The following is a 56,572-nucleotide window of genomic DNA, read 5'->3' as shown; positions in this document are numbered from 1 at the left end:
GCGAATTCTACTCTAACAACGTAGAAAAAACAACATATCTAGGATTGGTACCGAGGACGGGACTTGAACCCGTAAGCCCTATTGGGCACTACCACCTCAAGGTAGCGTGTCTACCAATTCCACCACCTCGGCATTTTGGCACCACGACACTTGAAGTGTCATGGCAAAACTCTCTGTGGGTACGATCAGTTCGGAATATCGCTGCTCGGCGTAGCCGGCACTGCCGGTTTCGCAGGCTGTTCAGTCTTCATAGGCTGACCCAGATTATCCCACTCACTGCCTTGTTTACTCTGATGACCGCTCAGGTTGCCCAGCACCAGGCTCAGCACGAAAAACAGTGTGGCTAAGATACCCGTAGTACGGGTCATAAAGTTACCGGTACCGCTAGAGCCAAACAGCGTCGCTGAAGCGCCTGCGCCGAATGAAGCGCCCATGTCAGCACCTTTACCCTGCTGCAGCATAATCAGGGCGATCAGCGCCACAGATATCAGCAGGAAAATTACCAAAAGAGCTTCATACATAGTCGTACCTGATTCCTTGCGGCCCATCCGCAGTCAAAAGCTTCTATCGAACCCATGGATAAAACATCCATTGAAGCGGGTGTGAATACTACCCAATGCTGTCATAGGGCGCAAGGGTAAATTTTCCACGCCGACGCGATTGGGCAAAAAACCGGCAAAAGAGATCTTCTGCCGGCCTGCTCATCCTTAGCTGGCTGCCTTCACCGCATCGGCAATGGTGTTCGCCAGATCGGTAACCTGTTGCAAATCCTCACCTTCTACCATGACGCGGATCAGCGGTTCGGTACCAGATTTACGCAGCAGCACCCGGCCTCGCCCGGCCAGCTGCCGCTCGACCTCAGCGCAGGAGTGCTGCACTGCGGTATCCTGCAGTGGATCGCACTGTCCGGCGAAACGGACGTTGACCAACACCTGTGGCAGCAGGGTCATACCGCTACACAGATCGGTCAGGCTCATATGGTTACGCGCCATCGCCGCCAACACTTGCAGGCCAGCAACGATACCATCGCCGGTCGTGGTCTGATCGAGAATGATGACATGGCCGGAATTCTCCGCCCCCATGCGCCATCCCTTCTCTTGCATCGTCTCCAGCACATAGCGGTCGCCCACCTTGGCGCGCGCAAAGGGGATCCCCAGCTGCTTCAGCGCCAGCTCCAGTCCCATATTGCTCATCAGGGTGCCGACCACGCCGCCGTGCAGCTTACCCTGGCGCAGAGCCTCGCGCGCCACGATATACAGGATCTGATCGCCGTCGACCTTATCGCCGCGGTGATCGACCATGATCAGGCGATCGCCGTCGCCGTCAAAGGCCATGCCCAGATCGGCGTTTTCCGCCACAACGCGGGCCTGCAGCGCGCGAACGTCCGTCGCCCCGCACTCTTTGTTGATGTTCATCCCGTCCGGCGAGGTGCCGATGGTGATCACTTCCGCACCCAGCTCGCGCAGCACGTTCGGCGCAATATGATAGGTGGCGCCGTTGGCGCAGTCGGCGACGATCTTCAGGCCACTCAGACTCAGCGCGTTGGGGAAGGTACTCTTGCAGAATTCGATGTAGCGCCCGGCGGCGTCGACGATACGGCTCGCCTTGCCCAGCTCGGCGGACTCCACGCAGGTCAGGGGCTTATCCAGCTCGGCCTCGATCGCGGCCTCGACCTCATCCGGCAGCTTGGTACCGTCGATGGAGAAAAACTTGATCCCGTTATCGTAATACGGGTTATGGGACGCCGAAATAACGATACCGGCCTCGGCGCGGAAGGTGCGGGTCAGGTAAGCCACCGCCGGGGTCGGCATCGGCCCGGTAAAGGCGGCAGACAGACCGGCCGCCGCCAGTCCGGCCTCCAGCGCGGATTCCAGCATATAGCCGGAGATACGGGTATCCTTACCGATGATGATCTTGCGTGAACCGTGACGCGCCAGCACCTTACCTGCGGCCCAGCCCAGCTTCAGGACAAAATCCGGGGTGATCGGGCTGCTGCCCACCTTGCCGCGAATGCCATCAGTACCAAAATATTTACGTTCGCTCATTTCTTTATTATTCCTTTGCTGAAAGCGTGGCTTCCACCACGCGCATGGCATCAACCGTTTCACGTACGTCGTGCACGCGGATAATCTGTGCCCCCTGCATGGCGGCGATCACGGCACAGGCGATGCTGCCTGCCACCCGCTGCGCGGGGGGCACATTCAGCAGCTGCCCGACCATAGACTTACGCGACATTCCCACCAGTAGCGGCAGACCGTGGTGATGGAAGTGCGCCAGGTTAGCCAGAAGACGATAATTGTGCGTCAAGTTCTTACCGAAGCCAAAGCCGGGATCGAGTAACAATCGCTCCCGGGCGATCCCGGCAGCCACGCAACGTTCAATCTGCGCGCTGAGGTAAGCATCCACTTCCGCCACCACATCGCTGTAGTGGGGGCTATGCTGCATGCTCTTCGGCTCACCCTGCATATGCATCAGGCAGATCGGCAGGCCACTTTCCGCTGCCGCCGCCAGCGCACCCGGCTCGCTCAGCGAACGGACATCGTTAATCATATCGGCCCCGGCGGCGCTACAGGCGCGGATCACCGCCGCCTTGGAAGTATCGACCGAGACCCAGACCTCAAAACGCTGCGCCAGCGCCTCCACTACCGGTACCACCCGAGCCAGCTCTTCCGCCTCGCTCACCTCGGCAGCACCTGGCCGAGTTGACTCACCGCCCACATCGATAATGGTCGCCCCGGCGACGATCATCGACTCCGCGTGTCGCAACGCGGCATCCAGCGCATTATGACGCCCTCCGTCAGAGAATGAGTCGGGGGTGACGTTCAGGATCCCCATCACCTGGGGATAGTTGAGATTCAGGGTGAGTTCACGTGACCTAAGCAGCATTAATGGCACCTGTGTAAAAGAAAAACCGTGGGGATATTGGAACGCAAAAAAAAACCCCGGGCAAGCCGGGGTCTCCATTCACGATGGCGTAATCACTTTTCGCCGTCGTTATGCCGATCATCATCGCTACGCGCGGCGTCGCTATCCGCGGCCGGTGCGACCGGCTCCGTATGTACCACCGGTTGCTGGGCCTGCGCCTGGCGATTGGCCTGCTCGTCCAGCCAACCGGCCGGCGGGCGGACTTCACGGCGCGCCATCAGGTCATCGACCTGCGGCGCATCGATGGTCTCATACTTCATCAGCGCATCCTTCATGGCATGCATGATATCCATATTGTCGACCAGCAGCTGGCGGGCACGCTGATAGTTATGCTCGATCAGTGCCTTGACCTCCTGATCGATAATGCGGGCCGTCTCATCGGACATGTGTTTGGTCTTGGCGACGGAGCGGCCGAGGAACACCTCGCCCTCTTCCTCCGCATACAGCAGTGGCCCCAGCTTCTCGGAGAAGCCCCATTGAGTCACCATGTTGCGGGCGATGGTCGTCGCCTGCTTGATGTCCTGCGAGGCACCGGTAGAAACGTGCTCAGTGCCGTAAATCAACTCCTCCGCCAGACGACCGCCGTAGGCCACGGAGATCATGCTCTCCAGCTTCTGGCGGCTGTAGCTGATAGAGTCGCCCTGCGGCAGGAAGAAGGTCACCCCCAGCGCACGACCACGCGGGATGATGGTGACCTTATGTACCGGATCGTGCTCTGGCACCAGGCGGCCGATTATCGCATGTCCGGCTTCGTGATACGCTGTCGACTCTTTTTGCGCTTCGGTCATCACCATGGAACGGCGCTCCGCCCCCATCATGATCTTATCTTTGGCCTTCTCAAACTCGACCATCGACACCACGCGCTTGTTGTTACGGGCGGCAAACAGCGCCGCTTCGTTGACCAGGTTAGCCAGATCGGCACCGGAGAAACCCGGCGTGCCGCGCGCGATAACCGACGCGTCGATATCAGTCGCCAGCGGAACGCGGCGCATATGCACCTTCAGGATCTGCTCACGGCCACGCACATCCGGCAGACCTACCACCACCTGACGGTCAAAGCGACCAGGACGCAGCAGCGCCGGGTCCAGCACATCCGGACGGTTGGTCGCCGCGATAACGATGATGCCCTCGTTGCCCTCAAAGCCATCCATCTCGACCAGCATCTGGTTCAGGGTCTGCTCACGCTCATCGTGGCCGCCGCCCAGGCCAGCACCACGCTGGCGACCTACGGCGTCGATCTCATCGATAAAGATAATGCATGGTGCTGCCTTCTTGGCCTGTTCGAACATATCGCGTACACGCGAGGCGCCAACGCCGACGAACATCTCCACAAAGTCAGAGCCGGAAATGGTAAAGAACGGAACCTTGGCCTCACCGGCAATCGCCTTGGCCAGCAGGGTCTTACCTGTCCCCGGCGGCCCCACCATCAGGATACCTTTCGGGATCTTACCGCCGAGCTTCTGGAAACGGCTCGGATCGCGCAGGTACTCCACCAACTCGCCGACCTCTTCTTTGGCCTCATCGCAACCGGCCACATCGGCAAAGGTGGTTTTAATCTGATCTTCCGTCAACATGCGCGCCTTACTCTTACCGAACGACATGGCGCCTTTTCCGCCGCCGCCCTGCATTTGGCGCATAAAGAAGATCCACACCCCGATCAACAACAGCATCGGGAACCAAGAGATAAAGATCGACGTCAGCAGACTCGGCTCTTCCGGCGGCTCACCGATCACTTTTACATTCTTGGTTAACAGGGAATCCAACAGTTTCGGATCATTAATCGGGATATAGGTGGTATAACGATTACCATCCTTCTTGGTAACGTTGATCGCACGCCCATCAATGCTGACCTGGCGCACCTGATCCTGGTTAACCTCGGTCAGGAACGTCGAGTAGTCCACCCTGCGGCTATTTGATTCGCTGGGCCCAAAGCTCTGGAAAACCGACATCAGTACTACTGCGATGACCAGCCAGAGAATTAGGTTTTTCGCCATGTCACTCAAGGGATTAACCTCTTTTTACAACTGTGTTAACAAACAGCGTTAGGGTACTACAGTTTCCGCCCTGTCGCTACGATGTACACTTCGCGCGAACGCGCGCGCGAAGCTTCAGGCTTACGAATCTTCACCTTCGTAAACAGGGAGCGGATCTGGCCCAGATACTCGTCAAATCCCTCTCCCTGAAAGACCTTCACCACAAAACTACCACCGGGTGCCAGAACATCTTTGGCCATTTCAAACGCCAATTCAACCAGATACATGGCACGCGGAATATCTACGGAAGGGGTGCCGCTCATATTGGGTGCCATGTCAGACATCACCACCTGCACCTTGGCATCACCCACTCGCTCCATCAGCGCCGCCAGCACCAATTCATCACGAAAATCGCCCTGGAGGAAATCGACGCCAACGATAGGATCCATAGGTAAAAGATCACACGCAATCACCCGACCTTTATCGCCGATTTGTGTGACCACATATTGTGACCATCCCCCGGGCGCAGCGCCCAAATCTACCACGGTCATGCCTGGTCGGAAGATCTTATCCGTGCCCTGGATCTCGTCCAGTTTAAACCAGGCGCGCGAACGCAGCCCCTTTTTCTGTGCCTGCTGCACATATTTATCGCTAAAATGTTCCTGTAACCAGCGACTCGAACTGGCCGAACGTTTTTTACCCATCTTAAATACTCACTAAATCACAGGTTCATCTGCTTTGAAAACACCGAGGCGGCGCAAGACCGATTTGGTGATAATGCTGAGATGGCGCTAGAATGTACCGTTTTCAATCCCAACCTAAGCAAAAAAGACGATGAATCTGACTAACAAGCAAAAACAGCACCTGAAAAGCTTGGCCCATTCGCTGAAGCCTGTTGTGCAACTCGGCGCGAACGGCCTTACCGAAGGGGTGCTCGCAGAAATTGAACAGGCGCTGGCGCACCATGAGCTGATCAAGGTAAGGATCGCCGCTGAAGAGCGCGACACCAAAACCCTGATCGCCAACGCCATCGTCCGTGAAACCGGTGCGTACAACGTTCAGCTGATCGGTAACATCCTGGTGATTTACCGCCCGAGCGAAGAACGCAAGATCAGTTTACCCCGTTAATCTCTTTTCGTATAAAGAAAAGATATAACATAAAAAGACGTGCTTTCTCAGCATAACGCAAAGGCCGCAGTGCGGCCTTTTCCTATCTTTACACTGGCGGACACTCTGCTGCACGGACGGAGGGGAAAACGAATAAAATATCAGAGATACTCAACATTAAGGATTTCGTATTCGACCTCACCACCCGGCGTTTTGATCGTCACGACGTCCCCCTCTTCTTTCCCGATCAGACCACGCGCAATCGGCGAGTTAACCGAAATCAGATTGTGTTTAAAATCCGCCTCATCGTCGCCTACGATGCGATAGGTCTGCTGGTCTTCCGTATTCAGATTCTCCACGCTAACGGTCGACCCGAAGATAACCCGGCCATTGTTGGGCATCTTGGTCACGTCAATCACCTGGGCATTGGACAGTTTGGCTTCGATCTCTTGAATACGGCCTTCGCAAAAACCCTGCTGCTCGCGCGCAGCATGGTACTCCGCATTCTCTTTCAGGTCGCCATGCTCACGTGCTTCGGCGATAGCCGCAATAATCTGCGGACGACGGGTTCCCTTCAGAAAATCTAACTCTTCACGCAGTTTCTCTGCACCACGCAACGTCATCGGAATCTGATTCATTGTTTTAGTCACCTCGAAATCTGCTTTGTCGGCACCTGAAAGCCTCGGCATGGGTGGCGTCCATCCGGCACGGTGCCATACAAAAGAAACCTGACCAGAACGGCGATCCCGGTCAGGCACTATGCTGTCTTTTATCGGCCATTCTAGCCTAGAGTCAGAGAAGTATCATCGTTTACTTTGACCCACATTGCGCCTTAGTATGACAGGCACAGAACTTACTCGATTAACTTATCGGCTTCCGCGGGACTATGCGATTTTCACGATTACTGAGTGGACTGGCCTATGCTCTGGTGTTCAGCGTCCAAGCAACACCGGTTCAAGACTATGCCCAATATCTGCCAGAAGGCACCAATCTGGCGCTGATGGTGCAAAAAGTCGGCTCAACCACGCCGACCATCGACTATCACGGTCAGCAAATGGCGCTACCCGCCAGCACCCAGAAAGTAATCACGGCGCTGGCGGCGTTGCTGCAGCTGGGACCGGACTTCCGCTTTAATACCACCTTTGAAACCCGTGGACAGATCAGCGCAGGCACCCTAAACGGTGACCTCATCGTACGTTTCGACGGTGACCCAACGCTGCGCCGCCAGAATATCCGCAACATGGTCGCCTCCCTGAAAAAACAGGGCATCGCGCGCATCAGCGGTGATATTCTCATCGATACCTCGGTATTTGCCAGCCATGATAAAGCCCCCGGCTGGCCATGGAACGATCTGACCCAGTGTTTCAGCGCACCGCCGGCTGCCGCAATCGTCGATCGCAACTGCTTCTCCATATCACTGTATAGCGCCCCGAAAGCAGGCGATCGCGCTTTTATTCGCGTCGCATCCTATTATCCGGTGCACATGTTCAGCGAAGTTAAAACTCTGGCGCGCGGTTCTGCTGAAGCCCCCTATTGCGAGCTGGACGTCGTCCCAGGTGAGCTCAACCGCTATACCCTGACCGGCTGCCTGACCCAACGCACCGATCCGCTACCGTTGGCCTTCGCCATACAGGACGGAGCAGCCTACGCCGGTGCCATCGTCAAAGACGAGCTGCAGCAGGCCAATATCGATATTGCGGGCCATCTGCGCCGGGAAACCCAGGTCACCCCACAGGGCACCATACTGGCGCAGACTCAGTCGGCGCCGCTGCACGATCTGCTGCGTGTGATGTTGAAAAAATCGGATAACATGATTGCTGATACCATTTTCCGCACCATTGGCCACAGCTATTTTAATGTTCCCGGCACCTGGCGTGCCGGCTCCGATGCTGTGCGTCAGATCCTGCGCAAAAAGGCGGGAGTCAACCTGGGTAACTCCGTGGTGGTCGACGGATCTGGTCTATCGCGCCATAACCTGATCTCACCGGCAACAATGATGGAGGTATTGCTGTACATCGCCCAAAATGACAGCCAGCTGAACTTCATCAGCATGCTGCCGCTGGCCGGCAACGATGGAACGCTGCAGTATCGCGGCGGTCTACATGAGGCGGGCGTTGACGGCAAGGTTTCCGCCAAGACCGGCTCACTGCAAGGGGTATATAACCTGGCCGGTTTCATCACCACCGCCAGCGGACAGCGTATGGCCTTTGTGCAATACCTGTCCGGCTATGCAGTTCCGCCACAAGATCAGCGTACCCGCCGTCAGCCGCTGGTACGTTTTGAGAGCCGCCTGTACCGCGACATTTACCGCAATAACTGACGAGCTGATATGAAGATCCTGATCGTGGAAGACGATACCCTGATCCAGCAGGGGCTGGCCCAGGCGATGGCGCGGGAAAACTATGCCTATGACTGTGCGGACAGCGCAGTAGGCGCCAGTGCACTGCTGCAGAGCAGCCACTACAGCCTGATCATCCTCGATCTGGGGCTGCCCGACATAGACGGCGCCAACGCGCTGCGTCAGTGGCGGCGCGAAGGTATCGACGCGCCGGTGCTAATCCTCACCGCCCGCGACACCGTCAGCGATCGTGTCGATGGGCTGGATGCCGGTGCCGATGACTATCTGGTTAAGCCTTTTGCACTGGCCGAGCTGCTGGCGCGCGTCCGCGCCCTGATCCGCCGTATGCAGGGGCTGTGCAACAACTTTCTGCAGGTCGATGATATTCATCTGGATCTCTCCAGCCAGCAGGTCACCTGCGGCGGCCAGGCGCTGGAGATCACCCCAAAAGAGTTCGCCATCCTGGCACGCTTGATGATGCGCGCAGGGCAGACTATCAACCGTGAAGTCCTACAGCAGGATCTCTACTCCTGGCAGGATGGACTCAGCTCCAACTCGCTGGAGGTACATATCCATAACCTACGGCGCAAACTGGGGAAAAAACGCATAAAAACCCTGCGCGGCGTCGGCTATCGGCTGGAGAAGACGCAGTGATCAGCCTGCGCCGTACGCTGCTCATTATGCTGGCGCTGATCCTGCTGGTCACCCAATTGGTCAGCGCACTGTGGCTATGGCATGAAAGCCGGGAACAGATAAGTTTTCTGGTTAACGAAACCCTCAGCACCAAGGTACGCACGGAGCAGGTTGATAAAGAGATCCACGCAGCCATTGCCGCTCTGCTGATCCCCTCTCTGGTGATGATGGCTGTTACGCTGCTGCTTTCCTGGCTGGCCGTCAGTTGGATAGTCCGCCCGCTTAACCAGCTACAGGCGCGGTTAGAGAAACGGTCGCCCAGTAACCTGACGCCCATCGATATCGACAGCAGTATGACGGAGATCACCTCGATTACCCGTACCCTCAACCACCTGTTTAGCCGCCTGCAGCATACCCTGCGCCAGGAGCGTCTGTTCACGGCCGATGCCGCACACGAGCTACGCACCCCCCTCGCCGGCGTACGCCTGCACCTTGAGCTCATGGAACAGAGTGGAGTACAGGAAGCCACTATGCTGGTGCAGCGCATCGATCAACTGATGCACACGGTCGAGCAGCTGCTGATGCTGTCGCGTGTCGGACAGAATTTTGCCAGCGGCCACTATCCACAGCTGGAGCTGATAAACGAGGTGGTGCTCGCTCAGCGCAGCGAGCTGTGCGAGATGCTGGCGCTGCGCGGACAGCACCTGAGGCTGGAGACGCCGTCACAGATACCGATGCACGGCGATGCGATGCTGCTGCGCCTGATGCTGCGTAATCTGGTGGAGAATGCCCACCGCTACAGCCCCGAGGGCAGCGATATTCTCCTGCGGGTTACGCTGAGCACAGACGGGCACGGCAGTATCCTGCAGGTCATCGACAGAGGACCCGGTATCGATGAATCACGGGCCAGCGAGCTGACCGAGCCCTTCCACCGCCTTGACCGGCGTTTCGGCGGCAGCGGCCTGGGGCTGAATATCGTGGTGCGCATCCTACAGCTGCACAAGGGACAGCTCACCCTGCGCAATAACCGCCCGGGACCAGGACTCAACGCCTGCTGCTATCTGCCGCTGACGCCGCAGGATTTCGGTTAAAAAAAAAGGGCTGCCCTACAGGCAGCCCCCGGTATTCCGTGCGAATTGATTAACGCTGATAGATGATTTCGACGCCTTCGTCGTCATCTTCATCCCAGTCATCATCATCTTCCTCTTCCCACTCGGCTTCAGCCTGCTCCAGCTGCTCACGATGGTAGTCATCCCACATGAACTCGGCTTTCTTGGCCTTCTCTTTCTCTTCTTCCACTTCCGCTTCGCGCGGATGGGCTTCCAGGAAATTCATCACATCCCAGCACAAGGCGTTCACCCCTTCGCGATTGGCCGCAGAGATCAGATAGTGCTCGCCTTCCCAGCCCAGCGCATCGGCGATAGCCTGAGCGCGCGCCTTCGCCTCTTCCGGTGCCAGCAGGTCAGCCTTATTGAACACCAGCCAGCGCGGCTTCTGAAACAGCTTCTCGCTATACTTCTCCAGCTCACCGATGATCACCCGGGCATTCTCGACTGGATCGGACTCATCGATCGGCGCGAGATCGATCAGGTGCAGCAGCACCCGGCAACGCTCCAGATGACGCAAGAAACGGATCCCCAGACCGGCACCTTCCGATGCGCCTTCTATCAGCCCCGGAATATCCGCCACCACGAAGCTCTTCTCACTGTCCATGCGCACGACGCCCAGGCTTGGCACCAGCGTGGTAAACGGGTAATCAGCCACCTTCGGCTTGGCGGCAGACACCGCACGGATAAAGGTGGACTTACCGGCATTAGGCAGCCCCAGCATGCCAACGTCGGCCAACAGCAGCAGCTCCAGGCTCAGATCGCGTTTGTCACCCGGCGTTCCATTGGTTTTCTGGCGCGGCGTACGGTTGACAGAAGATTTAAAGCGGGTATTCCCCAGACCATGCCATCCCCCTTTGCCGACCATCAACTTCTGCTGGTGGCGCGTCATATCGCCCAGCACCTCACCGGTATCGACGTCCGTTATCCGGGTGCCGACCGGGACCTTAATTGTCACATCCTGGCCACGTTTACCGGTGCAGTCACGGCTCTGGCCGTTCTGGCCACGTTCGGCGCGAAAAGACTTCTCAAAACGATAGTCGATCAGCGTGTTCAGGTTCTCATCAGCCAGCAGGTATACATCACCGCCGTCACCGCCGTCACCGCCGTCCGGTCCCCCTTTAGGGATATACTTTTCGCGGCGGAAGCTGACGCAGCCATTGCCACCATCACCTGCTTCGATGTGGATCACGGCTTCATCTACAAATTTCATTTACTGTCTCCGTAAATCAGTGACCAGACCGCCCGCTGGCAATCCGGTTTATGTGCGCTGGCGCGGCCACCAACGGTGGCCAGTCGCAGAAAACATGGCGCCGGCAACCACCACAAAAGCGCCGATATACCCCACCACATTCAGGCTGGGCGTCATAAAGGTTTCCGGCCAGGCTAACGCTAAAATGTCAGAAAACATCAGTGTAAACAGCGGGGTCAGCGTCACAATAGCCCCCACTTTCGCCACCTGCCAGCGCACCATGGCCTCGGCCAGCGCACCGTAACCGACCAGCGTATTAATCCCGCAGAACAGCAGGCACAGTAGCTGCCAGCCACTCAGCTGATAAATCTGGCCCGGTTGTGCTAACGGCCACAGGCAGATCGCACATAAAGCATACAACAGACAAAGGATCTGCTGCGAGGCCAGGCGACGCAATAATACTTTCTGGCCGATGCCATAGCATACCCAAACCCCGGCCGCCGCCACCCCGAGTAACACACCCAGCGTGTAGTCCGTTAGACGGGTAAAAATCTCCGCCAGGCTGGTATTAAAAAACAGGAGCAGTCCACCGATCAGCAGCGCAGCGCCAATCACCTGCGCTGGCCGCATCCGCTCTTTCAGTACCAGTACGCTGGCGAACATCAGACCGACCGGCGAAAGCTGTCCGATCACTTGTGAGGTGGTTGGACTCAAATACTGTAGCGAGGTGCTGAACAGGATAAAGTTCCCCAGTAGCCCCACCGTAGCAACGGACAGCAACAGTAACCAACGCCGCTGTCGAAATACGCGCAGCGGCGGCAGTTGGCCACGCAGGCACAGCACACTGCCCAGCCCTAATGCCGCCATAGAGAAACGGTACCAAACTATGGTCTCAGGCGCCATGTCAGGCAGGAGCTGCTTAATCGCGATCGGCAGTGCGCCCCAGAAAATCGCCGTCGTCAGCGCCAGCGCGATGCCCAGAGCTGCACTCTGTTTACTCTCCATGGACATCCCTGTCCCTCTCTGTCGTCATAACGCAAAAAAGCCCCGCAAAGTATTGCGGGGCCTTATATCATTCAGGACGCGAAAAACTTACTCAGCAACGATGCTGATAAATTTACGGTTTTTCGGGCCTTTAACTTCGAACTTAACTTTACCGTCAGCCAAAGCGAACAGAGTGTGGTCACGACCGCAACCTACATTGCTACCAGCGTGGAACTTAGTACCGCGCTGACGAACGATGATGCTGCCTGCCAGAACTGATTCGCCGCCGAAGCGTTTTACGCCCAGACGTTTGCTTTCGGAATCGCGACCGTTGCGACTGGAGCCGCCAGCCTTTTTATGTGCCATTAATCCGCTCTCCTAAAATTAAGCGCTGATACCAGTGATCTTCACGTCAGTGAACCACTGACGATGACCCTGCTGTTTACGATGATGCTTACGACGACGGAACTTGACGATCTTCACTTTCTCGCCACGACCGTGAGCAACAACTTCAGCCTTAATTTTACCGCCAGCTACAAAAGGAACGCCAATCTTGATGTCTTCGCCGTTAGCGACCATCAGAATCTGGTCAAACTCAACAGTCTCACCAGTTGCGATGTCCAGCTTTTCCAAGCGAACGGTCTGACCTTCGCTTACTCGGTGTTGTTTACCACCACTTTGGAAAACCGCGTACATATAAAACTCCGCATTTCCGCACGCATGGCTCATAGTCCGATACGCGCTATAAATATTCACAATAGGGCGCGAATTCTACGCAAAAATCATTCAGAAGACAAGGGTAGAATCAGGAGAAAAGAAGAAAAAAAGCACAGTTTTCTCCCCGCCGTTTATCTAAATCATTTTTCAAGTACAATCATACTATAGTTGGCTGCCCATGGCAGCCAGGCAAGGGCTGCCGCCTGACGGGACATCCATACACAGTTGAAATAAAACGATGAATTTAGAACAAATTACTGAGTTAACCGCGCAGGATATGGCGGATGTGAACGCGAAAATTCTTCACCAGTTAAATTCAGACGTCGCGCTTATCAATCAGCTTGGCTACTACATCATCAGCGGCGGCGGTAAGCGCATTCGCCCTATGATCGCCATACTGGCCGCACGAACCCTCGGTTATCAGGGCGATCACCATCTCACCATCGCCGCGCTGATCGAGTTTATCCACACCGCGACATTGCTGCATGACGACGTGGTGGATGAATCGGATATGCGCCGTGGTAAAGCCACCGCCAACGCAGCTTTCGGCAATGCCGCCAGCGTACTGGTCGGTGACTTTATCTATACCCGCGCCTTTCAGATGATGACCAGCCTAGAGTCACTGCGCATCCTGGCGCTGATGTCGGAGGCCACCAACGTCATCGCGGAGGGCGAGGTACAGCAGCTGATGAACGTCAATGACCCAGATATCAGCGAAGAAAATTATATGCAGGTGATCTACAGCAAAACAGCCCGTCTGTTCGAGGCGGCAGCGCAATGCTCGGCCATTCTGGCCGGGGCTGATCCTGCGCAGGAGCAGGCCCTACAAGACTACGGACGCTATCTGGGCACCGCATTTCAGCTAATCGACGATCTGCTGGACTACGATGCCGATGGCAAGACGCTGGGCAAAAATACCGGCGACGATCTCAATGAGGGAAAACCGACCCTGCCGCTGCTGCACGCCATGCACCACGGATCCGCCGAACGATCCGCGATGATCCGCCAGGCGATCGAGCAGGGCAATGGCCGTCATCTGCTGGAGCTGGTACTGGAGACCATGCAACAGGCCGGCTCGCTGGACTACACCCGCAGCCGGGCGGAAGAGGAAGCCGACAAAGCCATCGCAGCCCTGACGCTACTGCCGGACAGCCCTCATAAACAGGCCCTGATTGGACTGGCTAACCTGGCCGTCAACCGCAGTTTTTAATCGGGCTCTACAGAGCCTAAGCGCCTATGGGCGCTTTTTTTACATGTTGCGCTGCAGCTACCATCACAATTTTAAATTTCCATTAATCGCATTAGTTAGAAAGTAATTGAAAAGGAGACGGGGTTTTCAGATAGTACCAAGGAGTTTTTTAAGCAGGCGCCATGAAGGTACTTTCAGTGATAAGGAAACCACCAATGAAAAAAACGCTCCCGGAAGACTGGCACCCGGCAGAGATCATTGCCGCATTGCACAAGCGCAGGCTGACGCTCACCCAGGTATCACGTAACGCCGGTCTATCCAGCTCGACGCTAGCCAATGCTCTGACTCGCCCTTGGCCCAAAGGTGAATGGCTGATCGCCGAGGCGCTGAGTATCCATCCCAGCGAGATCTGGCCCAGCCGTTACTACGACCCCATCACCCATGAGCTGCTGGATCGCAAGCGGCTGATCCGTAACGTCGCCTCGGTCAAAAAGGGCTGAGCCACGCCCGCTCATCCGCCCCGCAGCCTTCCACGCTCGCCTACCGATACAAAAAAACCGCAGGCGACGGTGCCTGCGGTTTTCACGGGGTCACACTCAGACTTACTTATTGATAAAGTCTTCGCCCAGCGCGATATCTTTACGCAGTACCTCAAGCATGCTTTCCAACGCATCCTGTTCAAAGGCGCTCAGCGTGCCGATACTTAGGCGCTGTACCAGCCCCGCTTTACCCAGCAACAGCGGTTGAGCAAAGAAGCGGGCATATTCGCCGTCACTCTCTACGTAGCCACACTCCACAACATTTTCATCGCCCTGCATAGCCCGTACCAGTGACAGAGCGAAACGCGCCGCCGCCTGGCCCATGGCCAACGTCGCCGATCCGCCGCCGGCCTTAGCTTCTACTACCTCAGTGCCGGCGTTCTGAATACGCTTGGTCAGTTCTGCCACCTCTCGTTCGCTGAGGCTAACGCCCGGGATCTGAGAGAGCAGCGGCAGGATCGTTACGCCGGAGTGACCGCCAATCACAGGAATATCCAACGTTGCCGGATCCAGATGTTTCAGCTCACCAACGAAGGTGTTGGAGCGGATGATATCCAGCGTCGTCACCCCGAACAGTTTGTTCGGGTTATATACCCCCGCTTTCTTCAATACCTCAGCCGCAATCGGCACCATGGTATTCACCGGGTTGGTGATGATACCGATACAGGCGTTCGGGCTGGTGCGCGCAACCTGTCCAATCAGATTACGGATAATACCAGCGTTAACGTTGAACAGATCGGAACGATCCATCCCAGGCTTACGGGCCACACCGGCAGAAATCAGCACGATATCCGCCCCTACCAAGGCTGGAGAGGCATCCTCACCGCCGAAACCGCACACCTTGACTGCCGTGGGAATATGGCTGAGATCGACAGCAACACCTGGCGTCACCGGGGCAATATCGTAAAGGGAGAGTTCTGAACCTGAAGGCAGCTGAGTCTTAAGCAGAAGGGCGAGCGCTTGGCCGATGCCACCCGCTGCGCCGAGAACCGCAACTTTCATTCTATACTCCTTGTTACTATTTAAATAGAGAATGCCGTGAATGCATTACTGCGCACATTAGTAGATCACTTTATAAAAAACAATCTGTTAACACTCAGATTGCGAGCTGGCACACTAATTCCATGCTCTGCTGCAAGGTTTCTGAAAAAAATGACTTATTGATGAAAGATATAGCAATAATTTATGCGTAAAATCCGCACATGCTTTACGTAGGGCTACACCGGCATTACATCAGCGCCGCACTTTACATTACAACAACATCATATTAATAACATTTTATTCACCCTTTCCGTGCGTTTGCTCTCTTTTTCCCCGATCCACACACGATTACGGCTTTATGATCCGGCCGCTTTACGCCGTTTGCGCCGGTAATACGCAAGCGACACTGATATTTACAGACTAAATTGCATAAAAATTCACGAATACGCATAATAACAGGGTCTATAGATACCTTACGGTGAAGAATGCGAAACACGACCAAACAAGAAGACCTGATTAAGGCATTCAAGGCGCTGCTCAAGGAAGAAAAATTCAGCTCTCAGGGAGAGATCGTACAGGCGCTGCAGGAGCTGGGCTTCGACAGTATCAACCAGTCTAAAGTATCGCGTATGCTGACCAAATTTGGCGCTGTACGGACGCGTAATGCCAAAATGGAAATGGTCTATTGCCTACCGGCCGAACTCGGGGTACCAACCACCAGCAGCCCGCTGAAGAATCTGGTGCTCGACGTCGATCACAACGACGCCATCGTGGTTATCCATACCAGCCCCGGTGCGGCGCAGCTGATCGCTCGCCTGCTCGACTCGCTGGGTAAATCCGAGGGAATTCTGGGCACCATCGCCGGTGACGACACCATTTTTACCACGCCCGCCAAAGGATTTGCCGTCGAACAGCTTTATGCGGCCATTCTGGCGCTGTTTGAACAAGAGCTGTAATCACGCGACAAACGCCCAAACCACACGCCATTATAAAGCCCGCCCGCGGGCTTTTTCTCAGAGTCTCTACCAAACATCACCGCCTGACACTCAGTAAATATCACTTTTCGCCAAAGTTTGGTAATTCGCTGTTATTTATTGCTTTTTATATAACCGTATCTTTTTGGCACCGTTTTTAGCGCATTATGATCTATCAATGTCATACGTATCGTTAAAATAACACAATAAATAGTTAGCGCGTTATTGATTCATTGAGTTATTGATTTATGCTCGACAGCGACATGTCAATCATACTTTTTGACGACGACGCCACGTCACAACAGAGGTATAACACGATGAAAAATAAAGCGACTATCGGCGCACTGGCCACTCTTTGCGCCCTTTCATTCGGCGCCTCCACCGCTCAGCCCCCGCTCAATGAAATTACGACAACCTAGGCCTGCCACATGCAGCCAATGGGCGTAATCACGGTCAGCAAACTGGGCGGTTCCATCGCCGATATCGATCAGCAGTTGGCAGCCAAGGCCCAGCCTCAGGGCGCCAGCACCTTTCGCATTATCGAGAAGCGTATCGATGGCAACTATCACGCCACGGCAATGATCTACCACTGATCCTCTCCCTGAAGGGCTAGCCAACCCGGGATAGCCCCTCAATAAGCAAAACCGCAGCCCAGGCTGCGGTTTTGCTTATTCGATCACGACACTCGACGTAGCACAACTCACTCCTGATGTACGGCAGACTTTTGCGCCAGCGCCTGCAGCAGACGATCGTGAATATCGCCAAAACCTCCATTACTCATCACCAAAATATGGTCGCCCGGTTGTGCGTTTTTCACGATCATCTCAACCAGAGTGCCGAGATCGGCACTCCAGTATGCAGGCTGCACACAGGCCTCCGCTACCTCCACCACCTGCCAGGGAATATGCTGTGGCTGATAGAGGTACACTTCATCAGCCCGTCCCAGCGCAGGTGCCAGTTCATTCTTGCACACCCCCATCTTCATGGTATTGGATCGCGGCTCCAAAACGGCCAGAATACGGGCGGTGCCACCCACCTTACCGCGCAACGCTGCCAGTGTCGCCAGTATCGCCGTAGGATGGTGGGCGAAATCGTCATACACGCTGACGCCATGGGCCTGCCCGCGCAGTTCCAGGCGACGGCGAGCGTTAATAAAGCTCCCCAGCGCCCGGCATGCCTCTGCGGGAGGGACGCCGACATGACGCGCTGCAGCAATCGCCATCAACCCGTTATGCATGTTGTGCTCCCCCACCAGCGTCCACTGGACTTCGCCGACGCACGCACCGTCCAGGGAGACGCTGAAGTGGCTGGCATCCGCCGATAGACGCGTCACATTCCAGGCGGCCTCATCGCCGCACAGTTCCTGCTCGCTCCAGCAGCCCATCGCCATCACCTGCTTCAGGCTGGCGTCACCGGCCGGTAAAATAATCCGCCCTTTACCCGGAACCAATCGCACCAGATGATGGAACTGCCGCTGGATCGCCCGCAGATCGTCAAAGATATCCGCATGATCAAACTCCAGATTGTTCAGGATCAGGGTACGGGGGCAGTAGTGGACGAACTTAGAACGTTTATCGAAAAAGGCGCAGTCATACTCATCCGCCTCGATAACGAAGAACGGACTATTACCCAGACGCGCCGATACACTGAAGTTTCCCGGTACGCCGCCAATCACAAACCCCGGCTCATAGCCGCAGGACTCCAGGATCCAGTTCACCATCCCGGCGGTCGTCGTCTTCCCGTGAGTGCCGGCAATGGCGATCACCCAACGGTGACGCAAAACCTCATCATGTAACCACTGTGGCCCGGAAACGTAGGGAATATTACGCTCCAGAATCGTCTCGACGCACGGGTTACCGCGTGCCAGCGCATTGCCAATGATGACCAGATCCGGCTGGGGCTCAAGGTGGGCAGGATCATAGCCCTCCAGCAGCGTAATTCCCTGCTGTTGTAGTAGCGTACTCATCGGCGGATAGACATTGGCATCCGACCCGGTAACGTCATGCCCCAGCTGGCGGGCCAGCAACGCCAGCCCCCCCATAAACGTGCCGCAGACTCCAAGAATATGAATGCGCATAAGACTTCCAGTAAATTGCATTGATTTATTTCACATTCTAACGCCGAGTTCAGCGCAGGCGAAAGGAAATTGCCTAGGAATGCCCCGATACATTAGCTAAAATACGCTGCGAAAACGTTGGCGGTTTGTAAAAAAACAGCTACTCCTCACAATCAGGGAATGTGCCATGAAAACGCTAGGCGAGTTTATCGTCGAAAAACAGCAGGATTTTCCTCACGCTACCGGTGAGCTTACCGCTCTTCTCTCCGCAATCAAACTGGGCGCCAAAATTATCCACCGCGATATCAACAAGGCAGGTTTGGTCGATATCATCGGCGTCAGCGGAGCAGAGAATATTCAGGGTGAGGTGCAGATGAAGCTGGATCTGTACGCAAACGAGAAGCTCAAGGCAGCATTAGAAGCGCGCGGTGAAGTGGCCGGCATCGCCTCAGAAGAGGAGGATGACATTGTCATCTTCGAAGGCGATCGCGCCAATAACGCCAAGTACGTGGTGCTGATGGATCCACTGGACGGCTCATCCAATATCGACGTTAATGTCTCCGTCGGCACCATCTTCTCCATCTATCGCCGGATTACCCCGCTCGGCACACCTGTCACCCGCGAAGACTTCCTGCAGCCGGGCAATCGTCAGGTCGCCGCCGGCTATGTGGTCTACGGCTCCTCCACTATGTTGGTCTACACCACCGGGAACGGCGTACACGCCTTTACCTACGATCCCTCTCTTGGAGTCTTTTGCCTGTCCCACGAGCGGCTGCGTTTCCCACACAGCAGCAACATGTACTCCATTAACGAGGGTAACTACATTAAGTTCCCGCTGGGGGTGAAAAAGTACATCAAGTATTGTCAGGAGCAGGACAGCGCTACACAACGTCCCTATACCTCCCGCTATATTGGCTCCCTGGTGGCCGATTTCCACCGCAACCTGCTGAAGGGCGGTATCTATATCTACCCGAGCACCGCCAGCCATCCGCAGGGTAAGCTGCGCCTGCTGTATGAGTGCAACCCGATGTCATTCCTGGCGGAGCAGGCTGGCGGTAAGGCAACCGACGGCTTCCGCCGTATTCTGGATATCGTGCCGGACCAGCTACACCAGCGCTGCCCGTTCTTTGTCGGTAGCTGTGCCATGGTGGAGGACGCCGAACGTTTCATGCATCAATTCCCCGACGAATAATCCCCGCATCGGCACGCGGCATTGCGCATTGCGCGTCGCGCGCTGTTCATTTTTGGAGTGGCGGCTATAATAGCCGTCACTCCATTTCTGGTTTGATGAAAGGAAACCGACATGAGCTTGATCAACGTCCCGGCCGGTAAAGATATGCCGGAAGATATCTATGTAGTGATCGAAATTCCGGCCAACGCCGATCCGATCAAATATGAAATCGATAAAGAAACTGGCGCCCTGTTTGTAGACCGCTTTATGTCTACCGCCATGTTCTATCCGTGCAACTACGGCTACATCAACCATACCCTGTCTCTGGACGGCGATCCGGTAGACGTGCTGGTTCCGACGCCGTATCCGCTGCAGCCGGGCTCCGTAATCCGCTGCCGTCCGGTCGGCGTACTGAAGATGACCGACGAAGCCGGTGAAGATGCCAAGCTGGTTGCCGTGCCCCACAGCAAGCTGACCAAAGAGTACGATCACATTCAGGATGTTAACGATCTGCCTGAGCTGCTGCGCGCCCAGATTGCCCATTTCTTTGAGCACTACAAAGATCTGGAAAAGGGCAAGTGGGTCAAAGTCGAGGGTTGGGCAGACGCCGCCGCGGCCAAAGCCGAAATCATCGCCTCTTTCGAACGCGCCAAGAACAAGTAATTCCTTGATGCAGAGAAAAAACACCGCCTAATGGCGGTGTTTTTATTTCAGCCTTCCTCTCGCTTTAGCCAGTCTCCGCTGGCAATGCGTGGCAACCCCTCGACCCCATTGAGATAGATGTAGATCCAGGCACAGCCATAGGGCGTTTTAATCAGTTCGCGACGATAATCCTTGCTGTTACTCTTTAGCTCATCCAGCTCCGCCAGGATCGACGAGGTAATCCGGTACACTTCGCAATAAACCCTTCCCTCTCCCGGAACCACCGCTGGATAATGGCCAAGATCGTACAGATCGTAGCCATCCAGCACATAATCGCCCAGCCAGGTGGCATTGGTCATCCAATGGCTGTTGCCCTGCTTACGGCGCAGACTTCCGTAGACAATCACTCGCATGGTTAAAACTCAAACTGATAGAGCAGATCAAGTGCCTGATTTACGCCAGACACCGCTTCCAGATACAGATTCGGCATCAGACGGTAACGCAGCGTCAGCGTGGCCAGCGAATCGAAGATCCCCATGCCATACTTTACCTGCAGCCCCGGCAAGACATAGCCGCTGACTACCACCTGAGAACTGTCACCCACCCCCTGCGAATCCAGAGTCAGGTTGCTGACTCCAAAGGTTTCGCCGATTTTTCCTACCAGTTTACCACTCTGCGCAACACCCAGACCTATCAACATCGACGTCATCGCATTACTGTCTGCGCCGCTGCTGTTCAGCCCTTGACCGCGCAATAGGTAGGAGAGAGCTTCTTGTTGTGACATTGCCGGATCTGAGAATACTTCCAGTTTCGGCTGCTCGGCAAGTCCTGTAACGCGGACACCCACCGTAACATCGTTCGCCGTCGACTCTGGATTGCGTATCGCTTCAATATTCAGCAGCGGATTCCCTGGCGGCCCGGCAAATACCAACTCACCCTGGCGAATCAACAAATCTTGTCCATACGCGGCAAAGCGCCCCTGCGGGATCATGATCTGGCCATTCAATCCAAGGCCATTCTGGTTCTGGCTCACCTTCAGTTCACCTTTTAGCGCTGCCTTGAGGCCAAAAGCGGAGAGGCGAACGTTGTTGCCAATAGCAATGGTTAGATCGGTATGCAACGGGATCGAGGCGGTGACTGGCCTGATCGGCTGATGCGCATTGTTCAGCATCACCTCATCGGAGGATACGCCGACCGCACTCTCCGGCAGCTCCTGCACCGTGATACGCGCCCAGGGAATATCGACCCATCCGCTCAGCGCCAACTGACTTGGGGAGGCATCGAATACAATATTCGGCGATACATCCAACCGGACCATCGGCGGCACCGTCACCCGCAGGCGCGTACCGCTGGCGGCAATGCGGGCGCGCCAGGCATTCAGATTACGCCAGTCCGCATTACCGGATAGATTCAGCTGTCCCTGCGAGGTCTTAATCACCCCCTGCAGCACCGAGCTCATACCGTCAAAGTTGATCGCGAGGTTTGCATCAGTGACATCGAATGGCATGAACTGTCCGTCGATGTCCACGCCATCCAGCGCCAGGCGGCCATACAGCTGCGGATGCAGCGTACTGCCGCCCAGGCGCAGCGACGCATTGAGCATTCCCTGTGCCTTCTCCCCTTTCATCAGCGCCGGATTGAACAGCGCCAGCGAAAGGTGCTGGATATCTACATTACCGGAGAGATTACGCGCCCCCTCCAGGTTTGCGATGCGCACGTCGCCGCGCAGCTGACCGTTGTCCACGATGCCGATCAGCCAGTTAACGCGAGCTTGCCCCTGGGCCAGGCTCGCCTCCAGTGTGACCGTGCTCAGGGCCACCGGCAGCGTATTTCCCTGTACCTGTTGCACTACCCTAACGCCATCACCGTTGAGCGTAATCCGCGCCTGTGGCAGTCCTTGTCCCGCCTGCCAGCTGGCCTGAGCCCGCCCACTGAAGCGCCCATGCAACTGGGTATCCGGCCCAAGAAACGGCTGCAACATCGCCAGATCAAATCGCTCCAGCACCACGCTGACCTTGCCGCTCTCGCCCACCTCGATGGTCTGCGGAACGCACAGACGTGCATTGGGGTTATCCCAGCAGTGGGGGCCAATGGCCATCTGCTGTTTGGCGACGCCATACTCCAGCGCGATGGGTCGGGTAAGGCGCCACTCGCCGACCGGCGTCGTAAAGTCGGTATCCGTCAGCGTGCCACTCCAGCGCGCCCGATCCTGCGCCAAACTACCGTTGAGGGTCAAACGGCCAGCCAGCGGCGTCCCCTGCATCACCAGCTGCAGCCGATGCTGCCGTTCATTACCGGCGGCACGCAAGGTCAGTTGGCTGATATCAATATCGCCTTGCTTTAGGCTATCCACACGCAGATCCAGCGTCCCCTGAATCTGTTGATCCGAGCGGATATCCCCCAGCAGCGCGACTCGCTGGATGGTTAAGTCCTGCCAACGCAGCCCGCGGGCCTGCAGATCGGCCAGCAGCTGGGGTGCCTGACGATCACCGCGCAGCTTCAGCGTCCCGCGCGCGCTCCCCGACAGCCCCGGCAGCGTCCCATCCAGGCGCGGGGCATCAATACGCCCGTCCAGAGACCATTGCTTCTGCGCCAGATCGCCGTTCACCTCAATCCGGTTACGCCCCAGCGCGATGTGCAGCTGGGGGATCTGCCACTGTCCTGCCTGATTGCCACGCAGCTGACCGCCGACATCCAACCCATTCTGTTTGATTCTCCCCGTCAGCTTCAGCTGTGGCACCTGCAGCTGCCAACTACCGCCATACAGACTACCGCGGGTCTCGATTTTACCGTTCAGGCTCGACGGCCACGCCGGCCACTGACGTCCGGTATCGATCCCCGTCAGCGTCAGGCTGCTGCGCCAGCTTATCGCTTTGCTCCAGTCGACCAGTGCCTGCATATCGGCCTTGCCGCCCAACGTCGCCAACTGCAGCTGACTCAGGGTAAACTGACGTTCGTTCCCCTTTCCCGCGAGGTCCAGCGCCGCATCCGGCAGCCCCTGACCACTGAACGCGCCGCGCAGCTGCAGCCGATAATCATGGGCGCTCCCCGTCAGACGCAGCACCATATTGTTCACCTGATAGTCGGGCGTTCCCCCCAGCGGCCACCGCAGGCTGGGGCTGTCCAGCGACAGCGACAGCGGCAGACCGGCGTCGGCCAGGCGGGTATCCCCCTTCAGGGTCGCCCTCAGCGGACCGGACAGGTTGGCATCGAGAGCCAGCGTATCGTACATCGCCCCCTTCAGCGCCAGGCGCAGCTTTTCGCCCTTCAGCGGCGCCTGATTCACGCTGGCATTCAGCTGCAGATCCAACGGCCAGCGGCCGCTGAACGTCGCACTGCCGCGCGCCGACAGGCTCCCCTGCTGCGCCTGGACCTTCAGGGTATGCAGCGCCAGGCGCTGTTGATCCAACGCCGCGCGCAGTTCAAGAGACGCGATATCCAGATCGGTCGCCGCCCGGATCTGCACCTGACGCGCGGAAATGCGGCTCAACTGCATATCCAGTGGCAGATCCAGCGTCATCGCCGCCGGCAGCAGCGGCCGGGAAAACAGCGCCGTCAGCACCTCTCCCAGCGGCTCGGATGGGCCCTTCGGCGCGGCGCTCTCCGCTGGCGCAGGCGCAGCCGGCGGAGGCAGCGACACCCGCAGCCCCTGAATATCGCTGGGCTGTAAGCGCAGCAGCGATCCGCGCCACTCTGCTCCGCTCCGCAGGGCCTCCAGGGAAATCGCAGTACCGTCCACATTCACCTGTACGTCATTAAGACGCAACAGACGCAGCACCAAAGGATAGGGGGTAGCCAAGCGCCCCAATGGGGCTGATGGCGTCGTCGGTGGTTCACTGGGCGGCAGCGCCTGGGTATCGACATTCACCCGCACCCGCTGGGCGCTCAGCACATTCAGACACAACTCGCTGCGCTTCAGACAGCCGATATCCAAAGAGAGATGAAACTGCCCTACGGCGACATCAACACCGGGCATCCGGTAGCCGACATCGCGCAGGGTAAGATCGCGCCATCCCCCCTCCACCCGGCCAATTTCCAGCCCCGGAACCCAGCGGGCAGCAGCATTGAGTGCCAGATGCAGCCCGCCTTGGGTCATCACCCCCCCCAGCAACAGCGCCAGCAGCAGCAACAGCCCCAGCAGAAGCATCAGCGCATAGCGCCGGATGTTATACCACCTCATAGCTCAGGCCCTAATCCAATATAAATCTGCACATCGTGCTTATCTTCACGCCCTACCGGCACGCCAAGGTTAAGCCGGATGGGGCCGACCGGCGACACCCAGATAACCCCTACGCCGGTCCCGGTGTGAAAGTCACTCTTGGTAAAATCGTTCACGGCCTCACCTGAGTCGATAAAAACCCCCCCCCACCACTTGCCACTCAGGTTGTACTGGTACTCCAGAGAGCCGGTCGCCAGGCGCGAGGCACCGGTCAGCTTACCATCGCTGCCCTTGGGCGAGATCGATTTATATTTATAGCCGCGGATACTGCGATCGCCCCCGGCAAAGAAGCGCAGGGATGGAGGCACCTTATTGAAATCATTGGTTTCTATCCAGCCAAGATCGCCACGCACCACGAAACGATGTCGCTCCGCCAGCGTGCGTATCCAGACGTTTTGCGCCTGAAACACCACAAAGTCGACCGATGACCCCCAATAACGGTTGGACACATCCATTGAATAGCGCTGCGTATCCCCCCAGCTCGGCATCAGCCCGCCGCGCGAGCGCGTACGGTTTACGCTAACGCCGGGATACAGCAGCATGGCAGTCTCGGTGACATTGCCCTGCGTAAAGTGATCGAGACCCCAGCGCATATTGATGCCACGCTGCCAGCCGCTGGAGAGTTCCCAGTAACGCGCCAGATTCAGGGTAGTAGAGTCGGACTGGGTGTCGTTCAGATCGGTTCGCTGAAAACCGCCCTGTACCAGATAGTACTGCTCCAGCGGAGCCTTCAGCAGCGGAATTTTATAGCTAAAGTCTGCCGTCTGCTCCGGCATGGAGAGATTCAGCGAGGTATCCAGACTGTGGCCATAGGAGTTCATCCAGGGACGCTTCCAGCTGACCTTCATCCGCGGGCCGACGTCCGTCGCGTATCCGCCCCCCAGATCGACCATATTCTGGCTGCGCGGCGTCACCACGGCCTGAAGCGGCAGCGTCTGATCCGTCCCCAGCGCCTTAAAATCGGGCGACACCACCACCGAGTTAAACCAGTTGGTCGCCGACAGGTTACCGCTGAACTTGGCCAGGTCATCAGCGCTGTAATACTCCCCGGACTTAAACGGGCGTAGATTCTGTAAATAGGCGGTCTGGATCTGCGAGCCGCTGAACCGTACATCACCAAAGCGATAGCGAGGCCCGCTATCAAATTCGATATCCCAGAATGCCTTGTGCTGATCCTCGATAACCCCGAGCTGATGCACCGGCATGGTGGCACTAAAATAGCCCCGCTGCAGCGCCAGCGAGTTCAAGGCATTTTTCAGATTGTCATAGTCGCCCTGATCGAGCACACTGCCGACCGGCGGCAGAGACTTGGCCAACAGCGCCTGATAGGCGGAGTCATCCTTAGCCGCCCCGCGGATACGCACATTGAGTCCGGCAATACGCACCGGCTCACCGGGCGTGACGTTAGCGATTAGCTGTGGACGGGAAAAGATCGATCCGGGCCGATACTCAAATTCAATGGTCGGCTGAAAATAGCCCAGCGCCCTCAGCCCCTGACGAATGGCATCCGCCGCACGCACGCGAAAACGGCCATCGTTACTGATCTCATCTTCGCCGATGGTCGACAACGTGGCACGCACATTCTGCTGCAGCTGTCCGCTCAACCCCTCTACCACCAATCTGACCTGAGCGGCATGCGCCAGCGGCGCCGCTAATAACAGACACAGCAGGCCTATCCTACGCAATCGTGGCATGCAAACTCCCACATTAAACTTATCGGTAACACTTTTCCGCCGCAGTACATCAATCCCAGCGTGCTCCGCCAGGCCAAATGCGTTCTCCTACTACGGCCGCACAACACGGACATATTGTGCGTAAAGCCTGCGTGGGATACAACGAGACAGGAAAATAACAATTATTCGACGTTAGACTGTGTCTCACAATATAACGATTAACCTATAGCGTATGACATCTGGGCCGGCGTTTTCAGATTTTTCACCCATCAACCGCTCATTTATTAACGACTGGAGGGTATTTTGCACCATCACAACAGCAGTACCCCTGCACCGTTCACGCCTGCACAGGCACTGCCTGGGCGCACACAGGCCATGAGTCTCTCCGGCAAACATGCGCTTAACGGCCACGATATGTATGCCATTCCTGCCGGGATGGAGGAGGCCCTGTTCGCCATGGGCTGCTTCTGGGGTGTCGAGCGCCTGTTCTGGCAGCAGCCGGGGATCTACAGCACTGCGGCTGGCTACAGCGGCGGTCTGACCCCCAACCCAACCTATCGCGAAGTGTGCAGCGGTCAGACCGGGCACGCCGAAACGGTACGGGTGGTGTTTGATCCCTCCCTTATCCGCTATGACGATCTGCTGCGCCTGTTCTGGCAGCACCACGATCCGGCGCAGGGGATGCGTCAGGGCAACGATGTCGGCACCCAGTATCGCTCTGCGTTGTTCCCCGTGACGTCCCAGCAGATGCAGGCCGCACAAGCCAGCCATACCCGTTTTGCTCAGGCTATGCATCAGGTCGGCGACCTGCGCCCGATCAGCACAGAGATCCGCGCCGCCGGGCCATTTTACTATGCTGAAGAGGAGCACCAGCAGTACCTGCACAAACACCCGCACGGTTACTGTGGGGTGGGCGGGATCGGCGTCTGCCTGCCAGATTAAGCACGCTATCGCCGCTAACTGACGACATAGCAAAGGGTTAGCGACGTGGCGAGCACATTTTCATCACTAGCTGGTTGCTTGTTGCTCCTGCTATACTAACTGGGTTGTGTGCTGCCTCGCCATCCTGTCCGGCTCGGCGCAGCGCCTGACCCGGGCCAGCCAAGACGGCCCGGTAGACTCCGGGGGGATCTTCTACCGGCCCCGATGTACTCCTGATGGCGTCATACCGCCTCTCCGGCCTCCCGGAACGTTCCCGGTTAATACGGATAGATTATGTTAAACAGTATATTACTGATTATTTTACTGATAGCGATCAGTGCCTTTTTCTCGATCTCAGAAATCTCCCTGGCAGCCTCGCGGAAAATAAAGCTGAAAACCATGGCAGATGAGGGCGATATCAATGCGGCGCGCGTAATGGCACTGCAGGATCAGCCAGGTTATTTCTTTACCGTCGTACAGATCGGCCTCAACGCCGTCGCCATCCTCGGCGGTATCGTTGGCGATGCGGCATTCTCCCCGGCGTTCCGTCTGCTGTTCGACCGTTTTATGCCACTGGAGGTCTCCCAGCAGGCCAGCTTTATCTGCTCCTTCGTACTGGTCACCAGCTGCTTTATTCTGTTTGCAGACCTGACACCGAAGCGCATCGGTATGATAGCCCCCGAAGCAGTTGCCGTACGGATTGTCAACCCGATGCGTTTCTGCCTGCTGCTGTTCCGCCCGCTGGTCTGGTTCTTTAACGGCTTGGCTAACCTTATATTTCACCTGTTCAAGATTCCGATGGTACGTAAGGACGATATCACCCCGGACGATATCTATGCCGTGGTCGAGGCAGGCGCGCTGGCCGGTGTACTGCGTAAACAGGAGCATGAGATCATTGAGAATGTGTTCGAGCTGGAGTCCCGCACCGTTCCCTCCTCAATGACGCCGCGTGAAAACATCATCTATTTCGATCTGGGCGAAACGGAAGATAGCATTAAAGAGAAGGTCTCTACCCACCCCCACTCCAAGTTTCTGGTCTGCGACGGCGCCATCGACCATGTCGTCGGCTATGTCGACTCCAAGGATCTGCTCAACCGTGTGCTGGGTAATCAGAGCCTGGTGCTCAGCAGTGGAGTGCAGATCCGCAACGTGCTGATTGTCCCGGATACGCTGACGCTGTCCGAAGCACTGGAGAGCTTCAAAAATGCGGGCGAAGATTTTGCCATAATTCTCAACGAATATGCGCTGGTCGTCGGAGTGATCACCCTGAACGACGTCATGACCACCCTGATGGGAGACTTGGTCGGTCAGGGGCAGGAGGAGCAAATCATCGCCCGCGATGAGAACTCTTGGCTGGTAGAAGGCGTGACGCCCATCGACGATGTGATGCGGGTGCTGGATATTGAAGAGTTTCCTCAGTCCAGCAACTATGAAACCATCGGCGGCTTTATGATGTATATGCTACGGAAGATCCCCAAACGTACCGATGCGGTAAAATACGCCGGCTACAAATTTGAGGTGGTGGATATCGATAGCTACAAGATCGATCAGCTGCTGGTTACACGCCTCGCCGAACGACTACCGCCGATGTCGCCGGACGCAGGCGACGACGCAGACGTGCCGCAGCAGGCGGCCAAATAATCGGCTGGCAGCGGCACTAACGCCAAGCCGCCATACCTATTCTGCGCCTCAGGACATCTCTGCCTGCAGGCGCAGCACCTGACGATTAATCTCCGACATGACGCTAAGATGGCGTTTATCCTTCACTTTAGGCAGTAAAATACGTCCCATATCAAACTCAAACGCACCAACACCCTGAATATACAGGCGGCCGCGAAACAGCGTCTTCACATATTTTGCCACCAGCAGCGGGTTATACCGCTGAAAAATTTTCATTTTTACCTCTCCCTTAATGACGTCCGCAGAGGGGAAACTCTCCCCCGGCCAAACCGGCACACGAACCCAACGCACGATGAACGACAACTATAGACAGCTTTACCTTCAGTTAGTGCAACCGACACCGAATATTTCTCTAAATTTACCTTAACTGACAGAATGGTATGCAAAAAGTAATAGTTTTCGTAATATTTATATGCAATTAATAAGGATTTATCATGAAAAATCGGAATATTTATCTGTGGGGAAAAGGACGTACCAGCGCACGATAGGGTGGTGGCGTGCAGCGGCACCCGAGCGGATGCCGCCGACACTTTAATACAGCGATACCCGGAACCCCGGATTTAACAATGACTCCGCGGGTATATAGCTTAGCGTTTTTCCCTGCCAGTCCCGCACCTGAGCTCCAGCGGCTAAGGCGATAGCATGACCTGCCGCCGTATCCCAGATATGGGTTGGCCCAAAGCGCGGATAGAGCTGCGCTACCCCTTCAGCCACCAGACAAAACTTCAGCGATGACCCCACCATCATCGTCTGGTGTTCGCCCAGCTGCTGCAAATAGTCCGTCAGCTCCGCATCGCCGTGTGAACGGCTGATCACCACCAGCGGAGGGATCGCGTTACGTACCCCGATTTCCATTCGCACCCCATCCTGCTCTTTCCAGGCTTTACCGCCGCAGGCACAGTACAGCACACCGCTGGTCGGCACGTAAACGACTCCCAGCGTTGGTATCCCCTGTTCAATCAGCGCAATGTTGACGGTAAACTCACCGTTACGTTGCAAAAACTCCTTGGTACCATCCAGCGGATCGACCAGCCAATAGCGCTGCCAATCGCGCCGTTGCGGCCAGGCCGGCGGCTCCTCTTCTGACAGCAGTGGGATCAGCGGGGTTACGCGCAGTAATCCCGCTTTGATGATCTCATGCGCCGCCAGATCGGCTGCCGTAACCGGAGATTCATCCCCCTTATAGGCCAGCGCCAGCGGCTGATCGCCCTGATATACCGCCATTATCGTCGCCCCCGCATCGCGCGCCAGCTGACAAATCTGCTCTAACATACGCTTCCCTCCCCCTGGATCGGATACGGATACACCCGCGTCATTTCACCCTGCGAGGCCCGCAGAATGCATAGGCGTACCCCACTGTGTTCATCATGGGTTTTGCCATCGATAAACGCCAGCGTAAGCTACAATTTTCCCCGGTAAATACGGCAATTCCGCTGCACGCCGCAAAAGAGGTGGCGCGCGCAATAAATAGCATTTAAAATACATCTTATTGAATGCTATTCAAGGAGTACACCATGACATACCGCGATCGGCCGCTCGGTGAGCTGGCCATTAGCATTCCACGTGCCACTCGTCTATTTCGCCAGTACGAACTGGATTTTTGCTGCGGCGGTAAGCTGACCCTACAGCGCGCGGCGGCTCGCCATTCGCTGGATCTGGTCATGCTGGAAAGTCAGCTGGCCGAGCTGGACAGTACTCCGGATCAGCATCGAGACTGGCGGCAGGCACCACTGGACGAGCTCTGCGCCTTTATTGTCACCCGTTATCACCAGCGCCATCGCGATCAGCTGCCCGAACTGGTATTGATGGCACAGAAAGTCGAACAGGTACATACCGGTAAGACTGGCTGCCCACGGGGGCTTGCCAAACAGCTCGATTCGCTACGCCAAGAGTTGGACAGTCATATGATGAAGGAGGAGCGCATCCTGTTTCCGCTGATCGAACAGGGAGAGGGAGCTCGATGCCATGGGCCTATCTCGGTAATGGAGCACGAGCATCGCGACGCTGGAGAACTGCTGGACGTCATCCGCTTCCTGACAGATAACATGACGCCGCCAACGGGCGCCTGTACAACTTGGCGCGCACTGTATGCCGGCATTAGCGAACTGATTAACGATCTCATGGAGCACGTCAGCCTGGAAAATAATCTGCTGTTTCCGCGCGCGCTCGGCGATGTCTGAAATGGCCAAAAAGCGGGGCCACACAGCGTACAGCCCCGCGACAGACTCGAATTACAGAATATCCAACAGTTCAACATCAAAAATCAGCGCGCTGTACGGTGCGATAGCAGCACCGGCGCCGCGCTCACCGTAGGCCAGTTGATGCGGAATATACAGCTGCCAGCGAGAGCCGACCGGCATCATACTCAGCGCCTCAATCCAACCGGCGATGACGCCACCCACCGGAAACTCTGCCGGCTCCCCGCGCTGCTCAGAACTGTCAAAGACCGTACCGTCGACCAGACGGCCGGTATAGTGTACCCGGACTTTATCCTGACGGGACGGAATCACGCCTTCACCCTGTTTCAACACTTTAAACTGCAGCCCTGACTCCGTGACGGTCACGTCATTCTGCTGCGCATTCTCTGCCAGGAAACGCTCACCAGCCTCCGCCAGCGCTTTCTGCTGCTCGCGGCGCACCGCGTCAGCACGCCCATGGATCTCGCGCAGCGCGCGGTGGACCGTTTCTACCGGTACCGCCGGTGCATTGCCTTCCATCGCATCACGCAGCCCCGCCAGCAGCGCTTCCGGCTGCAGATCCTGCAAACCGGACTCATTAAGCTGCTGACCGACCTGGAGGCCAATACCATAACTTGCTTGCGCTTCTATACTGTCAAAAGCAGGGGTCGACATGATGTTTCCTTTAGTCACTGAAAGTAGAACGCGCAGCATAACAGCGCGGCTGCGATGGGTAAAATCTTGTCGCTATAAGGGTGACTTTTGTCAGCGAAAAAGAAACAATAGCCATAAACACTCCGCCTGCGCTCGTCCCCAAAACCGGTCGGATCTTTCGGATTGTTATCCTGTTTCTATCGCCCCAGAGCGTATAGGTTGCGCGTGGTCACGGATATAGTGACCTGTCATGGTAGAGAGGTTGGCATGGGCAGAATTGCGCCCAAAAAGAACAAGATACCCGCCTATAGCGGCGTAGCTATCCAGAATATATGGCGACGCCTACGCCGGGGCCTCACCGCCCTGCCCGCCGCGCGTCCCCGGAAAGAGGATCTACGCCGAATACCACAGCAGTGCCGGGCGGCGCTACGCGCGCTTTGGCACTGGCCGGAGCAATGCGACTGGATGGCGCCACTGCCAGCCTTTCACCGGCGCTGGCTCACCCTCATCTGCGCCGTGCTGCTGATGGCGCTACTGTGGCCCATCGATGACGCGGCCCCGCCCATACAGCCTCCCGCTGCTCATACGGAGGGTTCGGCAATCCAGGCCACGCTGCAGCCGCAGCGCGCAACGCCAATCTCCCCGGATGCCAACGACTGGCAAGCCTACCTGATACTGCCGGGACAAACCCTGGCCCAGGTGCTGCGAGAGCATAATCTTGACGTCACCGATGCCTTTGCCATGGCGCGGATCGAAGGCGATGATCGCCCGCTGAGCAACCTCAAGGCGGGGCAGTACGTCATGATCCGACACAACCCCCAGGGGCAAATTCTCGCCTTGAAAATAGAGACCACGGACGATCGGCAGGTCACCTTCCGCAGGGAAAGCGACAGCAGCTTTATTCGCCTGCGATGAGTTGCTCCAGCAACCAGTCACGTAGTGCTACGGCCTGATTACACTGACTATCGCGACTGCCATACAGCAACGTCAGCGACTCACCTTGGCACAACAACTGCACCAGCGACTGCCAAGCCCGGGGATTGGCCGCCAGCTCCTCCCGATAGCGCGCGACGAAAGCAGGCCAGTCCAGCTGCGCATGATGAAATGCCTGACGCAGGGCCGTCGACGGTGCGACCTCTTTCAGCCAGTGAACGCCGTCCAGACGCGCCTTGGCGATACCACGTGGCCACAGGCGATCGGTAAGAAAGGTATGGGGAGAACAGGGCGCCCACACGTCATAAACCCGCTGCAGACCGATCGATACCATGATATTACCTCCGCAGATGAGATACCGGTGTCCTGCCGCTGCTCAGATGCGCCGAGGAGTCAGCGCAGATAGCCAGCGATGCGCTCCGGTCCCCTGCTGCGACGCGTCCTGCCTTGAGACAACCGCCAGAGATTACCATGATACATGCCGCAGAGCGGCCAAAAAAGCAAAACGCCGGCGCAAGGCCGGCGTTTTGAGTTATTGCGCGAGTAAATTACTCAGCAACAACAACGACGTTCAGCTGTGCGAATACGTCGCTGTGAACCTGGAAGTGAACTTCATGATCACCCAGGGTACGCAGCACGCCATTCGGCAGGCGAACTTCGCTTTTCGTGACTGCAACGCCGGCAGCAGTCACTGCATCGGCGATGTCACGGGTACCGATAGAACCGAACAGTTTACCTTCGTCGCCCGCTTTGGACGCGATGGTAACGGTGGCCAGTTCATTGATCTTGACAGCACGTGCTTCAGCAGCAGACAGGGTTTCAGCCAGTTTGGCTTCCAGATCTGCGCGACGTGCTTCAAAGAACTCGACGTTTTTCTTGGTTGCCGGGACAGCCTTGCCCATCGGAACCAGGAAGTTACGAGCGTAACCTGCTTTAACGTTAACCTGATCACCCAGGCTACCCAGGTTTGCTACCTTATCAAGCAGAATAACTTGCATTACCTTATCCTCTCAAAAGTCGTTAATTGACAACGCAGCCGATTACTGATGGCGATCAGTGTACGGCAGCAGGGACAGGTAGCGTGCGCGCTTGATAGCACGAGCCAGCTGACGCTGGTATTTTGCACGGGTACCGGTGATACGGCTCGGTACGATCTTACCGCTTTCGGTGATGTAGTTTTTCAGCGTAGCGATGTCTTTATAGTCGATCTCTTGAACGCCTTCCGCGGTGAAACGGCAGAACTTGCGACGACGGAAATAACGTGCCATTTGGCTAGTCTCCAGAATCAATCAATTCAATCTGCTCGGCGTGCAGCACTAACTTGTTCAGGCCATTTCGACCCATATGGCAACTGACGAAGCCATACACTCGCAGTGCGCTGCCGACCGTTAATCTGTGGGTTATTGCCTCAAGCCCCGCTCCGCTGACAATTACGGGCATTCTGCACCATGCCTGTCGGCTGAGTCCGGCTTCCTGCTGTTGCGATCTGTGCTCAAGCACAAACTGACAGTGAGGAATGCCGGAGGGGCTGACCTTTCGTATGGGTGCCTTGCACACCGTGCCAGCCAACACCAGACGATTTACGGTCATTGCGACAATTACTCTTCAGAATCCCCAGCTTCAGTTTCTTCGCTGGTTTCATTAGCGAAATCTTCGCGACGCTCACGGCGCTCGTCTTTCGCTTTAACCATCGGAGAAGCTTCGGTTACAGCGTGCTTAGTACGCATAACCATGCTGCGGATAACGGCGTCGTTGTAGCGGAAGTTAGTTTCCAGCTCATCGATCACTTCCTGCGAAGCTTCAACGTTCATCAGAACGTAATGGGCTTTATGCAGTTTGTTGATTGAGTAAGCCAGCTGACGGCGACCCCAATCTTCCAGACGGTGGATCTTGCCTTCTGCGCCAGTGATGGCACCAGTGTAACGCTCGATCATGCCCGGAACTTGTTCGCTCTGGTCAGGATGAACCATAAAAACGATTTCGTAATGACGCATCGAAATTGCTCCTTACGGATTATTCAGCCTCCTGTCGGGGTCAGCCGTAGCCCATGGAGGCAAGGAACGTATTTGTGGGCGGCTGAAAAATGACGCGTCATAATACTGATGCTGGGGGGGAAACTCAAGCCATCGCGCAAATTAATTCTGCGCCACCGGCGACAATGGGATACAAAAGACAAAGGGGCAATCGCCGGGGCGCTGCTACAGGGTTAAACCGTGATGAAATCACATATCATCAGGACGATGCGCATCAGACAATGCGGCTCCCATCCGTAAGGAGCCTCCGATGAAACCTGCCTCTGCTTTCATCTTTCATCACACTGTGTCTGCTGTGCGGCAACGCCGCGGCGGCCACCGAAATCAGCGCCAGCCAGGGACACGCCATATCGGTCCGCGAGTTTGCCGTCATCAGCGGCAATCACGATCTCATTAACGTGAGGATGCCGTGGGCGATATTTGGGCGCAGACCGACGCCAACGGCGCCACCTACGACCAGATCATCACGATTCATGAACCGCTCTCTCACCGGCAAATCCACGTCAGCGCCGTACTCTACCACTGACACTCCCTTAGCGCCTCGCCACCGGGCGCGGTGCTATCTTACAGGCGGCGACTGAAAAACGCCGTACCGCAGGCCAGCGCTGACGCCGTGATCTTATGGGCAATGCCCGGCTCGGTCACCACGCTGACGTTATCCATCAGATGATGTGACGCCAGCGCCTGCGCCAGACGCTGACTCTCGGCCGCAGGCACCAGATCATCCGCCAAACCGTGCCAAATCAGCAACGGCCTATCCGCCAGCTGCGCCAGGCGCCCGCTGACGTCATAGTCGGCCAGCGCACTTACCCGCTGGCGAACCCACTCCCGCTCATCCTCCGTTGGCTGATGCTGACGGGGAAACAGACGCTGCGACAGCGACAGATAAAAACCCGATCCCATAAAGCTGGCAGTGGCGCGTAGCCAGGGATAGCGAGCCTTGGCGCCCAGCGCCGTCATTCCGCCCAGCGAGGCGCCCGCGACCCCCACCCGCCCGTCCAGAATCAGCCCCGCACGCAGGAAATGGTCATACAGCGACGGCAGCTCATCGATATTCGATTTTAGAATATCCCAGAAATGGGCCAGACGGCGGCGCTCATCGCCGTCATAGCGGCTGCCATGCATATCCGCCTCCGGCAGCAATACGCGAAATCCTGCAGCGGCAAAGGCATAGCCAAAATAGGAGTACATCTCCTTAGAGGAGGTGAATCCATGATAAAAAAAGATCGTCGGCAAAGCGCTGTCGCGCTGACCCGCGGGTACGGCGTGCAGCAGCGGGATCCCGCCCACCGTCTGTTCGAACATTTCAACCATCGACAACCTCTCGTACACATAGCAAAAACGCATCATCGCCCGGCGAGCGAGCGCAGACAAGCCCCCGTATCCTCTGCGCGCACAATGCGGCGTTTCTCCGGGAAATCCGCGTCAGACAGCGCTAATATAATCATCACTATCCTTTTTCCAGCCAACGGATCGCCCGATGAAAGCCTGCAAACTGACCCTGACCCTTCTGTTGACCCTGCTGCTGGGGGCCTGCAGCGTAATGGACGGCAAGCCGATGCCGCCGCCGCCGCCGATCGCAGGCCACGCGCAGGAACTGCGCCGTAACCAGACCGAAGGGCTGAGCAAAATGTGGAATATTAGTGCCAGTGTCTATGGCAGCCCGATGAATGTTCAGGAGGTTATTCAGCAGAGGGCGGATGCCGCCGGCGCCCGCTATTACTATATTGTGATGCTGCAGGAGAACAGGGTGCCGGGCCAGTGGTATAGCGTGGCGACGCTGTACCGCTAAGCCGCTGTTTTTAACAAAATTTACATACTGCCAATAAAAATCTACATCCACTATTCCATTATAAAGCAGCTGTGTAGATTTTTTGGCCGCGCGCTCACCGCATCACGGTGAAGCAATGAGGAGGGATGGCGCAGCCAAAATCCATGTCCATAACGGACCCTTACCTGGAGGCTGCCATGAGCCGTTCCCCGCTATTCACATCACTGCTTTTCTCTATTGGCCTGATCGGCACCTCGGCACAGTCGGCCGAGTATGCCCGCGCCGATCTCGTCACCGATCTCAGCAGGATGGGGATGATCTCCCTCAGGGGGATCCTGGGAAATCCCCAGGATGTCGAGCGGAGCATAGCCCATCAGGCAGACCAGCGCGGCGCCCGCTATTACCGCATTCTACACATGTGGGAAAGCGACGGTCAGCAGGGATGGCAGGCGACGGCCGCGCTCTACCGCTGAGCCGCCCGCCGCCCGCGACGCGCCTCGTTAGGCCTTGGCGCTACGCTGACGCACCACCTCAAACAGGCAGATACCGGTCGCTACCGAGACGTTAAGCGACGAGACGCTACCCGCCATCGGGATACTGATCAGCTCATCGCAGTGCTCACGGGTTAAGCGGCGCATACCATCGCCCTCCGCCCCCATCACCAGCGCCATCGCGCCGGTCATCCGGCTTTGATACAGGCTGTGATCTGCCTCGCCGGCGGTGCCGACGATCCAGATGTTCTCCTGCTGCAGCAGACGTATCGTGCGCGCCAGATTGGTGACTCGGATCAGCGGCACGTTTTCCGCCGCGCCGCAGGCAACCTTTTTGGCGGTCGCATTCAGCTGAGCGGAGCGGTCACGCGGCACAATCACCGCATCCACACCGGCGGCGTCGGCGCTGCGCAGGCAGGCGCCCAGATTATGCGGATCCGTGACCCCATCGAGGATCAGCAGGAACGGCGGGTGCTCGAGCCCGGCTAGCAGGTCCGGCAGATCGTTTTCCTGATACTGTCGTCCCGGCTTCACGCGTGCCACGATCCCCTGGTGTACCGCCCCTTCGACCTTCTCATCCAGCCACTGACGCTGGGCGACCTGTACCCGGATACCACACTCCTCCAGCTGCTGCAGCAGCGGCAGCAGCCGACGGTCCTCGCGTCCCTTCATCACGAATACGTCGAGGAAGCGCTGCGGATCCTGCTCCAGCAGGGCCTTAACGGCATGAATACCGTAAATGATTTCACTCATAATTATCTGGTTTATTGCTCACCGCCGCCCCCCAAGGGGCCGGCGTTATGATGGGTTAATCGACAATAGGGATATCGTCCGTATCGCGCATTAGTCGGTCGTTTTCTTCCGCGCCCGCTTGGCCTTGGTCGACGCGGCGATGTTACGCGTCTGAACCGACGGCTTTTTACCTTTGCCTTTTCCCCTGCCTTTCTTGGCGGGTGCGGCCTCATCGCCGCGGCGCTGAACGCTATCCGACGCAAAATTGGCCGGCATCTTACCACCGCGTCGGGCGCTGCGCGACGGCTTCTTCTCCGCCCCGCCGTTCGCCTGACGCGCCTTGTTCCGGGCCGTCTTCCCCGCGCCGCGCACGCCGCGCGCCGTCGAGATCAGGGCGAAGTCGATCTTGCGCTCATCCAGATGCACCGCGTCGACCTTCACCTCGACCTTATCGCCCAACCGATAGACCTGACCGGAGGACTCCCCGATCAGGCGCTGACCTATTTGATCAAAACGGTAATAGTCGTTATCCAGGGTCGATACATGCACCAGCCCATCGATAAACAGATCGTCGAGACGGACAAAGAAGCCAAAGCCGGTAACGCTGGTGATGATGCCGCCGTAGGTCTGGCCGACATGATCCTGCATAAAATCACACTTCAGCCAGTCGGAGACATCGCGCGTCGCCTCATCGGCGCGCCGCTCCGTCATAGAGCAGTGCTCCCCCAGCTGCAGCATGTCTTCCGTGTGGTAATGCCAGCCGCCACTCGGCGTCCAACGCTCAGCATGGCCATGCTCACTCGCCAGCAGGTATTTAATACCGCGGTGCAACGACAGATCAGGATAGCGACGGATCGGCGAGGTAAAGTGAGCATAAGCCTGCAGCGCCAGACCGAAGTGGCCGCGGTTTTCCGGATCGTATACTGCCTGCTTCATTGAACGCAGCAGCATGGTTTGCAGCATCTCATGGTCGGGACGATCCGCTACCTTGTCCATCAGCAGAGCATAGTCCTTCGGCTCCGGCTGGGTTCCGCCCCCCAGGGAGAGCCCCAGCTCCGCTAGGACGCTGCGCAGCGCCATCACATGGTCTTCACTGGGCTTATCATGAATACGGAACAGCACCGGCTCGTGGTTTTTCTCCATAAAGCGCGCCGCCGAGATATTGGCCAGGATCATACACTCTTCGATCAGCTTATGGGCATCGTTGCGTACCGTGGGCTCGATACGCTCGATACGACGCTCGGCATTGAAGATAAACTTGGCCTCTTCGGTTTCAAAAGAGATGCCGCCGCGCTCTGCGCGGGCATGATCCAGCGCCTTATACAGCGCATGCAGCTCCTCCAGTGGCTTGACCAGCGCATGGTACTGCGCCCGCAGGTCCGGATCTCCGGCCAGGATATGCGCCACCTTGGTGTAGGTCAGACGCGCGTGAGAGCTCATCACCGCCTCATAAAACTTATAGGAGGAGAGGCGTCCGCTGGCGGCAATGGTCATTTCACACACCATGCACAGACGATCGACCTGCGGGTTCAGGGAGCACAGTCCGTTGGATAGTACCTCTGGCAGCATCGGCACCACCTGAGAGGGAAAGTACACCGAGTTGCCGCGGCTGCGCGCCTCGTGGTCCAGTGCGGTATTGGGTCGCACATAGTAGCTGACATCGGCAATGGCAACCCACAGACGCCAGCCACCGCCGCGTTTCTTCTCGCAATACACCGCATCGTCGAAATCACGCGCATCCTCACCGTCAATGGTGACCAGCGGCAGATCGCGCAAATCAATACGTCCCACCTTCGCGGCCTCGGGAACCTCTTCGCACAGTTCAGCCACCTGGCGCTCAACCAAATCCGGCCAGGCGTGGGGAATATCATGGCTGCGCAGGGCGATATCGACCGCCATACCGGTGCCCATATTGTCACCGAGCACCTCAACGATCTTCCCGACCGCCTTGGTGCGCCGCGTCGGACGCTGGGTCAGCTCGACCACCACCACATAGCCCATACGGGCACCAGCGATGGCATCCGATGGGATAAGAATATCAAAACTCAGACGGCCATCGTCCGGCACCACAAAACCGGTACCGGCGTCGGTAAAGTAGCGCCCGACGATCAGCCCGGTGCGCGACTCCACCACGCGTACCACGCGTACCTCTTTGCGCCCGCGCCGATCGGTACCGGTTACCTGCGCCAAGATCTCGTCGCCGTGCATGCACATCTTCATCTGCTCCGGCGACAGATAGAGATCCTCTTTCTGCCCCTCACTGCGCAGGAAGCCGAAGCCATCGCGGTGACCAATCACCGTTCCTTTAATCAAATCAAGACGCTCTGGCAAGGCATAGCACTGGCGGCGGGTAAAAATCAGCTGCCCGTCACGCTCCATGGCGCGCAGGCGACGACGCAATGCCTCCAGGGCCTCTTCACTGCTCAGCGCCAGCTCCTGGGCCAGCTCCTCTCGGCTGGCAGGCGTCTTGCGCTTGGCCAGATGCATCAAAATAAATTCACGGCTGGGGATCGGGGAGGCGTACTTTTCAGCTTCACGTTCCAAATAGGGATCTTGTGACATTGGGGTTCCTCCGTTGTCATCAGCATTCTGCCGCCGGCGCTATACCAACAACAGTTTATAAAGCGGTGGGTTATGTTCGATCAGATCGGCCAGGGTACATTGATCCAGCTCTGTCAGAAAGGCATCCGTAGCCCGACGCAGCACCTGCTTCAGGCGACACGCCGGGGTAATGTGGCAAAATGCCTGCGAACAGTTAACCAGCGTCAGCGGCTCCAGCTCCCGTACCACGTCGCCAATACGGATCTCGCTCGCCGGCCGCCCCAGGCGGATCCCACCATGTTTACCGCGCACCGCAGTCACGAATCCGGCCCGGCTCAGCTGGTTGATTATCTTGACCATATGATTGCGCGACACCCCATAGACCGCCGTTACCTGAGTGATACTGGTCATCTGCCCTTCCGGCAGCGCCGCCATGTATACCAAGGCACGCAATCCAAAATCGGTAAAACTGGTTAACTGCACGAATACCTCTATTCATCATGCCGCGTTACCGGCCGGTAACGAAGATGGGAGCGGCGCGCAGGCCAGCTCATCTCGCCCGTCAATGCGGAAAATGCACCCTGCCCGGCCTACCCACGATCACCGCATGCAGCGGGCGCTGCAGCGAGGCACACCCTATACTGGATAATAAACCAGCCGGATGAAAGCGACTAATTTATTTAATAAGAACGGTGGATATCGCAACGGCGGGGAGTCGCTCAAAACAACAAACCGGCCATAAGGCCGGTTTGTTGAATAACGCATCGGGTCATTAAGCATCGAACGGATGACGCAGCACGATGGTCTCTTCACGGTCCGGACCGGTAGAGATGATATCGACCGGCACACCGGTAACTTCTTCAATACGTTTGATGTAGTTCAGTGCCGCCTGCGGCAGCCCGTCACGCAACTTCACGCCGAAGGTGCTCTCTTTCCAGCCCGGCAGCACTTCGTAGATCGGCTCTATGCCTTCCCAGCCCTCAGCAGCCAACGGCGTTACATCGACTTCGCGGCCATCCGGCAGGCGATAGCCTACGCAGATTTTCACTTCATCCAGGCCGTCCAGCACATCCAGCTTGGTCAGGCAGAAGCCAGACAGCGAGTTCAGCTCTACGGCGCGGCGCACGGCAACGGCGTCCAGCCAGCCGGTACGGCGGCGGCGACCGGTGGTGGCACCAAACTCGTTACCCTTCTCGCACAGGAACTCACCGACGCTATCGAACAGCTCAGTCGGGAACGGACCGGCGCCCACGCGGGTAGAGTACGCCTTGACGATACCCAGCACATAGTCCACGCAGCGCGGGCCGATACCGGAGCCGGTCGCGACGCCACCAGCGGTCGTGTTGGAGGAGGTCACGTACGGATAGGTACCGTGGTCGATATCCAGCAGGGTGCCCTGGGCACCTTCGAACATCACATATTCGCCGTTGCGATAGGCCTTGTTCAGCAGATCGGCAACGTCAACCACCATGCTGGTCAGCAGATCGGCAACCGCCATCACTTCATCCAGCACGCTCTGGTAATCAACGGCATCGACGTGGTAGTAGTTCACCAGCTGGAAGTTATGGTACTCCATAATCTCTTTCAGCTTAACGGCGAAGCTGGCTTTATCAAACAGGTCGCCGACGCGCAGACCGCGGCGGGCCACTTTGTCTTCATAGGCCGGGCCAATGCCGCGACCGGTGGTGCCGATAGCCTTGGCGCCGCGTGCTTTCTCACGTGCATTGTCCAGCGCAACGTGATACGGCAGGATCAGCGGACAGGCTTCAGAGAGCAGCAGACGCTCGCGCACCGGTACACCGCGCGCTTCCAGCTCGGTCATTTCGCGCAGCAGCGCATCCGGCGCCAGAACAACGCCGTTGGCAATAATACTGACGACATTTTCGCGCAGAATACCTGAGGGAATCAGATGCAGAACGGTTTTTTCACCGTTAATGACTAGCGTATGGCCCGCGTTGTGCCCGCCCTGATAGCGTACAACATACTTGGCCCGTTCAGTTAAGAGGTCTACGACCTTACCTTTACCTTCGTCACCCCATTGGGTGCCCAGTACGACGACGTTCTTGCCCATTTTAGCTATTCACCACGTTGTTAAAAATGGATTCTACCACCTCATTTTTCAGCTTTCAGCTTTTTTCGCACACGATTGCGCAAATTTTGTCTGACATATCAGCCGCCGAGGCGACTACGCAACATGTAGTAGATAACCAGCCCAGCAACCACTAGACCTCCGCCATAGCGGCGCAATAAACCATCAGGCAGCTGCGCCATCGTGGCGATCATCCGTCGCCAGGCCTGCGGAAAGAGCATCGGCCCTAGCCCTTCAACGACCAAAACCAGCGCCAATGCCATCCAAATCGTCGAATTCATTTTTCCCCGCGAACGGTCGCACAGACCGAGTGTCTGAATAAAAGCGCGATTCTATAATCGACACGGTGGAATGCAAAAATAAAACCTGCGCTATCCGCAGCATGTCGCAATAGGGGGGAATTTTCAGAACACTCCTTAGCCAATCTCGCGCGACATCCGCTATAATCCGCCAACTTTTTTTTGGAGGCGATATGAAACCTGGGCGCAACCACTTCTTTGACATTCTGCGCGTCGTATCGGTGCTCTTTGTGATCACCTCGCACTACAGCTATATGTTCGATACCAGCACCGTTCTGACATTCCCGCGCGAATACCTGACGGCGGGCATCGGCCGCTTGGGCGTCTCGTTTTTCTTTATGATCTCCGGCGCGCTTGCCTACCTGTCGCTGCGCAAATACGCGGCCCACGAATACTATCTGCGCCGCATCTATTCGGTGCTGATCCCCTATAACATCGCCTACTTTGGCATGGCCCTGTTGCTACTGGCGCTGGGAATTTTCTTTACCTATCCCGGCAATCCGCTGGTCGAGGTTGGCCCCAACGGCACCCGCTCGGTGCTGGATATGCTGCCCTCGGTGCTTGGTTTTGACCACTATCTGCACGGCGTTTATGAAATTAAGACGGTGTACTTTACCGGAGAGTGGTTTATCGGCTGCATCATCCTGCTGTATGTCATTTCACCGCTGATCTACCGCGCCATTGTACGCTACCCGATGTGGACCATGCTGGCTACCGTCGCTATTACACTGATGGCCTATGACACCCGCGTGACCAACCCTTACTGGTCCGCCCAGGTACGGATCAGCGACTTTACCTTCGGGATGCTGTTTATCCACCTGCAGGCACAGTTCACCCGCTATGTGCGGCCGCTGGCACTGACCGGCGCCCTGCTGATCGCCGTAGGCGTCAGCTGGGCCCATATCAGCCACCAGCCGGTGCGTGAGGTGCTGTTCCCGCTGGCGCCGGTAAGCCTGCTGTTTGCTGTCGCCTTCTTCTTGATCGTTCAGGGCACCTATCAGCTGCTGCATCCGTGGCTCAGCCGGCCGCGGGCCAGCCAGATACTGCTCAGCCTGGCCTCCCGCGCCTACATCATCATGCTGTTACAACACGTGGTCGTGATCTTCCTCAACGCCAATCTGGACATGTCGGTGCTCAACGCCACCCAGGCAATTGCTCTGTACCTGATCGTGCTGGTTACCATTGAGCGGCTATCGGTCCTGTTCAAACCGCTGGCGGTGAAAACCGAACAGCTGCTGATGAACAAGACGCTGCGGCGCAGCACCCGGCAAATGCCGACCGCTTAACAGAGACTTGACCACCAGCAAAAGGGATACCCAAGGGTATCCCTTTTTCATATAGCCCCCATGCCGATGCTTTCACACGCACGCCGGGCGCCACGCGCGTGAGTTAGCACCACCGCCGTCAGCGATCCCTCTCTTCACCCTGTCGGGGAAGCTACCGGAGCACAAGCTCCTGAACATCGCATTACGCTGCCGGATAACTCAAGCAGGGTTTTATACAGAGAACAGACCCCATTACCTAACTGCAGGTTTTAAGATACAAAAAAGGGATGCCGCACCGGCATCCCTTCTCGCGTAACGCTTAACCCACGCTTACTTTGCGTTTTTGCCGCCGTCCGGCGACTTCATATACTTGAAGAAGTCGCTGTCCGGGCGCAGTACCATCACATCCTGTCCCCCCTTAAAGCTATTCTCATAGGCTTTCAGGCTGCGGATAAAGGCAAAGAAGTCCGGATCCTTACTGAAGGCATTGGCAAACAGCTTCGCTGCCTTAGCATCGCCCTCACCGCGAATGATACGGCCTTCACGCTCCGCTTCCGCCAGAGTACGGGTCACCTCATAGTCTGCGGTCGCGCGCAGCTTTTCAGCCTCTTCCTGTCCCTGTGAACGGTGACGACGGGCTACCGCCTCACGCTCGGCACGCATACGCTGATAGATAGCGTCGGACACCTCAGTCGGCAGGTTGATCTGCTTGATACGCACATCCACCACCTGGATCCCCAGAGCCGCCATACTGTTGGGGTTCACCGCCGGCTGCTTGCCGCTGGTCTCCCGTGCCACGCGCGCTGCCGCGCTGGCGATAGCGTCATCGGCCTCGGTCGGCGCCGCCGCATCGTCCACCGTACCGGTGTTCAGGGCATTACGCACGTCTTCCATCAGCTTACCACGCGAATCCGTCACGATATCCTTGATATCCAGACGGCCAATCTCGGAGCGCAGACGGTCGCTGAACTTACGCTTCAGCAGCACCTCGGCCTGCGACACATCGCCGCCGCCGGTCGCCAGATAGTAACGGCTGAAATCGCTGATACGCCACTTGATATAGGAGTCAACGATCAGGTCTTTCTTCTCTTTGGTCACGAAACGGTCGGCCTGGTTGTCCATCGTCTGGATACGGGCATCCAGCATCTTAACCGATTCGATAAAGGGTATCTTGAGATGCAGGCCAGGGGCATACACCAGCGGCTTGTTTTCATCATCGCGCAGCACCTTACCGAAACGCAGCACGATGCCACGCTGCCCCTCCTGAACCACAAACAGTGAAGCGTACAGCGCCACCAGCACGACGATGAGAATCACTAACAAAGACTTACGCATTAATAATCTCTCCCCAGTCGAGTGGTATCGTTACGCTGTGCGTTGACGCGACGCTGGTCCATCACGCTGCTGTCCGTGCTGCTGCCCGCGCTGACCGGCTTGCTGCTGGCCTGCGGCGGATTGAGCCGGATCAGGCTGGTATCTTTGCTGTCTCCGGCCTGGCTGGCGCCTTTATCGCCCGAGCGCATGATTTGATCCAGCGGCAGCACCATCAGGTTGTTGCTCTTATCATCTACCAGCACCTTGCGGGTATGACCCAGCACGCGCTCCATGGTCTCCAGATACAGACGCTCGCGGGTGATCTCCGGCGATGCCTTGTACTCCGGCAGCAGACGGGAGAAGCGCCCCACCTCACCCTGAGCCTCCAGCACGGTACGATCTTTATATGCCTTCGCATCTTCCAGGATACGCTGAGCCTGACCGTTAGCACGCGGCTGGACTTCGTTAGCGTAGGCTTCAGCCTCACGGATGTACTGCTGTTCGTTTTCACGCGCGGCAATGGCGTCGTCAAAGGCAGCCTTCACCTCTTCCGGCGGACGGGCCGCCTGGAAGTTCACATCCAGAATGGTGATTCCCATGTGGTACGGACGGATGATCTCCTCCAGCACCTTCTGGGTATCATTACGAATAACGGTACGCCCTTCCGTCAGGATGGTGTCCATGGTGTACTTGCCGATCACCGCGCGCAGGGCGCTGTCCGTAGCTTGACGCAGGCTGTCGTCGGCATTGGTCACGTTAAACAGATACTCTTCCGGATTGGTCACCCGGTACTGTACGTTCATCTCAACGCGCACGACGTTTTCGTCAGAGGTCAGCATGACCCCGGAGGCAGCCAGCTCACGCACCGACTCGACGTTAACCGGAATGACATCATCGATAAAGGTCGGCTTCCAATTCAGACCCGGTTGAACCAGGTGGCTGAACTTGCCAAAGCGGGTCACGACGCCACGCTCCGCTTCCTTGATGGTATAGAAGCCGCTGGCGGCCCAGATCACCACCACTGCCGCGACGGCCAGCCCCACCACTTTTTTACCGCCGATAGAGGAACGCGGGGTTCCTGCCGAGCCAGAACCGCCGCTTTTGCCGCCGCCCAGTCCGCCCAGCTTCTTACTCACTTTACGGAACAGATCATCCAGATCCGGAGGCCCCTGATCGCGCCCCCCTTTATTATTGTTGCCGCCGGAGTTGCCGCCATTATTATTGCTGCTCCCCCACGGGTCGCGGTTCTGTCCGTTATTACCGGGCTGATTCCACGCCATGCTTCGCTCCATTCTTCATTGATTGGTTTTCCCCAGGACTCAATCTATCAGGCAATTGCTAAACGATAAAGTTTATCAACTCCTGCTGCTGCTTGCAGAGACGACGCCAGTCAACGACCGGCATACGGACCTGTAGTCCGATGCTGCCATCCTCTTCAATCCATTCCTTTTCGATTGCCTGAAGCTGGTAAAAACGGCTGCGCAAACGCCCCGCCGCCGGCGGCAGACGCAGCGTATAGCTGGCAATCTCGCCGCCCAGACGTTCGCTTAACGCCTGGAATAACAAATCCATCCCGCTGGCCTGCTGGGCAGAAACCCAGACCCGCAGCGGACGGTTCTCTTCATCGCGATCGATGCGCGGGACAAAGTCCTGCAGCATGTCGATCTTGTTCATCACCAGCAGTACCGGGATCTCATCGGCCCCGATATCCGCCAGTACGGTATTGACCGCGTCAATATTCTCATCGACCCGCGCGTCCGATGCATCCACTACGTGTAATAAAAGTGAAGCCTGACGGGTTTCCAATAGCGTTGCCTTAAATGCCGCGACCAAATCGTGCGGCAAATGACGAATAAAGCCGACCGTATCGGCCAGCACCGTCGGCCCCACGTCATTAACCTCAACGCGGCGCAGGGTAGGATCGAGGGTCGCAAACAGCTGATCGGCTGCATAGACAGTCGCCGACGTCAACGTATTGAACAGCGTCGACTTGCCCGCGTTGGTATAGCCCACCAGCGAAACTGTCGGGATCTCGGCGCGCACCCGCGCCCGGCGTCCCTGCTCTCGCTGTTTCTCCACCTTCTCCAGACGCCCGAGGATCAAATGGATGCGATCGCGCAGCAGGCGACGGTCGGTCTCCAGCTGGGTCTCACCCGGACCGCGCAGGCCGATCCCCCCTTTCTGGCGCTCCAGGTGCGTCCAGCCGCGCACCAAGCGAGTCGCCAGATGGCGCAGCTGCGCCAGCTCAACCTGCAGCTTACCTTCATGGGTACGCGCCCGCTGGGCGAAGATATCCAGAATCAGCCCGGTGCGATCGATGACGCGGCACTGGCACAAACGTTCCAGGTTGCGCTCCTGCGCTGGCGACAGCGGGTGGTCGAACAGCACGACGGAGGCCTGGGTTTCAGCGACGGCCTGGGCAATTTCCTGCGCCTTGCCTTCGCCGACAAAATATTTGGGATGGGGAGCTTTGCGGCTACCGGTAATTACGCGCAGCGCCTGTACGCCGGCGGAGGAGACCAGCGATTCAAACTCGCTCAGATCTTCGCTATCTTTTTCCTGAGAAAAATAGATATGAACCAGTACGGCCTGTTCACCGGCTTCGTAACGGTCAAACAAAGGAGGAACCTCTCAAACGGCATAGCCCGATGAGAACGGAGAGCACAGATGACGGCACGCCATCACGGCTCCCCGACGGGACTGACCAACAATACGCCTTATTCAGCGTCATCGCTGCCCTGAGTGGGCTGAGACGCGGCCTGACCACCGTGATGGTAGCTGCTGCCTGCACTGCCCGTACCCGCATTGCCACTGTGGTGGGAAACCGGACGGGACGGAACAACGGTAGAGATCGCGTGTTTGTAGACCATCTGGCTGACCGTGTTCTTCAACAGAATGACAAACTGATCAAAAGACTCAATCTGACCTTGCAGCTTAATACCATTCACCAAATAGATCGAAACTGGGACACGTTCACGACGCAGCGCGTTCAAGAACGGGTCTTGTAAAGATTGCCCCTTAGCCATTCTATCTTTTCCTTATTTGCTAGTTGCTTGTTGTATATAACAATCGTTCAGTACTAAGAACCCGATGGTTCCAATCAAAAAAACTGCGTAAAAAATGCGCACGGTGTACTAATTTGTTCACAGGGCTGGGCAAACGCACAGCCATAGCCCAATTGTACACAATCAGTCAAGCGATGCACTAACAACCTGTGCCACGCAATCCAGCGCCTCAGCGGGCTTGTCGCTGTCCAGCCATTGCACTGACTCCCATCCACGCAACCAGGTCATCTGCCGCTTCGCCAACTGACGAGTGGCGCATACGCCACGATAAACCATCTCATCATAATCAATTTCACCGGCCAGATAGGACCACATCTGGCGGTAGCCGACGCAGCGTACCGAGGGCAGATCCGGATGCAGATCGTCGCGGGCAAACAGCCTGCGTGCCTCCTGCTCAAACCCGGCCTCCAGCATCTGCTGAAAGCGCAGCGCGATACGCTGGTGCAACAGTTCACGGCGCGACGGCGCGATGGCAAACTGGCTGACGGCGTAGGGCAACGCCTCCCCGCTCACGCGGGTCAGTTCAGTTAAAGTGTTACCCGAAACGAAAAAAACTTCCAGTGCGCGGCTCAGTCTCTGTGGATCATTCGGATGAATACGGGCAGCAGCGACCGGATCAATCCGCGCCAGCTCGCGGTGCAGCACCTCCCAGCCCTGCTCGCTCGCCTGCTGTTCAATGCGCGCCCGCACCGCGTCATCCGCCGGCGGCAGCGGCGACAACCCCTCCAGCAGCGCCTTATAGTAGAGCATGGTGCCGCCCACCAGCAGCGGAATGCGCCCCTGAGCGCTGATCTGCGCCATCTCACGCAGCGCATCGGCGCGAAAATCGGCGGCAGAGTAGCTCTGCGTCGGAGAGCGAATGTCGATCAGTCGGTGCGGCGCCCGCGCCAGCTCTTCGGCGCTGGGCTTGGCGGTGCCGATATCCATACCGCGATAGATCAGCGCCGAATCCACGCTGATGATCTCCACCGGGAAACGCTCGCGCAGCGCCATGGCCAGCGCGGTCTTACCCGAGGCGGTCGGCCCCATGATGAAAATTGCCGGGGGAAGTTTTTGCATCTGCTTATCGTTACTCATTCAGTTGTTCTTCCTGGCGCAATCGATCGACGCCGGGCTGTAAATCCAGCGGCTGCAGCAGCGCGCGGGGCGGCGACTGTACCAGCTGGGGACAGAGTCGTTCAAGATCGGCCAACAGTTGCACCGCCTGCGCCACCGTCCAAGGCGCCTCGTCAGCGCTGTGCCAGTGAGCAGCGAGCCAGTCCGCCAGCGATGCGGCGTCGCACACAGAGGCCGTCGCCAGATAGCGCAGCATCTGGGGGATCAGCCGCGGCAGATTTTGCTGTCGCAGCGGCAGCGGCACCGCATGCAGCAGCGCATGCTGGCGCTCTGGCTGCAGGCGGAGCCCCATCTGCTGCAGCAGCGGTTGCTGCGTCTTCAGCGCCTGCCGCTCTGCGGCCTCAAGGGTCAGACGCAACGGTACCAGCAGAGGCTGCGCCTTCAGCCCTTCATCCGGGGGCTGCAACTGGGCGCGCAGCAGGCAACGGCGCGCATGGAACAGACTGACCAGCGCCACGCCGCTGCGACACTCGGTCAAGGCGACCCCATCGGCGCACAGCGTCAGCACCCGCCCAAAGCTGTCGCCCGGCGCCCCGTTTTCCGCAGCGGTAGAGACCGCCACGGCGGGCGGCCCGGCCACCGTCACCGGCGCGCCGGGCGCGGCGACAAACGCGCTATCCGTCTCCGCTGCCGGGGCCGGGTTTGCCGCCAGCAGACGCTGATACAGTTCGCCCTCACGGCGACGGAAAATATCACCGGCAGGCATACGTGGTGCGGCCACATGCGCCGGCCGGGGCGCTGACGCGACCGGCGAAGAGGCCGGACGGTTAAACCGGTTTTCCCCCGCAGAAGCCCGATTTTCGACGCCCCGAGGCTCCTCGTCCCGCGCTGCGCCCGAGATCGCTGGCGTCGGGTCATCGTGAGCGCTGGCAACCTGCGCCTGCTGCAGCACTTCGACGACGGCCTGATAGATAAAATCGTGCACCAGACGCGCCTGATGAAAGCGCACCTCGTGCTTGGCCGGGTGGACGTTGACATCGACCTGACGGGGGTCGATCTCCAGATACAGCACATAGGCCGGTGGCATCTCATCGCTCAGGCGATCCTGGTAAGCCTGACGGATGGCATGGGTAATCAGCCGATCGCGCATCATCCGCCCGTTAACATAGCAATACTGCAGCTCGCCTATCTGGCGGATAGCCTGCGGCGCGGCTACCCAGCCGTGAATGGCCAGCTCGTCATGGCGCCACGTCAGCGCCAGCGCATGCTGTACAAACACCGGCCCGCAGATCGCGCCCAGGCGGCGCTCCCGCGCGTCACCCTCCTTGACCGCCCGGTACTGGCGCACTGTTTTACCGTTATGCTGCAGCGTCAGAGTAATGTCAAAGCGGGCCAAGGCAATCCGCCGCACCACCTCGTCGATATGGGCAAACTCGGTCTTCTCGGTACGCAGGAACTTGCGCCGGGCCGGGGTGTTGTAGAACAGATCCAGCACCTCTACCGTAGTGCCGACCGGGTGCGCTGATGGCTTGACCATCACCGCCATCTCCCGCCCTTCGGCATAGGCCTGCCAGGCCTCCGCCTGCCCTTCGGGACGCGAGGTCATCGTCAGACGGGATACCGAGCTGATGCTGGCCAACGCCTCGCCGCGAAACCCCAGGCTGACGATCGCCTCAAGATCGTCCAACGTACTGATCTTACTGGTGGCATGCCGAGCCAGCGCCAGCGCCAGCTCCGCCTTGCCGATACCGCCGCCGTTATCCCGGATACGGATCAGCTTGGCACCGCCGCGCTCAATATCGATATCGATGCGGGTCGCGCCGGCATCCAGACTGTTCTCCACCAGCTCTTTGACCACCGATGCCGGACGCTCCACCACCTCGCCGGCGGCAATTTGATTCGCCAGCTGCGGCGGCAGGATCTGAATCGGCATAGGGATCTCCTTCAGGTTAACGCGACGGGATGCGCAGCCGTTGCCCCAGCTGCACCCCGTCGCTCTTCATCTTATTGGCCTGACGCAGGGCATCCATGCTAACCCCATAGTGGGCCGCAATGCGCGTCAGGGTATCACCGCGCTTCACCAGATGGATACGCGGAACGCTGGCCGTGGCGGGCTGGGCACTACCGCCGACGCTCGGCACCTTCAGCCGCTGCCCGACCCAGACCCCCTCTTTTTTCAGGTTATTGAGCCGCATCATCCCGCTCAGGGTCGAGCCATAGCGATTGGCGATCCCCAGTAGCGTCTCCCCACGCTTCACCACATGAATCCCGCTGGCAGAAGACGCTGCCGCCGCTGCGTTACCGGCAGCGCTGGCTTGCTGCGGTCGGTTTTCCACCTTTGGGCCGCTTTGCAACGGATGCGCCAGAAAGTAGCTGCGCACCCCCAGATAGATAGCCCGGGCAATCCGCTCCTGATGCTGGCCACTTCCCAGCTGGCGCTCCCCTTCGCTGTTGCTGATAAACCCGGTCTCCACCAGCAGGGAGGGAATATCCGGCGAGCGCAGTACCCCAAGACTGGCATGCTCCGGATCGCGCTTATGCAGGCGCACCACGCTTTGCATTTGGCGCAGCACCTGTACCGCCACATCATAGCCTACCCGCTGCGAGTGGCCGAACTGCAGATCGAGCACCGTCTGACTCAGGTATTTATCCTGATTACTGTTAGCCAGCACGTCTCCGGCACCACCCAACAGCTCAGACTGTTTTTCATGCTGCTCCAGCCACCCGGCCATCTCACTATTGGCCCGTCGGTTCGAGAGCACCCATACGGATGCACCGTTCGCGCTGCGATTGGGCGCCGCATCGGCATGGATCGAAATCAACAGGTTCGCCTTCTGGCGGCGGGCGACGTCCGAACGCCCCATCACGGAGATAAAGTAGTCGCCGCCACGGGTCAGCACCGGCTGAAACATCGGATCGTCATCCATCAATCCCTGCAGACGCCGCGCGATCGCCAACGTGACATCTTTTTCCCGCAGTCCATCCTGACCGATGGCACCGGGATCCTGTCCCCCGTGCCCGGCATCGATCGCCACGACAATCTGCGAGCCGTCATAGCGCCCGGATTTTTTTACCGCGCTCACCGGTACCGATGGCAGCGGAGCCGCCGCGGGCACCGCCTGACGCGGGCGGGAGTGGAGTGAATTTTTACCCGCCGAGGCGGGTGGGGGCGCCGGAGCGACAGCCGCCCGGCTTTCCGCCCGCAGCGTCAGCACGGCACGGTTACCACGGCGCGTCACCGAAACCCGGGGACGCGCCGTGGTGTCCAGCACCAGTAGTACCTTACCAGCGCGCTGCTCACCGCCATCCCGGATCCGGCTGAGCATATTCTCTCCGCTGAACTGCATCGGCAGACCACCGGTGATCCGTTTGCTGTTGGCGATCTCAACCAGCACCCGATCCGGACTACGCTCAACGCGCTGACTCAGCTCAGGGGGAGCATTAAAGGTCAGCGTCACCACCGCCTGACGCTCACCGTTGCTCACCTGAATATTGGTCAGCTGGGCGGCACCGGCCATCGTAGCCAAACACCATCCCAGCGCCAGGGGTAACGTAATACGCAAAAAACGCTGCAACACCCTCATCCGTGCCCGTCCCTTATTGCCCGTCCAATGCAGCCAAAACGCCCTGGCCATGTACGCTGTGCGCTTCAATCACCGCCTGGCGGCCACCGTCGGTATAGGTCAGATGCAGGGTGATATCCGGCTCCGGTAAAAAGCCCATTCCCTGCTGCGGCCACTCCACCAGCAGCAGCGCATCCTGGGCAAAGTAGTCGCGGATCCCCATAAACTCCAGCTCTTCGGGATCGGCTAAGCGATACAGATCAAAGTGATACACCGGACGCGGCGCGAGCGGATAGGGCTCCACCAGCGTATAGGTCGGGCTTTTCACCGTTCCCTGATGCCCCATGGCCTGCAGAAAACCGCGGCTGAAGGTGGTTTTGCCCGCCCCCAGATCGCCGTACAGATAAATTACAGTGGCACGCTGACAGGCCCGCGCCAACGCGCCGCCCAGGACAATGGTTGCCGCTTCATCCGGCAATTGCAGTACGATACTTGTCATAGTTGTGTTATGCGTTCTGGTAGTTCAAATTCAAGGGTTGGCCCAGCGCCTGATCTCAGGCAGCAAGTCACTGGCCAGCATACCCCGCTCGCCGTCGCGCAGCGCAGCGGCGTCGGCCGCCACGCCGTGTAACACGGCGCCGGCGCAGGCTGCATCATACAGCGTGAGCTTTTGCGCCAGCAAACCGCCAATGATACCAGAGAGTATGTCACCCATACCGCCACTTGCCATCCCAGGATTACCGACATCAGCAATTGCGCAGCGCGCATCATCCGCGATCAGCGTACCCGCGCCCTTGAGAAGCGCCACCCCGCCATAGCGACGCTGTAGCGCCCGCACCGCCGCGGGCCGATCGTTTTCCACATCGGCAATGCCGCAGCCGAGCAGACGTGCCGCCTCGCCGGGGTGTGGCGTCATCACCCGCCATTCACAGACGCTGGGCGCGCCGGACAGCAGGTTCAGGGCGTCGGCATCCCACAGCATCGGCTTACGCACCGATGCCAGCGCGGCCAAGACCATCTGCCCCCACTCGCCCTGCCCCAGCCCCGGGCCCACGACCACCGCCTCGGCCCAGCTCAGCGCCTCCCTCAGCGTATCCCGGCTCAGCGCCTTCACCATCAGCTCTGGCGCTGCGGCCAGCAGCGGAGCTACGTGCTCCCCACGGGTCAATACCCTGACCAGTCCGGCGCCGCTGCGCAGTGCGGCCTGCCCGGCCAGACGAATCGCCCCCCCCATACCGCTATCGCCTCCGATCAGCAGCAGCCGGCCGTTATCCCCCTTATGCGCCAGCGGCGATCTCGGTGCCAGCCAACGCGGCAGACAGTGCCCATCCAGGCGCTGCAGCGGCCAGTCCTGCTGCGCCAGCCACACCGTCAACCCCAGCGGATCGCAGTGCAGCTGCCCGACGACCGCACGCGCCAGCCCGGTCAACAGCCCCGGCTTGAGACAGATAAAGCTCTGGGTATGATCGGCCCGCACCACGGCGCCGGCCGCCGCGCCCGTATCAGCATTCAGCCCGGAGGGCAGATCGATGGAGAGCACCGGCGCAGAATGGGCATTTATCGCGCTAATCAGCGCATCATAGGGGGCTCGCGGCGCGGACGACAGACCGATGCCCAGCAGCGCATCCACGATCACCTCTGCCGCCGGCAGGGGCAGCGATGCCGCGATCTCGCTGCCGCCGCACTGCAACCACTGCGCACGGGCCTGCTGCGCCTCCGGCGGCAGGGGAGAGTCCCCCGCCACCGCCATCAGCGTGACCTGCAGGCCGCTGGCGCGCGCCAGGCGCGCGATCACATAGCCATCGCCGCCGTTATTACCGCGACCGCACAGGATCAGCCAGCGGCGGGAGGTGGGGTAGCACTGGCGCCCGCGGTTAAAGGCAGCCAGACCGGCGCGCTGCATCAGCGTCGCCAGCGCGATCCCCTGCGCCGCGACCGCGCGCGTCTCGGCGTCGCGAACCCAGTCCGCTGGCGCCACATAGTGTGATAAACTGTCGATGTTCCGGTTGCAAGAATGGCCCATCATGACTCATCCCCTCGATCTGCATCAATTAGCCCAACATATCAAGCAATGGGGTCTATCGCTAGGCTTCCAGCAGGTCGGGATCGGCGATACGGATCTCCGCGCCGAAGAGGCGCCGCTGCAGGCGTGGCTGGACAGCGGCTACCATGGAGATATGGCGTGGATGGCGCGCCACGGTATGATGCGCGCCCGGCCGGCCGAGCTGCTGCCCGGCACGCTGCGGGTGATTAGCGTGCGCATGAACTACCTGCCGCCCAGCGCCGCCTTTGCCTCGACCCTGAAAGATCCGACACTGGGCTACATCAGCCGCTATGCGCTGGGTCGCGACTACCATAAGGTGCTGCGCGCCCGGCTAAAAAAGCTGGGCGAAATGATCCAGGCATACTGCGGTGAACTCCGCTTCCGCCCCTTCGTGGACTCGGCGCCGCTGCTGGAGCGCCCGCTGGCTGCCAAGGCGGGACTGGGCTGGACAGGGAAACATTCGCTGCTGCTCAACCCGCAGGCCGGCTCCTGGTTCTTTCTCGGCGAACTGTTAATCGATCTGCCGCTGCCCGTCGATACGCCGCAGACGGCGCAGTGCGGCCGCTGCGTCGCCTGTATCACCACCTGCCCGACCGACGCCATCGTCGCCCCCTATAAGGTCGACGCGCGCCGCTGCATCTCCTATCTGACGATCGAGCTGGAGGGCGCCATCCCCGAGGCGCTGCGGCCCCTGCTCGGTAACCGCATCTACGGCTGCGATGACTGCCAGATGATTTGCCCGTGGAACCGCCTGGCCCCGCTGAGCGAGGAGGCCGATTTTCTGCCGCGGGCGGCGCTGCACGCGCCACCGCTAACCATCCTGTTCGCCTGGGATGAGACGACCTTTCTGCGGATGACCGAAGGCTCGCCCATTCGGCGCATCGGCTATCAGCGCTGGCTGCGCAACCTGAGCGTCGCCTTGGGCAACGCGCCCTATGATGCCCATATCGTCACCCTGCTACAGCAGCGCCTGGGCGTCAGCGCGCTGTTGGATGAGCATATTCACTGGGCGCTGGCGCAGCAGCTGCAAAAACGCGCAGCGCAAGCGGTAGAGGTTGTCAGCAGTCAGCAGCGCCGGCTTATTCGCGCAGTAGAGAAAGGGCTGCCGCGCGACGCCTGACGGCAAAAAAGCGCAGGCCCCGTCGGCACAGCGCTGTGCATAAAAATAGAATTCTTTTGTTATTCAATCCACACTGCGTGCGCAAACGTTCCACTTCACTATTTTCATTACAATTTATTATTTTATATCAATGAATTAAATTGCAGTGTGTTTTTTGTATGCCAGCGCGGATGGCGAGGAAAATCGGCAAAGCTGTGGATAAGTCTGTTTATGAAATTGTGAACAGTCACGGCGGGCACCGTCTGTCGACGCTGTTGATAAATCAGATGAGAAAAAAAGAGAAGAAAATTGGAGCGGGAAACGAGACTCGAACTCGCGACCCCAACCTTGGCAAGGTTGTGCTCTACCAACTGAGCTATTCCCGCAGAGTGATGCTTCTGGCATCGACACCATAACAGTAATGGT

General features: G+C 58.0%; 57 protein-coding genes and 2 tRNA genes. 19 read left to right on the top strand and 40 right to left on the bottom strand.

Annotated features, from left to right (window positions below):
* Positions 1-45 precede the first annotated feature (45 nt).
* The 6 genes from EIEH_RS14160 to rlmE form a co-directional block, all read right to left on the bottom strand.
* Positions 46-132, bottom strand: a tRNA-Leu gene (locus EIEH_RS14160).
* 53 nt (positions 133-185) lie between these two features.
* Complete coding sequence (gene secG / locus EIEH_RS14155) at positions 186-521, bottom strand: preprotein translocase subunit SecG (RefSeq protein WP_015869902.1); 336 nt, start codon at positions 519-521, stop codon at positions 186-188.
* A 186-nt stretch (positions 522-707) separates the two neighbouring features.
* Entirely contained in the window at positions 708-2,045 is a 1,338-nt protein-coding gene (gene glmM, locus EIEH_RS14150; protein WP_015869901.1) for a phosphoglucosamine mutase, read from the bottom strand.
* A 7-nt stretch (positions 2,046-2,052) separates the two neighbouring features.
* A complete protein-coding gene (gene folP, locus EIEH_RS14145; protein ID WP_015869900.1) occupies positions 2,053-2,886 on the bottom strand; it encodes a dihydropteroate synthase in 834 nt (277 codons plus the stop codon).
* Positions 2,887-2,978: 92 nt separating this feature from the next.
* A complete protein-coding gene (ftsH, locus tag EIEH_RS14140; RefSeq protein ID WP_035610019.1) occupies positions 2,979-4,919 on the bottom strand; it encodes an ATP-dependent zinc metalloprotease FtsH in 1,941 nt (646 codons plus the stop codon).
* A gap of 56 nt (positions 4,920-4,975) precedes the next feature.
* Positions 4,976-5,602: a 23S rRNA (uridine(2552)-2'-O)-methyltransferase RlmE gene (gene rlmE, locus EIEH_RS14135; RefSeq protein ID WP_015869898.1), complete on the bottom strand. Its 627-nt coding sequence runs from the start codon at positions 5,600-5,602 to the stop codon at positions 4,976-4,978.
* Between the two features lie 130 nt (positions 5,603-5,732).
* Here rlmE and yhbY point away from each other — a divergent pair, with 130 nt between their 5' ends.
* Positions 5,733-6,026, top strand: a complete 294-nt coding sequence (gene yhbY / locus EIEH_RS14130; RefSeq protein WP_015869897.1) for a ribosome assembly RNA-binding protein YhbY — start codon at positions 5,733-5,735, stop codon at positions 6,024-6,026.
* 140 nt (positions 6,027-6,166) lie between these two features.
* Here yhbY and greA read toward each other — a convergent pair whose 3' ends face one another.
* Positions 6,167-6,643 carry a transcription elongation factor GreA gene (greA, locus tag EIEH_RS14125; protein WP_015869896.1) on the bottom strand — a complete coding sequence of 159 codons (477 nt, stop codon included), beginning with the start codon at positions 6,641-6,643 and terminating at the stop codon, positions 6,167-6,169.
* Positions 6,644-6,891: 248 nt separating this feature from the next.
* Here greA and dacB point away from each other — a divergent pair, with 248 nt between their 5' ends.
* The 3 genes from dacB to pmrB are packed head-to-tail and all read left to right on the top strand — an operon-like array spanning position 6,892 to position 10,067.
* On the top strand, positions 6,892-8,325 hold the full coding sequence (gene dacB / locus EIEH_RS14120; protein WP_015869895.1) for a serine-type D-Ala-D-Ala carboxypeptidase: 1,434 nt from the start codon (positions 6,892-6,894) through the stop codon (positions 8,323-8,325).
* Positions 8,326-8,334: 9 nt separating this feature from the next.
* Complete coding sequence (pmrA, locus tag EIEH_RS14115; RefSeq protein WP_015869894.1) at positions 8,335-8,997, top strand: two-component system response regulator PmrA; 663 nt, start codon at positions 8,335-8,337, stop codon at positions 8,995-8,997.
* The gene (pmrB, locus tag EIEH_RS14110) at positions 8,994-10,067 is read left to right on the top strand and encodes a two-component system sensor histidine kinase PmrB (protein ID WP_015869893.1); all 1,074 of its coding nucleotides are present in this window, start codon (positions 8,994-8,996) and stop codon (positions 10,065-10,067) included. Before pmrA ends, pmrB begins: the two co-directional genes overlap by 4 nt.
* 49 nt (positions 10,068-10,116) lie before the next feature.
* On the opposite strand, the gene cgtA is transcribed toward pmrB, so the two are convergent.
* The 4 genes from cgtA to rplU form a co-directional block, all read right to left on the bottom strand.
* A complete protein-coding gene (gene cgtA / locus EIEH_RS14105) occupies positions 10,117-11,295 on the bottom strand; it encodes an Obg family GTPase CgtA (protein ID WP_015869892.1) in 1,179 nt (392 codons plus the stop codon).
* Positions 11,296-11,343: 48 nt separating this feature from the next.
* Positions 11,344-12,279, bottom strand: coding sequence for a DMT family transporter (locus EIEH_RS14100; RefSeq protein WP_035610036.1), 936 nt, complete (start codon positions 12,277-12,279; stop codon positions 11,344-11,346).
* A gap of 87 nt (positions 12,280-12,366) precedes the next feature.
* Complete coding sequence (gene rpmA / locus EIEH_RS14095; protein ID WP_012847264.1) at positions 12,367-12,624, bottom strand: 50S ribosomal protein L27; 258 nt, start codon at positions 12,622-12,624, stop codon at positions 12,367-12,369.
* Between the two features lie 18 nt (positions 12,625-12,642).
* On the bottom strand, positions 12,643-12,954 hold the full coding sequence (gene rplU / locus EIEH_RS14090; protein ID WP_015869890.1) for a 50S ribosomal protein L21: 312 nt from the start codon (positions 12,952-12,954) through the stop codon (positions 12,643-12,645).
* A 259-nt stretch (positions 12,955-13,213) separates the two neighbouring features.
* Here rplU and ispB point away from each other — a divergent pair, with 259 nt between their 5' ends.
* Positions 13,214-14,185: an octaprenyl diphosphate synthase gene (gene ispB, locus EIEH_RS14085; RefSeq protein WP_015869889.1), complete on the top strand. Its 972-nt coding sequence runs from the start codon at positions 13,214-13,216 to the stop codon at positions 14,183-14,185.
* 194 nt (positions 14,186-14,379) lie between these two features.
* Entirely contained in the window at positions 14,380-14,664 is a 285-nt protein-coding gene (locus EIEH_RS14080) for a helix-turn-helix domain-containing protein (RefSeq protein WP_015869888.1), read from the top strand.
* Positions 14,665-14,766: 102 nt separating this feature from the next.
* Here EIEH_RS14080 and mdh read toward each other — a convergent pair whose 3' ends face one another.
* Positions 14,767-15,705 (bottom strand): malate dehydrogenase, encoded by a 939-nt coding sequence (gene mdh / locus EIEH_RS14075; protein WP_015869887.1) that lies wholly within the window; start codon positions 15,703-15,705, stop codon positions 14,767-14,769.
* A gap of 464 nt (positions 15,706-16,169) precedes the next feature.
* Here mdh and argR point away from each other — a divergent pair, with 464 nt between their 5' ends.
* Positions 16,170-16,640 carry a transcriptional regulator ArgR gene (gene argR, locus EIEH_RS14070; RefSeq protein ID WP_015869886.1) on the top strand — a complete coding sequence of 157 codons (471 nt, stop codon included), beginning with the start codon at positions 16,170-16,172 and terminating at the stop codon, positions 16,638-16,640.
* 446 nt (positions 16,641-17,086) lie between these two features.
* Positions 17,087-17,251 carry a YdgH/BhsA/McbA family protein gene (locus EIEH_RS20140; RefSeq protein ID WP_015869884.1) on the top strand — a complete coding sequence of 55 codons (165 nt, stop codon included), beginning with the start codon at positions 17,087-17,089 and terminating at the stop codon, positions 17,249-17,251.
* Between the two features lie 107 nt (positions 17,252-17,358).
* Here EIEH_RS20140 and mpl read toward each other — a convergent pair whose 3' ends face one another.
* Positions 17,359-18,735, bottom strand: coding sequence for a UDP-N-acetylmuramate:L-alanyl-gamma-D-glutamyl-meso-diaminopimelate ligase (gene mpl / locus EIEH_RS14060; RefSeq protein WP_015869883.1), 1,377 nt, complete (start codon positions 18,733-18,735; stop codon positions 17,359-17,361).
* 166 nt (positions 18,736-18,901) lie between these two features.
* Between mpl and fbp the strand changes: the two genes are divergently transcribed.
* Both fbp and ppa read left to right on the top strand, forming a co-directional pair.
* Complete coding sequence (fbp, locus tag EIEH_RS14055) at positions 18,902-19,906, top strand: class 1 fructose-bisphosphatase (protein ID WP_015869882.1); 1,005 nt, start codon at positions 18,902-18,904, stop codon at positions 19,904-19,906.
* Between the two features lie 111 nt (positions 19,907-20,017).
* Positions 20,018-20,548: an inorganic diphosphatase gene (ppa, locus tag EIEH_RS14050; RefSeq protein WP_015869881.1), complete on the top strand. Its 531-nt coding sequence runs from the start codon at positions 20,018-20,020 to the stop codon at positions 20,546-20,548.
* Positions 20,549-20,595: 47 nt separating this feature from the next.
* Here the strand turns inward: ppa and EIEH_RS14045 are convergent, their stop codons facing one another.
* Genes EIEH_RS14045 through tamA form a run of 3 tightly spaced genes read right to left on the bottom strand, consistent with a single transcriptional unit; the run spans position 20,596 to position 26,440 of the window.
* Positions 20,596-20,940: a gamma-glutamylcyclotransferase family protein gene (locus tag EIEH_RS14045; protein ID WP_035610016.1), complete on the bottom strand. Its 345-nt coding sequence runs from the start codon at positions 20,938-20,940 to the stop codon at positions 20,596-20,598.
* A 2-nt stretch (positions 20,941-20,942) separates the two neighbouring features.
* Positions 20,943-24,707, bottom strand: coding sequence for an autotransporter assembly complex protein TamB (gene tamB, locus EIEH_RS14040; protein ID WP_015869879.1), 3,765 nt, complete (start codon positions 24,705-24,707; stop codon positions 20,943-20,945).
* The gene (tamA, locus tag EIEH_RS14035; protein WP_015869878.1) at positions 24,704-26,440 is read right to left on the bottom strand and encodes an autotransporter assembly complex protein TamA; all 1,737 of its coding nucleotides are present in this window, start codon (positions 26,438-26,440) and stop codon (positions 24,704-24,706) included. Before tamA ends, tamB begins: the two co-directional genes overlap by 4 nt.
* 354 nt (positions 26,441-26,794) lie before the next feature.
* On the opposite strand from tamA, the gene msrA reads away from it, so the two are divergent.
* Together msrA and paeA are read left to right on the top strand one after the other, a co-directional pair.
* Positions 26,795-27,361 (top strand): peptide-methionine (S)-S-oxide reductase MsrA, encoded by a 567-nt coding sequence (msrA, locus tag EIEH_RS14030; RefSeq protein ID WP_226092407.1) that lies wholly within the window; start codon positions 26,795-26,797, stop codon positions 27,359-27,361.
* Between the two features lie 273 nt (positions 27,362-27,634).
* Positions 27,635-28,981 (top strand): polyamine export protein PaeA, encoded by a 1,347-nt coding sequence (paeA, locus tag EIEH_RS14025; RefSeq protein ID WP_015869876.1) that lies wholly within the window; start codon positions 27,635-27,637, stop codon positions 28,979-28,981.
* A 48-nt stretch (positions 28,982-29,029) separates the two neighbouring features.
* Here the strand turns inward: paeA and EIEH_RS14020 are convergent, their stop codons facing one another.
* Positions 29,030-29,236: a DUF1107 domain-containing protein gene (locus EIEH_RS14020; RefSeq protein WP_015869875.1), complete on the bottom strand. Its 207-nt coding sequence runs from the start codon at positions 29,234-29,236 to the stop codon at positions 29,030-29,032.
* A gap of 315 nt (positions 29,237-29,551) precedes the next feature.
* A complete protein-coding gene (cysQ, locus tag EIEH_RS14015) occupies positions 29,552-30,292 on the bottom strand; it encodes a 3'(2'),5'-bisphosphate nucleotidase CysQ (RefSeq protein ID WP_015869874.1) in 741 nt (246 codons plus the stop codon).
* A gap of 242 nt (positions 30,293-30,534) precedes the next feature.
* On the opposite strand from cysQ, the gene ytfE reads away from it, so the two are divergent.
* Positions 30,535-31,200 (top strand): iron-sulfur cluster repair protein YtfE, encoded by a 666-nt coding sequence (gene ytfE / locus EIEH_RS14010; RefSeq protein WP_015869872.1) that lies wholly within the window; start codon positions 30,535-30,537, stop codon positions 31,198-31,200.
* Positions 31,201-31,251: 51 nt separating this feature from the next.
* On the opposite strand, the gene EIEH_RS14005 is transcribed toward ytfE, so the two are convergent.
* The gene (locus tag EIEH_RS14005) at positions 31,252-31,872 is read right to left on the bottom strand and encodes a BamJ family beta-barrel-assembly machinery protein (protein WP_015869871.1); all 621 of its coding nucleotides are present in this window, start codon (positions 31,870-31,872) and stop codon (positions 31,252-31,254) included.
* Between the two features lie 246 nt (positions 31,873-32,118).
* On the opposite strand from EIEH_RS14005, the gene EIEH_RS14000 reads away from it, so the two are divergent.
* Positions 32,119-32,766 carry an OapA family protein gene (locus tag EIEH_RS14000; protein ID WP_015869870.1) on the top strand — a complete coding sequence of 216 codons (648 nt, stop codon included), beginning with the start codon at positions 32,119-32,121 and terminating at the stop codon, positions 32,764-32,766.
* Here EIEH_RS14000 and EIEH_RS13995 read toward each other — a convergent pair.
* The 5 genes from EIEH_RS13995 to rpsF form a co-directional block, all read right to left on the bottom strand.
* The gene (locus tag EIEH_RS13995) at positions 32,750-33,118 is read right to left on the bottom strand and encodes a DUF488 domain-containing protein (protein ID WP_015869869.1); all 369 of its coding nucleotides are present in this window, start codon (positions 33,116-33,118) and stop codon (positions 32,750-32,752) included. The genes EIEH_RS14000 and EIEH_RS13995 overlap by 17 nt on opposite strands.
* 214 nt (positions 33,119-33,332) lie before the next feature.
* Positions 33,333-33,782 (bottom strand): 50S ribosomal protein L9, encoded by a 450-nt coding sequence (rplI, locus tag EIEH_RS13990; protein ID WP_015869868.1) that lies wholly within the window; start codon positions 33,780-33,782, stop codon positions 33,333-33,335.
* Between the two features lie 42 nt (positions 33,783-33,824).
* On the bottom strand, positions 33,825-34,052 hold the full coding sequence (gene rpsR / locus EIEH_RS13985) for a 30S ribosomal protein S18 (protein WP_000135199.1): 228 nt from the start codon (positions 34,050-34,052) through the stop codon (positions 33,825-33,827).
* A 4-nt stretch (positions 34,053-34,056) separates the two neighbouring features.
* The gene (priB, locus tag EIEH_RS13980) at positions 34,057-34,374 is read right to left on the bottom strand and encodes a primosomal replication protein N (RefSeq protein ID WP_035610013.1); all 318 of its coding nucleotides are present in this window, start codon (positions 34,372-34,374) and stop codon (positions 34,057-34,059) included.
* Positions 34,375-34,382: 8 nt separating this feature from the next.
* Positions 34,383-34,778, bottom strand: coding sequence for a 30S ribosomal protein S6 (rpsF, locus tag EIEH_RS13975; protein ID WP_015869867.1), 396 nt, complete (start codon positions 34,776-34,778; stop codon positions 34,383-34,385).
* Between the two features lie 448 nt (positions 34,779-35,226).
* Between rpsF and EIEH_RS19820 the strand changes: the two genes are divergently transcribed.
* A complete protein-coding gene (locus tag EIEH_RS19820; RefSeq protein ID WP_015869866.1) occupies positions 35,227-35,343 on the top strand; it encodes a DUF1471 domain-containing protein in 117 nt (38 codons plus the stop codon).
* A gap of 38 nt (positions 35,344-35,381) precedes the next feature.
* Here EIEH_RS19820 and yjfP read toward each other — a convergent pair whose 3' ends face one another.
* Positions 35,382-36,131: an esterase gene (gene yjfP, locus EIEH_RS13965; protein ID WP_015869865.1), complete on the bottom strand. Its 750-nt coding sequence runs from the start codon at positions 36,129-36,131 to the stop codon at positions 35,382-35,384.
* Positions 36,132-36,297: 166 nt separating this feature from the next.
* Between yjfP and bsmA the strand changes: the two genes are divergently transcribed.
* A complete protein-coding gene (bsmA, locus tag EIEH_RS13960) occupies positions 36,298-36,609 on the top strand; it encodes a biofilm peroxide resistance protein BsmA (protein ID WP_015869863.1) in 312 nt (103 codons plus the stop codon).
* Between the two features lie 176 nt (positions 36,610-36,785).
* A complete protein-coding gene (locus tag EIEH_RS13955; RefSeq protein WP_015869862.1) occupies positions 36,786-37,061 on the top strand; it encodes a YdgH/BhsA/McbA family protein in 276 nt (91 codons plus the stop codon).
* A 27-nt stretch (positions 37,062-37,088) separates the two neighbouring features.
* Here the strand turns inward: EIEH_RS13955 and rlmB are convergent, their stop codons facing one another.
* The 5 genes from rlmB to EIEH_RS13930 all read right to left on the bottom strand — a co-directional run bounded on the left by rlmB (position 37,089) and on the right by EIEH_RS13930 (position 42,722).
* Positions 37,089-37,832: a 23S rRNA (guanosine(2251)-2'-O)-methyltransferase RlmB gene (gene rlmB, locus EIEH_RS13950; protein ID WP_015869861.1), complete on the bottom strand. Its 744-nt coding sequence runs from the start codon at positions 37,830-37,832 to the stop codon at positions 37,089-37,091.
* 90 nt (positions 37,833-37,922) lie between these two features.
* Positions 37,923-40,373: a ribonuclease R gene (rnr, locus tag EIEH_RS13945; protein WP_015869860.1), complete on the bottom strand. Its 2,451-nt coding sequence runs from the start codon at positions 40,371-40,373 to the stop codon at positions 37,923-37,925.
* A 39-nt stretch (positions 40,374-40,412) separates the two neighbouring features.
* Positions 40,413-40,835 carry a nitric oxide-sensing transcriptional repressor NsrR gene (gene nsrR, locus EIEH_RS13940; RefSeq protein WP_015869859.1) on the bottom strand — a complete coding sequence of 141 codons (423 nt, stop codon included), beginning with the start codon at positions 40,833-40,835 and terminating at the stop codon, positions 40,413-40,415.
* 289 nt (positions 40,836-41,124) lie between these two features.
* Complete coding sequence (locus EIEH_RS13935; RefSeq protein WP_015869857.1) at positions 41,125-42,423, bottom strand: adenylosuccinate synthase; 1,299 nt, start codon at positions 42,421-42,423, stop codon at positions 41,125-41,127.
* 98 nt (positions 42,424-42,521) lie between these two features.
* The gene (locus EIEH_RS13930; protein ID WP_015460798.1) at positions 42,522-42,722 is read right to left on the bottom strand and encodes a DUF2065 domain-containing protein; all 201 of its coding nucleotides are present in this window, start codon (positions 42,720-42,722) and stop codon (positions 42,522-42,524) included.
* A 191-nt stretch (positions 42,723-42,913) separates the two neighbouring features.
* Between EIEH_RS13930 and EIEH_RS13925 the strand changes: the two genes are divergently transcribed.
* Entirely contained in the window at positions 42,914-44,026 is a 1,113-nt protein-coding gene (locus EIEH_RS13925; RefSeq protein WP_015869856.1) for an acyltransferase family protein, read from the top strand.
* Between the two features lie 309 nt (positions 44,027-44,335).
* Here the strand turns inward: EIEH_RS13925 and hflC are convergent, their stop codons facing one another.
* The 9 genes from hflC to nnr form a co-directional block, all read right to left on the bottom strand.
* Positions 44,336-45,340: a protease modulator HflC gene (gene hflC, locus EIEH_RS13920; RefSeq protein ID WP_015869855.1), complete on the bottom strand. Its 1,005-nt coding sequence runs from the start codon at positions 45,338-45,340 to the stop codon at positions 44,336-44,338.
* Positions 45,340-46,599: an FtsH protease activity modulator HflK gene (gene hflK, locus EIEH_RS13915; RefSeq protein WP_015869854.1), complete on the bottom strand. Its 1,260-nt coding sequence runs from the start codon at positions 46,597-46,599 to the stop codon at positions 45,340-45,342. The genes hflC and hflK overlap by 1 nt, the downstream gene beginning before the upstream one ends.
* Positions 46,600-46,657: 58 nt before the next feature.
* Positions 46,658-47,938: a ribosome rescue GTPase HflX gene (gene hflX / locus EIEH_RS13910; protein WP_015869853.1), complete on the bottom strand. Its 1,281-nt coding sequence runs from the start codon at positions 47,936-47,938 to the stop codon at positions 46,658-46,660.
* A 98-nt stretch (positions 47,939-48,036) separates the two neighbouring features.
* Positions 48,037-48,345, bottom strand: a complete 309-nt coding sequence (gene hfq / locus EIEH_RS13905; RefSeq protein WP_014524170.1) for an RNA chaperone Hfq — start codon at positions 48,343-48,345, stop codon at positions 48,037-48,039.
* A 162-nt stretch (positions 48,346-48,507) separates the two neighbouring features.
* Positions 48,508-49,461, bottom strand: a complete 954-nt coding sequence (gene miaA, locus EIEH_RS13900) for a tRNA (adenosine(37)-N6)-dimethylallyltransferase MiaA (protein WP_015869852.1) — start codon at positions 49,459-49,461, stop codon at positions 48,508-48,510.
* On the bottom strand, positions 49,454-51,373 hold the full coding sequence (gene mutL / locus EIEH_RS13895; protein ID WP_015869851.1) for a DNA mismatch repair endonuclease MutL: 1,920 nt from the start codon (positions 51,371-51,373) through the stop codon (positions 49,454-49,456). The genes miaA and mutL overlap by 8 nt, the downstream gene beginning before the upstream one ends.
* A 16-nt stretch (positions 51,374-51,389) precedes the next feature.
* The gene (gene amiB, locus EIEH_RS13890) at positions 51,390-52,958 is read right to left on the bottom strand and encodes an N-acetylmuramoyl-L-alanine amidase AmiB (protein WP_172468374.1); all 1,569 of its coding nucleotides are present in this window, start codon (positions 52,956-52,958) and stop codon (positions 51,390-51,392) included.
* A gap of 79 nt (positions 52,959-53,037) precedes the next feature.
* Entirely contained in the window at positions 53,038-53,502 is a 465-nt protein-coding gene (gene tsaE / locus EIEH_RS13885; RefSeq protein WP_015869849.1) for a tRNA (adenosine(37)-N6)-threonylcarbamoyltransferase complex ATPase subunit type 1 TsaE, read from the bottom strand.
* A 30-nt stretch (positions 53,503-53,532) separates the two neighbouring features.
* On the bottom strand, positions 53,533-55,029 hold the full coding sequence (gene nnr / locus EIEH_RS13880) for a bifunctional ADP-dependent NAD(P)H-hydrate dehydratase/NAD(P)H-hydrate epimerase (RefSeq protein WP_035610004.1): 1,497 nt from the start codon (positions 55,027-55,029) through the stop codon (positions 53,533-53,535).
* Here nnr and queG point away from each other — a divergent pair.
* On the top strand, positions 55,028-56,167 hold the full coding sequence (gene queG / locus EIEH_RS13875; RefSeq protein WP_015869847.1) for a tRNA epoxyqueuosine(34) reductase QueG: 1,140 nt from the start codon (positions 55,028-55,030) through the stop codon (positions 56,165-56,167). The two genes, nnr and queG, sit on opposite strands and share 2 nt — an antisense overlap.
* A 289-nt stretch (positions 56,168-56,456) precedes the next feature.
* On the opposite strand, the gene EIEH_RS13870 is transcribed toward queG, so the two are convergent.
* Positions 56,457-56,532 (bottom strand) — tRNA-Gly (locus EIEH_RS13870).
* Positions 56,533-56,572 lie beyond the last annotated feature (40 nt).

Source organism: Edwardsiella ictaluri ATCC 33202, from assembly GCF_000264785.1.
In the GTDB taxonomy this organism is placed as follows: domain Bacteria; phylum Pseudomonadota; class Gammaproteobacteria; order Enterobacterales; family Enterobacteriaceae; genus Edwardsiella; species Edwardsiella ictaluri.
Note: the sequence above shows the minus strand (reverse complement) of the source record. Positions and strands in the feature narration are given on the sequence as shown.

Coding starts and splice junctions, on each gene's coding strand:
- EIEH_RS13925 (WP_015869856.1), top strand. CDS start 42,914: ATGAAACCTGGGCGCAACCACTTCTTTGACATTCTGCGCGTCGTATCG.
- ppa (WP_015869881.1), top strand. CDS start 20,018: ATGAGCTTGATCAACGTCCCGGCCGGTAAAGATATGCCGGAAGATATC.
- rplI (WP_015869868.1), bottom strand. CDS start 33,782: ATGCAAGTTATTCTGCTTGATAAGGTAGCAAACCTGGGTAGCCTGGGT.
- rlmB (WP_015869861.1), bottom strand. CDS start 37,832: ATGAGTGAAATCATTTACGGTATTCATGCCGTTAAGGCCCTGCTGGAG.
- bsmA (WP_015869863.1), top strand. CDS start 36,298: ATGAAAGCCTGCAAACTGACCCTGACCCTTCTGTTGACCCTGCTGCTG.
- fbp (WP_015869882.1), top strand. CDS start 18,902: ATGAAAACGCTAGGCGAGTTTATCGTCGAAAAACAGCAGGATTTTCCT.
- ftsH (WP_035610019.1), bottom strand. CDS start 4,919: ATGGCGAAAAACCTAATTCTCTGGCTGGTCATCGCAGTAGTACTGATG.
- mutL (WP_015869851.1), bottom strand. CDS start 51,373: ATGCCGATTCAGATCCTGCCGCCGCAGCTGGCGAATCAAATTGCCGCC.
- EIEH_RS13935 (WP_015869857.1), bottom strand. CDS start 42,423: ATGGGCAAGAACGTCGTCGTACTGGGCACCCAATGGGGTGACGAAGGT.
- tsaE (WP_015869849.1), bottom strand. CDS start 53,502: ATGACAAGTATCGTACTGCAATTGCCGGATGAAGCGGCAACCATTGTC.
- EIEH_RS14045 (WP_035610016.1), bottom strand. CDS start 20,940: ATGCGAGTGATTGTCTACGGAAGTCTGCGCCGTAAGCAGGGCAACAGC.
- rpsR (WP_000135199.1), bottom strand. CDS start 34,052: ATGGCACGTTATTTCCGTCGTCGCAAGTTCTGCCGTTTCACCGCGGAA.
- rnr (WP_015869860.1), bottom strand. CDS start 40,373: ATGTCACAAGATCCCTATTTGGAACGTGAAGCTGAAAAGTACGCCTCC.
- rlmE (WP_015869898.1), bottom strand. CDS start 5,602: ATGGGTAAAAAACGTTCGGCCAGTTCGAGTCGCTGGTTACAGGAACAT.
- rplU (WP_015869890.1), bottom strand. CDS start 12,954: ATGTACGCGGTTTTCCAAAGTGGTGGTAAACAACACCGAGTAAGCGAA.
- hflK (WP_015869854.1), bottom strand. CDS start 46,599: ATGGCGTGGAATCAGCCCGGTAATAACGGACAGAACCGCGACCCGTGG.
- tamB (WP_015869879.1), bottom strand. CDS start 24,707: ATGAGGTGGTATAACATCCGGCGCTATGCGCTGATGCTTCTGCTGGGG.
- greA (WP_015869896.1), bottom strand. CDS start 6,643: ATGAATCAGATTCCGATGACGTTGCGTGGTGCAGAGAAACTGCGTGAA.
- secG (WP_015869902.1), bottom strand. CDS start 521: ATGTATGAAGCTCTTTTGGTAATTTTCCTGCTGATATCTGTGGCGCTG.
- EIEH_RS14100 (WP_035610036.1), bottom strand. CDS start 12,279: ATGGAGAGTAAACAGAGTGCAGCTCTGGGCATCGCGCTGGCGCTGACG.
- EIEH_RS13930 (WP_015460798.1), bottom strand. CDS start 42,722: ATGAATTCGACGATTTGGATGGCATTGGCGCTGGTTTTGGTCGTTGAA.
- EIEH_RS14000 (WP_015869870.1), top strand. CDS start 32,119: ATGGGCAGAATTGCGCCCAAAAAGAACAAGATACCCGCCTATAGCGGC.
- paeA (WP_015869876.1), top strand. CDS start 27,635: ATGTTAAACAGTATATTACTGATTATTTTACTGATAGCGATCAGTGCC.
- pmrA (WP_015869894.1), top strand. CDS start 8,335: ATGAAGATCCTGATCGTGGAAGACGATACCCTGATCCAGCAGGGGCTG.
- priB (WP_035610013.1), bottom strand. CDS start 34,374: ATGACCGTAAATCGTCTGGTGTTGGCTGGCACGGTGTGCAAGGCACCC.
- mdh (WP_015869887.1), bottom strand. CDS start 15,705: ATGAAAGTTGCGGTTCTCGGCGCAGCGGGTGGCATCGGCCAAGCGCTC.
- rpsF (WP_015869867.1), bottom strand. CDS start 34,778: ATGCGTCATTACGAAATCGTTTTTATGGTTCATCCTGACCAGAGCGAA.
- cysQ (WP_015869874.1), bottom strand. CDS start 30,292: ATGTTAGAGCAGATTTGTCAGCTGGCGCGCGATGCGGGGGCGACGATA.
- EIEH_RS14005 (WP_015869871.1), bottom strand. CDS start 31,872: ATGTCGACCCCTGCTTTTGACAGTATAGAAGCGCAAGCAAGTTATGGT.
- msrA (WP_226092407.1), top strand. CDS start 26,795: ATGAGTCTCTCCGGCAAACATGCGCTTAACGGCCACGATATGTATGCC.
- cgtA (WP_015869892.1), bottom strand. CDS start 11,295: ATGAAATTTGTAGATGAAGCCGTGATCCACATCGAAGCAGGTGATGGT.
- EIEH_RS20140 (WP_015869884.1), top strand. CDS start 17,087: ATGCAGCCAATGGGCGTAATCACGGTCAGCAAACTGGGCGGTTCCATC.
- amiB (WP_172468374.1), bottom strand. CDS start 52,958: ATGGCCGGTGCCGCCCAGCTGACCAATATTCAGGTGAGCAACGGTGAG.
- nnr (WP_035610004.1), bottom strand. CDS start 55,029: ATGATGGGCCATTCTTGCAACCGGAACATCGACAGTTTATCACACTAT.
- yjfP (WP_015869865.1), bottom strand. CDS start 36,131: ATGGTTGAAATGTTCGAACAGACGGTGGGCGGGATCCCGCTGCTGCAC.
- EIEH_RS14020 (WP_015869875.1), bottom strand. CDS start 29,236: ATGAAAATTTTTCAGCGGTATAACCCGCTGCTGGTGGCAAAATATGTG.
- yhbY (WP_015869897.1), top strand. CDS start 5,733: ATGAATCTGACTAACAAGCAAAAACAGCACCTGAAAAGCTTGGCCCAT.
- tamA (WP_015869878.1), bottom strand. CDS start 26,440: ATGCCACGATTGCGTAGGATAGGCCTGCTGTGTCTGTTATTAGCGGCG.
- folP (WP_015869900.1), bottom strand. CDS start 2,886: ATGCTGCTTAGGTCACGTGAACTCACCCTGAATCTCAACTATCCCCAG.
- argR (WP_015869886.1), top strand. CDS start 16,170: ATGCGAAACACGACCAAACAAGAAGACCTGATTAAGGCATTCAAGGCG.
- mpl (WP_015869883.1), bottom strand. CDS start 18,735: ATGCGCATTCATATTCTTGGAGTCTGCGGCACGTTTATGGGGGGGCTG.
- queG (WP_015869847.1), top strand. CDS start 55,028: ATGACTCATCCCCTCGATCTGCATCAATTAGCCCAACATATCAAGCAA.
- miaA (WP_015869852.1), bottom strand. CDS start 49,461: ATGAGTAACGATAAGCAGATGCAAAAACTTCCCCCGGCAATTTTCATC.
- ispB (WP_015869889.1), top strand. CDS start 13,214: ATGAATTTAGAACAAATTACTGAGTTAACCGCGCAGGATATGGCGGAT.
- EIEH_RS14080 (WP_015869888.1), top strand. CDS start 14,380: ATGAAAAAAACGCTCCCGGAAGACTGGCACCCGGCAGAGATCATTGCC.
- hflC (WP_015869855.1), bottom strand. CDS start 45,340: ATGCGTAAGTCTTTGTTAGTGATTCTCATCGTCGTGCTGGTGGCGCTG.
- ytfE (WP_015869872.1), top strand. CDS start 30,535: ATGACATACCGCGATCGGCCGCTCGGTGAGCTGGCCATTAGCATTCCA.
- EIEH_RS13995 (WP_015869869.1), bottom strand. CDS start 33,118: ATGGTATCGATCGGTCTGCAGCGGGTTTATGACGTGTGGGCGCCCTGT.
- dacB (WP_015869895.1), top strand. CDS start 6,892: ATGCGATTTTCACGATTACTGAGTGGACTGGCCTATGCTCTGGTGTTC.
- EIEH_RS13955 (WP_015869862.1), top strand. CDS start 36,786: ATGAGCCGTTCCCCGCTATTCACATCACTGCTTTTCTCTATTGGCCTG.
- hfq (WP_014524170.1), bottom strand. CDS start 48,345: ATGGCTAAGGGGCAATCTTTACAAGACCCGTTCTTGAACGCGCTGCGT.
- rpmA (WP_012847264.1), bottom strand. CDS start 12,624: ATGGCACATAAAAAGGCTGGCGGCTCCAGTCGCAACGGTCGCGATTCC.
- glmM (WP_015869901.1), bottom strand. CDS start 2,045: ATGAGCGAACGTAAATATTTTGGTACTGATGGCATTCGCGGCAAGGTG.